Annotated in this window: 53 protein-coding genes and 1 pseudogene (2 of these 54 running past the window's edge); 42 read left to right on the top strand and 12 right to left on the bottom strand. The window is 32.4% G+C overall.

From position 1 onward, the window contains the following. Positions 1-255, bottom strand: the 5' portion of a protein-coding gene (def, locus tag KA824_RS08255) for a peptide deformylase (RefSeq protein WP_107384417.1). Its footprint begins 297 nt before the window's first position; only the first 255 of its 552 coding nucleotides appear in the window; the start codon lies at positions 253-255; its stop codon lies off the left edge, out of view. Between the two features lie 122 nt (positions 256-377). Between def and KA824_RS08250 the strand changes: the two genes are divergently transcribed. From KA824_RS08250 to auxB, 12 genes are all read left to right on the top strand, one after another. Further along, positions 378-1,004, top strand: coding sequence for a YkyA family protein (locus KA824_RS08250; RefSeq protein ID WP_107386106.1), 627 nt, complete (start codon positions 378-380; stop codon positions 1,002-1,004). A gap of 264 nt (positions 1,005-1,268) precedes the next feature. After that, complete coding sequence (gene pdhA, locus KA824_RS08245; RefSeq protein WP_019467848.1) at positions 1,269-2,381, top strand: pyruvate dehydrogenase (acetyl-transferring) E1 component subunit alpha; 1,113 nt, start codon at positions 1,269-1,271, stop codon at positions 2,379-2,381. A gap of 3 nt (positions 2,382-2,384) precedes the next feature. Further along, complete coding sequence (locus KA824_RS08240; protein ID WP_107384415.1) at positions 2,385-3,362, top strand: alpha-ketoacid dehydrogenase subunit beta; 978 nt, start codon at positions 2,385-2,387, stop codon at positions 3,360-3,362. A 145-nt stretch (positions 3,363-3,507) separates the two neighbouring features. Next, complete coding sequence (locus tag KA824_RS08235; protein WP_107384414.1) at positions 3,508-4,809, top strand: dihydrolipoamide acetyltransferase family protein; 1,302 nt, start codon at positions 3,508-3,510, stop codon at positions 4,807-4,809. Positions 4,810-4,812: 3 nt separating this feature from the next. Further along, on the top strand, positions 4,813-6,219 hold the full coding sequence (gene lpdA / locus KA824_RS08230) for a dihydrolipoyl dehydrogenase (protein WP_019467845.1): 1,407 nt from the start codon (positions 4,813-4,815) through the stop codon (positions 6,217-6,219). 240 nt (positions 6,220-6,459) lie between these two features. Then, positions 6,460-6,738 (top strand): UPF0223 family protein, encoded by a 279-nt coding sequence (locus tag KA824_RS08225; RefSeq protein ID WP_019467844.1) that lies wholly within the window; start codon positions 6,460-6,462, stop codon positions 6,736-6,738. Positions 6,739-6,902: 164 nt separating this feature from the next. Then, entirely contained in the window at positions 6,903-7,442 is a 540-nt protein-coding gene (locus KA824_RS08220) for a helix-turn-helix domain-containing protein (RefSeq protein WP_107384413.1), read from the top strand. A gap of 11 nt (positions 7,443-7,453) precedes the next feature. After that, positions 7,454-8,548: an ABC transporter ATP-binding protein gene (locus KA824_RS08215; RefSeq protein WP_107384412.1), complete on the top strand. Its 1,095-nt coding sequence runs from the start codon at positions 7,454-7,456 to the stop codon at positions 8,546-8,548. Next, complete coding sequence (locus tag KA824_RS08210; protein ID WP_107384411.1) at positions 8,541-9,344, top strand: ABC transporter permease; 804 nt, start codon at positions 8,541-8,543, stop codon at positions 9,342-9,344. The genes KA824_RS08215 and KA824_RS08210 overlap by 8 nt, the downstream gene beginning before the upstream one ends. Positions 9,345-9,349: 5 nt before the next feature. Beyond that, the gene (locus KA824_RS08205; RefSeq protein WP_107384410.1) at positions 9,350-10,159 is read left to right on the top strand and encodes an ABC transporter permease; all 810 of its coding nucleotides are present in this window, start codon (positions 9,350-9,352) and stop codon (positions 10,157-10,159) included. Further along, positions 10,159-11,232, top strand: a complete 1,074-nt coding sequence (locus KA824_RS08200; RefSeq protein ID WP_181187528.1) for an ABC transporter substrate-binding protein — start codon at positions 10,159-10,161, stop codon at positions 11,230-11,232. Before KA824_RS08205 ends, KA824_RS08200 begins: the two co-directional genes overlap by 1 nt. Before the next feature lie 74 nt (positions 11,233-11,306). Then, a complete protein-coding gene (gene auxB, locus KA824_RS08195; RefSeq protein WP_107384408.1) occupies positions 11,307-12,500 on the top strand; it encodes a lipoteichoic acid stability factor AuxB in 1,194 nt (397 codons plus the stop codon). A 240-nt stretch (positions 12,501-12,740) separates the two neighbouring features. Here the strand turns inward: auxB and KA824_RS08190 are convergent. Further along, positions 12,741-14,066, bottom strand: a pseudogene (locus KA824_RS08190) (Nramp family divalent metal transporter). 237 nt (positions 14,067-14,303) lie between these two features. Between KA824_RS08190 and KA824_RS08185 the strand changes: the two are divergent. After that, positions 14,304-14,816 carry a DUF4064 domain-containing protein gene (locus tag KA824_RS08185; protein ID WP_107386105.1) on the top strand — a complete coding sequence of 171 codons (513 nt, stop codon included), beginning with the start codon at positions 14,304-14,306 and terminating at the stop codon, positions 14,814-14,816. Between the two features lie 377 nt (positions 14,817-15,193). Beyond that, positions 15,194-15,355 carry a hypothetical protein gene (locus KA824_RS08180; RefSeq protein ID WP_154409316.1) on the top strand — a complete coding sequence of 54 codons (162 nt, stop codon included), beginning with the start codon at positions 15,194-15,196 and terminating at the stop codon, positions 15,353-15,355. Positions 15,356-15,628: 273 nt separating this feature from the next. Here the strand turns inward: KA824_RS08180 and KA824_RS08175 are convergent, their stop codons facing one another. Next, positions 15,629-16,240, bottom strand: a complete 612-nt coding sequence (locus KA824_RS08175; RefSeq protein ID WP_107385289.1) for a YktB family protein — start codon at positions 16,238-16,240, stop codon at positions 15,629-15,631. 246 nt (positions 16,241-16,486) lie between these two features. Here KA824_RS08175 and KA824_RS08170 point away from each other — a divergent pair, with 246 nt between their 5' ends. Beyond that, the gene (locus KA824_RS08170; protein ID WP_107385290.1) at positions 16,487-17,302 is read left to right on the top strand and encodes an inositol monophosphatase family protein; all 816 of its coding nucleotides are present in this window, start codon (positions 16,487-16,489) and stop codon (positions 17,300-17,302) included. Positions 17,303-17,499: 197 nt separating this feature from the next. Here KA824_RS08170 and KA824_RS08165 read toward each other — a convergent pair whose 3' ends face one another. Continuing rightward, on the bottom strand, positions 17,500-17,691 hold the full coding sequence (locus tag KA824_RS08165) for a DUF5325 family protein (RefSeq protein ID WP_019469262.1): 192 nt from the start codon (positions 17,689-17,691) through the stop codon (positions 17,500-17,502). Positions 17,692-17,791: 100 nt separating this feature from the next. Here KA824_RS08165 and typA point away from each other — a divergent pair, with 100 nt between their 5' ends. Continuing rightward, the gene (gene typA, locus KA824_RS08160) at positions 17,792-19,639 is read left to right on the top strand and encodes a translational GTPase TypA (RefSeq protein ID WP_107385291.1); all 1,848 of its coding nucleotides are present in this window, start codon (positions 17,792-17,794) and stop codon (positions 19,637-19,639) included. A gap of 618 nt (positions 19,640-20,257) precedes the next feature. Here typA and KA824_RS08155 read toward each other — a convergent pair. Both KA824_RS08155 and KA824_RS08150 read right to left on the bottom strand, forming a co-directional pair. Further along, positions 20,258-20,431 carry a DUF2197 domain-containing protein gene (locus KA824_RS08155; protein WP_107384369.1) on the bottom strand — a complete coding sequence of 58 codons (174 nt, stop codon included), beginning with the start codon at positions 20,429-20,431 and terminating at the stop codon, positions 20,258-20,260. Next, positions 20,432-20,914, bottom strand: a complete 483-nt coding sequence (locus tag KA824_RS08150; protein WP_107384370.1) for a hypothetical protein — start codon at positions 20,912-20,914, stop codon at positions 20,432-20,434. Positions 20,915-21,258: 344 nt separating this feature from the next. On the opposite strand from KA824_RS08150, the gene KA824_RS08145 reads away from it, so the two are divergent. The 3 genes from KA824_RS08145 (at position 21,259) to KA824_RS08135 (ending at position 26,952) form a co-directional block, all read left to right on the top strand. Beyond that, entirely contained in the window at positions 21,259-21,534 is a 276-nt protein-coding gene (locus tag KA824_RS08145; protein ID WP_019469266.1) for an Fpa/YlaN family protein, read from the top strand. A 359-nt stretch (positions 21,535-21,893) separates the two neighbouring features. Continuing rightward, positions 21,894-23,129, top strand: coding sequence for a cell division peptidoglycan polymerase FtsW (gene ftsW / locus KA824_RS08140; RefSeq protein ID WP_107384371.1), 1,236 nt, complete (start codon positions 21,894-21,896; stop codon positions 23,127-23,129). A gap of 367 nt (positions 23,130-23,496) precedes the next feature. Continuing rightward, entirely contained in the window at positions 23,497-26,952 is a 3,456-nt protein-coding gene (locus KA824_RS08135) for a pyruvate carboxylase (RefSeq protein WP_181187527.1), read from the top strand. 62 nt (positions 26,953-27,014) lie between these two features. On the opposite strand, the gene KA824_RS08130 is transcribed toward KA824_RS08135, so the two are convergent. After that, on the bottom strand, positions 27,015-27,923 hold the full coding sequence (locus KA824_RS08130) for a COX15/CtaA family protein (RefSeq protein WP_019469269.1): 909 nt from the start codon (positions 27,921-27,923) through the stop codon (positions 27,015-27,017). Positions 27,924-28,202: 279 nt separating this feature from the next. Between KA824_RS08130 and cyoE the strand changes: the two genes are divergently transcribed. Both cyoE and KA824_RS08120 read left to right on the top strand, forming a co-directional pair. After that, positions 28,203-29,114 (top strand): heme o synthase, encoded by a 912-nt coding sequence (gene cyoE, locus KA824_RS08125; RefSeq protein ID WP_107384373.1) that lies wholly within the window; start codon positions 28,203-28,205, stop codon positions 29,112-29,114. A gap of 24 nt (positions 29,115-29,138) precedes the next feature. After that, complete coding sequence (locus KA824_RS08120) at positions 29,139-29,615, top strand: DUF420 domain-containing protein (RefSeq protein ID WP_107384374.1); 477 nt, start codon at positions 29,139-29,141, stop codon at positions 29,613-29,615. A gap of 201 nt (positions 29,616-29,816) precedes the next feature. On the opposite strand, the gene KA824_RS08115 is transcribed toward KA824_RS08120, so the two are convergent. After that, positions 29,817-32,072: an ATP-binding cassette domain-containing protein gene (locus KA824_RS08115; RefSeq protein ID WP_107386460.1), complete on the bottom strand. Its 2,256-nt coding sequence runs from the start codon at positions 32,070-32,072 to the stop codon at positions 29,817-29,819. A gap of 180 nt (positions 32,073-32,252) precedes the next feature. Here KA824_RS08115 and KA824_RS08110 point away from each other — a divergent pair, with 180 nt between their 5' ends. Both KA824_RS08110 and KA824_RS08105 read left to right on the top strand, forming a co-directional pair. Next, positions 32,253-33,302: a CAP-associated domain-containing protein gene (locus KA824_RS08110; RefSeq protein WP_107384376.1), complete on the top strand. Its 1,050-nt coding sequence runs from the start codon at positions 32,253-32,255 to the stop codon at positions 33,300-33,302. An 11-nt stretch (positions 33,303-33,313) separates the two neighbouring features. Further along, positions 33,314-33,748, top strand: a complete 435-nt coding sequence (locus KA824_RS08105; RefSeq protein ID WP_107384377.1) for a YlbF/YmcA family competence regulator — start codon at positions 33,314-33,316, stop codon at positions 33,746-33,748. 67 nt (positions 33,749-33,815) lie between these two features. Here the strand turns inward: KA824_RS08105 and KA824_RS08100 are convergent, their stop codons facing one another. Further along, complete coding sequence (locus tag KA824_RS08100) at positions 33,816-34,742, bottom strand: glycerophosphodiester phosphodiesterase family protein (RefSeq protein WP_107384378.1); 927 nt, start codon at positions 34,740-34,742, stop codon at positions 33,816-33,818. Positions 34,743-34,873: 131 nt separating this feature from the next. On the opposite strand from KA824_RS08100, the gene KA824_RS08095 reads away from it, so the two are divergent. Continuing rightward, positions 34,874-35,125: a YlbG family protein gene (locus KA824_RS08095; protein ID WP_107386412.1), complete on the top strand. Its 252-nt coding sequence runs from the start codon at positions 34,874-34,876 to the stop codon at positions 35,123-35,125. A gap of 86 nt (positions 35,126-35,211) precedes the next feature. Here the strand turns inward: KA824_RS08095 and KA824_RS08090 are convergent, their stop codons facing one another. After that, on the bottom strand, positions 35,212-35,601 hold the full coding sequence (locus KA824_RS08090; RefSeq protein WP_107384380.1) for a DUF7147 family protein: 390 nt from the start codon (positions 35,599-35,601) through the stop codon (positions 35,212-35,214). A 65-nt stretch (positions 35,602-35,666) separates the two neighbouring features. Between KA824_RS08090 and rsmD the strand changes: the two genes are divergently transcribed. The 3 genes from rsmD to KA824_RS08075 all read left to right on the top strand — a co-directional run bounded on the left by rsmD (position 35,667) and on the right by KA824_RS08075 (position 37,499). After that, positions 35,667-36,209: a 16S rRNA (guanine(966)-N(2))-methyltransferase RsmD gene (rsmD, locus tag KA824_RS08085; protein ID WP_181187526.1), complete on the top strand. Its 543-nt coding sequence runs from the start codon at positions 35,667-35,669 to the stop codon at positions 36,207-36,209. 1 nt (position 36,210) lies between these two features. Further along, entirely contained in the window at positions 36,211-36,696 is a 486-nt protein-coding gene (coaD, locus tag KA824_RS08080; RefSeq protein WP_019469279.1) for a pantetheine-phosphate adenylyltransferase, read from the top strand. 302 nt (positions 36,697-36,998) lie between these two features. Next, complete coding sequence (locus KA824_RS08075) at positions 36,999-37,499, top strand: MepB family protein (protein ID WP_107384383.1); 501 nt, start codon at positions 36,999-37,001, stop codon at positions 37,497-37,499. A 283-nt stretch (positions 37,500-37,782) separates the two neighbouring features. On the opposite strand, the gene KA824_RS08070 is transcribed toward KA824_RS08075, so the two are convergent. Then, positions 37,783-38,916, bottom strand: coding sequence for a nucleotidyltransferase (locus KA824_RS08070; RefSeq protein WP_107384384.1), 1,134 nt, complete (start codon positions 38,914-38,916; stop codon positions 37,783-37,785). A gap of 126 nt (positions 38,917-39,042) precedes the next feature. Between KA824_RS08070 and KA824_RS08065 the strand changes: the two genes are divergently transcribed. The 6 genes from KA824_RS08065 to pheT all read left to right on the top strand — a co-directional run bounded on the left by KA824_RS08065 (position 39,043) and on the right by pheT (position 45,449). Continuing rightward, positions 39,043-39,579, top strand: coding sequence for a YceD family protein (locus tag KA824_RS08065; protein ID WP_107384385.1), 537 nt, complete (start codon positions 39,043-39,045; stop codon positions 39,577-39,579). A gap of 81 nt (positions 39,580-39,660) precedes the next feature. Continuing rightward, a complete protein-coding gene (rpmF, locus tag KA824_RS08060; protein WP_019469283.1) occupies positions 39,661-39,834 on the top strand; it encodes a 50S ribosomal protein L32 in 174 nt (57 codons plus the stop codon). A 124-nt stretch (positions 39,835-39,958) separates the two neighbouring features. Next, entirely contained in the window at positions 39,959-40,903 is a 945-nt protein-coding gene (locus KA824_RS08055; protein ID WP_181187525.1) for a M23 family metallopeptidase, read from the top strand. Positions 40,904-40,920: 17 nt separating this feature from the next. Continuing rightward, positions 40,921-41,661 (top strand): TrmH family RNA methyltransferase, encoded by a 741-nt coding sequence (locus tag KA824_RS08050; RefSeq protein WP_107384387.1) that lies wholly within the window; start codon positions 40,921-40,923, stop codon positions 41,659-41,661. Between the two features lie 327 nt (positions 41,662-41,988). Beyond that, a complete protein-coding gene (pheS, locus tag KA824_RS08045; RefSeq protein ID WP_107386411.1) occupies positions 41,989-43,047 on the top strand; it encodes a phenylalanine--tRNA ligase subunit alpha in 1,059 nt (352 codons plus the stop codon). Next, positions 43,047-45,449 carry a phenylalanine--tRNA ligase subunit beta gene (gene pheT, locus KA824_RS08040; RefSeq protein ID WP_107384389.1) on the top strand — a complete coding sequence of 801 codons (2,403 nt, stop codon included), beginning with the start codon at positions 43,047-43,049 and terminating at the stop codon, positions 45,447-45,449. The genes pheS and pheT overlap by 1 nt, the downstream gene beginning before the upstream one ends. Before the next feature lie 88 nt (positions 45,450-45,537). Here pheT and rnhC read toward each other — a convergent pair whose 3' ends face one another. Then, on the bottom strand, positions 45,538-46,476 hold the full coding sequence (rnhC, locus tag KA824_RS08035; protein WP_107384390.1) for a ribonuclease HIII: 939 nt from the start codon (positions 46,474-46,476) through the stop codon (positions 45,538-45,540). Positions 46,477-46,776: 300 nt separating this feature from the next. Between rnhC and zapA the strand changes: the two genes are divergently transcribed. The 9 genes from zapA to sdhB all read left to right on the top strand — a co-directional run. Next, entirely contained in the window at positions 46,777-47,043 is a 267-nt protein-coding gene (zapA, locus tag KA824_RS08030; RefSeq protein WP_019469289.1) for a cell division protein ZapA, read from the top strand. Next, positions 47,043-47,564, top strand: coding sequence for a CvpA family protein (locus KA824_RS08025; RefSeq protein WP_107383700.1), 522 nt, complete (start codon positions 47,043-47,045; stop codon positions 47,562-47,564). Before zapA ends, KA824_RS08025 begins: the two co-directional genes overlap by 1 nt. A gap of 111 nt (positions 47,565-47,675) precedes the next feature. Then, positions 47,676-49,388: a DNA polymerase/3'-5' exonuclease PolX gene (polX, locus tag KA824_RS08020; protein ID WP_107383701.1), complete on the top strand. Its 1,713-nt coding sequence runs from the start codon at positions 47,676-47,678 to the stop codon at positions 49,386-49,388. 9 nt (positions 49,389-49,397) lie between these two features. Then, positions 49,398-51,746, top strand: coding sequence for an endonuclease MutS2 (locus tag KA824_RS08015; protein ID WP_181187524.1), 2,349 nt, complete (start codon positions 49,398-49,400; stop codon positions 51,744-51,746). An 81-nt stretch (positions 51,747-51,827) separates the two neighbouring features. Then, complete coding sequence (gene trxA, locus KA824_RS08010; protein ID WP_019469293.1) at positions 51,828-52,142, top strand: thioredoxin; 315 nt, start codon at positions 51,828-51,830, stop codon at positions 52,140-52,142. A gap of 495 nt (positions 52,143-52,637) precedes the next feature. Beyond that, positions 52,638-54,422: an excinuclease ABC subunit UvrC gene (gene uvrC / locus KA824_RS08005; protein ID WP_019469294.1), complete on the top strand. Its 1,785-nt coding sequence runs from the start codon at positions 52,638-52,640 to the stop codon at positions 54,420-54,422. Between the two features lie 337 nt (positions 54,423-54,759). Beyond that, positions 54,760-55,371, top strand: coding sequence for a succinate dehydrogenase cytochrome b558 subunit (locus tag KA824_RS08000; RefSeq protein ID WP_107383703.1), 612 nt, complete (start codon positions 54,760-54,762; stop codon positions 55,369-55,371). A gap of 40 nt (positions 55,372-55,411) precedes the next feature. Further along, entirely contained in the window at positions 55,412-57,175 is a 1,764-nt protein-coding gene (sdhA, locus tag KA824_RS07995; RefSeq protein ID WP_107383704.1) for a succinate dehydrogenase flavoprotein subunit, read from the top strand. A 1-nt stretch (position 57,176) separates the two neighbouring features. After that, a protein-coding gene (sdhB, locus tag KA824_RS07990; RefSeq protein ID WP_107383705.1) for a succinate dehydrogenase iron-sulfur subunit crosses the window boundary here: on the top strand, positions 57,177-57,671 show its 5' portion. 330 nt of this gene lie beyond the right edge of the window; the window shows 495 of its 825 coding nt (coding positions 1-495); the start codon lies at positions 57,177-57,179; its stop codon lies off the right edge, out of view.

The raw sequence follows: 57,671 nt of genomic DNA, 5'->3' as shown, positions 1-57,671 counted from the left end.
ACTTTTACCTTCTCCATCATCTGGTAAATAGACGGCAATCATTTTTTTAGAAATATTGATTTGTGGCGCTGCAAGTCCAACGCCAGAACGAAGACCATATTTATTAGCAGTTTCTTCATCTTGACTATTTATTAAAAATGCTCTCATAGATTTTAATGTCTCTCTATCTTCATCTGATAATGGGACTTCGACATCTTTAGCTTTTTCACGTAGTGTTGGATGTCCATCTCTAATTATATCTTTCATTGTTAACATTTGTTCATACACCTTCCTTAATATAAAATATACCAAAGATTACCAAATAAAATACAGTAATAAATTTGATTTATTAAAATTTATTATATAATATAGCACACGAAAAAGGAGGATTTCTCAAAATGAAATTTAAATATGGTATTGGTGCCATACTAGCTTCCACAGTACTTATAGCTGGATGTACAACTGATAAAGGTGAAATAAAAGATTATAATGAAAAAATACAACAAGCATTCGATGAAGAAAAGCCTGTTTCATCAGTAGGCAAAAAACTTAATGAACTAGAGCAAAAGAAACAAAAGCTAGTGAAAAAAATCAATGGGAAAGACCAACAAGAAGCCAAACAAACTTCTGAAAAAATTGTAGATAATGTTGAAGAAAGACAAAAAGAATTTAAAAAAGAAGAAAATGCGTTAGATAATTCAGAAAAAGAATTTAAAAAAGCACAAAAACATTTAGATAATATTAGTGATGAAGATAAGAAAAAAGAAGTGAAAGAATTAAATGATGCTTTAAAAGATAAATATAAAGCACATGATAACTATGCAAATGCATACAAGAATATTATGAACAAAGAAAAAGATTTATTTGAATATGGAACTCGTGATCAAGCTAACCAAGAAGAAATGAATAAAAAGACAGAAGCTGTATCCAAATCATATAAAACTATGGACAAATCTTTTAATAAATACAAAGATGCAATGGAAAAAGTAAATAAAGAAAAACAAGATGTAGATAATTTAAACTAACTTAAAATGCTATTAATTTGAAATTTAAGGTAAATAACTATAGCATATTAAATGAGGACGCTTACATTCTTTTGGGAGTGGACACTTTGAACCTTGTAAAAAAGATAGTACAGCATGTTTGAAAATAGTGATACAGTTTTAAAACTGTACCTATTTACTGTATTACAGAACTTTTCATATTTGTTTAACAGTGAAACAGTTTTGTGATACAATGTTAAAGGATAAAATGAATTTCTATTATACGGGAAAGGTATGGTGAATTGAATGGCTCCGAAATTGAAAGCCCAATTCGATGCAGAGAAAGTATTGAAAGATACTGAATCTCAATTTGAAATGATCCAAATTTTGGATGAAGACGGTAATATCGTTAATAAAGATCTAGTACCTGATTTATCAGACGAGCAATTAGTAGAATTAATGGAAAGAATGGTTTGGACACGTATTCTTGATCAACGTTCTATTTCACTAAATAGACAAGGGAGATTAGGATTCTATGCACCTACTGCTGGTCAAGAAGCTTCACAATTAGCTTCTCAATATGCATTAGAACAAGAAGACTTTATTCTTCCTGGTTATCGTGATGTTCCACAATTAATTTGGCAAGGTCTGCCATTAACTGAAGCATTTTTATTCTCTAGAGGTCACTTTAAAGGAAATAGAATGCCTGAAGGTGTTAATGCACTAAGCCCACAAATTATTATCGGCGCACAATACGTACAAACAGCTGGTGTTGCACTTGGACTTAAAAAACGTGGGAAACAAGCTGTAGCAATCACATATACTGGTGATGGTGGTTCTTCACAAGGTGATTTCTATGAAGGTATTAACTTCGCTTCAGCTTACAAGGCGCCAGCAATTTTTGTAATTCAAAATAATAACTATGCGATTTCTACACCACGTAGTAAACAAACAGCTGCTGAAACTTTAGCTCAAAAAGCTATCTCAGTAGGTATTCCTGGTATACAAGTAGATGGAATGGATGCACTTGCAGTATATCAAGCGACTAAAGAAGCGCGTGATCGTGCTGTAAACGGTGAAGGTCCAACACTTATTGAAACAATCACTTATCGTTACGGTCCACATACAATGGCTGGAGACGATCCAACGAAATACAGAACTTCAGACGAAGATTCTGAATGGGAGAAAAAAGATCCATTAGTTCGTTTCAGAAAACATCTTGAAAATAAAGGTCTATGGACTGAAGAGAAAGAAAACGAAGTAATCGATCGTGCGAAAGCTGAAATTAAAACTGCTATTAAAGAAGCGGATAATACAGAAAAACAAAAAGTTACAGACTTAATGGAAAATATGTATGAAGAAATGCCTCAACATTTAGCAGAACAATATGAAATCTATAAAGAGAAGGAGTCGAAGTAACCGATGGCACAAATGACAATGGTTCAAGCGATTAATAATGCGCTTAAAACCGAATTACAAAATGATGAAAATGTCTTACTTTTCGGTGAAGACGTCGGTGTTAACGGTGGTGTATTCCGTGTAACTGAAGGATTACAAAAAGAATTCGGTGAAGACCGAGTATTTGATACACCTTTAGCAGAATCTGGAATTGGTGGCTTAGCTCTAGGCTTAACTACACAAGGTTACCGTCCAGTTATGGAAATCCAATTCTTAGGATTCGTATTTGAAGTATTTGACTCTGTTGCAGGTCAAATTGCGCGTACACGTTTCCGTTCTGGTAACTCAAAACAAGCACCAGTAACTATCCGCGCCCCATTTGGTGGTGGTGTACACACACCTGAATTACACGCAGATAATTTAGAAGGTATCTTAGCTCAATCACCAGGATTGAATGTAGTCATCCCATCTAGTCCTTATGATGCAAAAGGATTATTAATTTCTGCAATTAGAAGTAACGACCCAGTTGTATATTTAGAGCACATGAAATTGTATCGTTCTTTCCGTGAAGAAGTGCCTGATGAAGAGTATACAATTGAAATCGGCAAAGCGAGTGTCAAACAAGAAGGTAATGATATTACATTAATCGCTTATGGTGCCATGGTACAAGAATCATTAAAAGCTGCTGAAGAATTAGAAAAAGATGGTCATTCAGTGGAAGTTATTGATTTACGTACGGTACAACCAATCGACTTAGAAACGTTAGTTGCTTCAGTAGAAAAAACTGGACGTGCAGTCGTAGTTCAAGAAGCACAACGTCAAGCTGGTGTTGGAGCTACAGTTGCTTCAGAATTAGCAGAGCGCGCAATTCTGTCATTAGAAGCACCAATTGCTCGTGTAGCTGCTGCTGATACCGTTTATCCGTTTACTCAAGCTGAAAATGTTTGGTTACCAAACAAAAACGATATCGTTGAAAAAGCAAAAGCAACATTAGAATTCTAATAAATATTAATAAGTTTGGGATAGCTTTTAAAATGTTATCCCAACTTCATTGATTAATAATAAAACAGCATGAGATTGCGAATCATAAGTTTCGTTCTCATTTTCTAATTTTTGACTAAATATGAATTTTTAGGAGGATAATAACGTGGCATTTGAATTTAAATTACCCGATATTGGTGAAGGTATCCACGAAGGTGAAATTGTAAAATGGTTTGTTAAAGCTGGAGATACTATCGAAGAAGATGATGTTTTAGCTGAAGTCCAAAATGACAAATCTGTAGTAGAAATTCCATCACCTGTGTCAGGTACAGTGGAAGAAGTACTTGTAGATGAAGGTACAGTTGCTGTTGTCGGAGATACAATTGTTAAAATTGACGCGCCTGATGCAGAAGATATGGAATTTAAAGGTAGCGATAGCAGTGAATCTACAGATGAAGCTGAAGCAGAACCTGCTAAAGAAGAAAGTTCTGAAGCAGCGGCAACTACACAATCATCAGCTGATGAAGATGTAGATGAAAATAAACGTGTTAAAGCTATGCCTTCAGTGCGTAAATATGCACGTGAAAATGGCGTGAACATTAAAGCAGTTGTAGCTTCAGGTAAAAATGGACGTACAACTAAAGAAGATATTGATGCATACTTAAATGGAGATACAAGTGCAGCTTCAACTGAAAGTGCAAGTGAAACTGCAGAAGAAACTTCTGCGAGAACAGCACAATCAGCGCCAGTTTCTAGTGAAGGTGAATTCCCAGAAACAACAGAAAAAATCCCTGCTATGCGTAAAGCAATCGCAAAAGCAATGGTTAATTCTAAACACACTGCACCTCACGTAACTTTAATGGATGAAATTGATGTTCAAGAATTATGGGATCATCGTAAAAAATTCAAAGAAGTTGCGGCTGAGCAAGGTACTAAATTAACATTCCTACCTTATGTAGTGAAAGCTCTTGTTTCTGCACTTAAGAAATATCCAGCACTAAACACAGAATTTAATGAAGAAGCTGGAGAAATTGTACACAAACATTATTGGAATATTGGTATTGCAGCTGATACAGACAGAGGTTTATTAGTACCTGTTGTCAAACATGCTGACCGTAAATCTATGTTCCAAATTTCAGATGAAATTAATGAATTAGCTGTAAAAGCACGCGATGGCAAATTAACTTCAGATGAAATGAAAGGTGCTACTTGTACTATTAGTAATATTGGATCAGCAGGTGGACAATGGTTCACACCAGTTATAAATCACCCAGAAGTAGCTATCTTAGGTATTGGTCGTATCGCTCAAAAACCTATCGTTAAAGACGGAGAAATTGTAGCTGCACCAGTATTATCATTATCATTAAGCTTTGACCATAGACAAATCGATGGTGCTACTGGACAAAATGCAATGAACCATATCAAGCGTTTATTAAATAATCCAGAATTATTATTAATGGAGGGGTAAAACATGGTAGTTGGAGATTTCCCAATTGAAACAGATACTATTGTAATCGGAGCAGGACCTGGAGGATATGTTGCAGCAATTCGTGCAGCACAATTAGGTCAAAAAGTAACAATCGTTGAAAAAGGTGAATTAGGCGGTGTATGTCTTAACGTTGGATGTATTCCATCAAAAGCATTATTACACGCATCTCACCGTTATGATGAAACTAAAAACTCTGAAAATTTAGGTGTTATTGCTGAAAGTGTTTCACTTAAATTTGACAAAGTTCAAGAATTCAAACAATCAGTTGTTAAGAAATTAACAGGTGGTGTTGAAGGATTATTAAAAGGAAATAAAGTAGAAATCGTTAAAGGTGAAGCTTATTTCGTAGATAACAATAGTTTACGTGTTATGGACGAGAAGAGTGCTCAAACTTATAACTTCAAACATGCAATCATTGCAACTGGTTCAAGACCAATTGAAATTCCTAATTTCGAATTCGGTAACCGTGTTATTGATTCAACTGGTGCTTTAAATTTACAAGAAGTTCCTGGTAAATTAGTAGTAGTTGGTGGCGGTTATATCGGTTCAGAACTAGGTACTGCATTTGCAAACTTTGGTTCAGAAGTTACGATTTTAGAAGGTGCTAAAGATATCTTAGGCGGCTTCGAAAAACAAATGACACAACCTGTTAAAAAAGGCATGAAAGAAAAAGGCGTTGAAATTGTTACTGAAGCAATGGCTAAATCTGCTGAAGAAACAGATAACGGTGTTAAAGTAACTTATGAAGTTAAAGGTGAAGAACAAACGATTGATGCTGATTATGTATTAGTTACTGTTGGTCGTCGTCCAAACACTGATGAATTGGGCTTAGAAGAATTAGGTCTTAAATTCGCAGATCGTGGATTATTAGAAGTAGACAAACAAAGCCGTACTTCTATCGACAACATTTTTGCAATTGGTGATATCGTTCCTGGGCTACCATTAGCTCATAAAGCGAGCTATGAAGCAAAAGTAGCTGCTGAGGTTATTTCTGGAGAAGCATCAGAAGTGGATTACATTGGTATGCCTGCTGTATGTTTCACAGAACCAGAACTAGCACAAGTAGGTTACACTGAAGCGCAAGCGAAAGAAGAAGGATTAGAAGTTACAGCTTCTAAATTCCCTTACGCAGCAAACGGTCGTGCATTATCATTAGATGACACAACTGGTTTCGTTAAATTGTTAACACTTAAAGAAGATAATACACTAGTTGGTGCACAAGTAGTTGGTACTGGTGCTTCTGACATTATCTCTGAATTAGGCTTAGCAATAGAAGCTGGTATGAATGCTGAAGATTTAGCATTAACTGTACATGCTCACCCAACATTAGGTGAAATGTCTATGGAAGCTGCTGAAAAAGCTTTAGGATTACCAATTCATACAATGTAATAAATTAATAAGTATAAATAGTTACACTTTAGATGTTTTATCTTAAATGGTTATGGAAGTAATGAACGATATTACTGTTCTAGTGTTTTCAAATCATTGTATAAATGTTTAAAGCTTACAACAAATATATAGGGGCGGGAATAAGGAATCAATTTATTATATTTTGATTTCTGTCCCGCTCTTTTTTTACATCTTTTAAAATTTTGGTAACTATTTGTTAATTAAAGGGAGGATAAGTATATGGAATATTCATATCCGATTGATCTTGAATGGACAAATGAAGAAATGATGCAAGTGGTTGCTTTTTTTAATGCTATTGAAAAATACTATGAATCAAAAGTTGAAGGTAAAGTACTGTTAGAACGTTACAATCAATTTAAAAAAATAGTTCCAGGTAAAGCTCAAGAAAAGCAAATATTTAAAGAATTTGAAAAACAAAGCGGCTACAATAGTTACAAAGTAGTAAAATCAGTCAAAGATGCGTCAAATCAAAAATATTTTAGTTCAAAACAAATTTAACTATTGTCATCTTAGCTATATTTTGATATTTTTATTAAGCACTAAACAAAATGTTTGATAAAAGTAAACAAAATATAGTTTTTTTGTATAAATAATGCTCACGTTTTGGTTAACTATTGTTCCTTTAATGTGCAAAATAAGAAATTATAAAATAAGGTGACAGAATGAAGATTGGAAAAAAATTAAAGAATCTTAGAAATATTAAGCAACTCACTCAAGGTGAGCTGGCAGAGCGTACAAATTTATCTAAAGGATATGTTTCTCAAATTGAAAGTGAACATGCCTCGCCAAGCATGGAAACTTTTTTTAATATTTTAGAAGTATTAGGTACTACCCCTCGTGAATTTTTTTACGATTCAGCAAATACTAAGGTGTTATATAAGAAAAATGAACAAATTCATTATGATGAATCTGATAAAGGATATTTACTAAACTGGCCAATCACACAATCGAATAACTTTGAAATGGAACCATTAATACTTACTTTAAAACCTAATGCGTCATATAAAAGTTTTGATCCATCAGATTCCGATACATTTATATATTGTCTACAAGGTGAAGTTTCGCTTTTATTAGGAAGTGATTATTATCACGCTGAAGAAGGGGATGCGTTATATTTTAAAGCAAACCAAATACATAGATTAAAGAACCTTACGTCACAGGATGTGAAAGTTCTGGTTGTTGCTACAGCATCATATTTATAGGAGGACAATACATGAACCCTTTATTGACATTCCAATCAGTAAGTAAAGCTTATGATGGAACACAAATATTAGATAATATAGATTTGAATATTGAGTCTGGACATTTTTACACATTATTAGGCCCTTCTGGTTGTGGGAAAACTACAATTCTGAAATTGATTGCAGGCTTTGAACAAGTTGATCATGGACAAATCGTTTATCAAGGAAAATCGATTAATCAAGTTCCTGCTAATAAGAGAAAAGTAAATACTGTTTTTCAAGATTATGCTTTATTTCCGCATTTGACTGTATTTGATAATATCGCATTTGGATTAAAAATAAAAAAATTAAATAAGGAAGTAATTAAAGCTAAAGTGCAAGAAGCTTTGAAATTAGTGAAATTAACTGGTTTTGAAAATAGAATGATAGATGGCATGAGTGGTGGACAAAAGCAACGAATTGCGATTGCGCGTGCTATCGTAAATGAACCTGAGATTTTACTTTTAGATGAATCATTATCGGCATTAGATTTAAAATTAAGAACTGAAATGCAATATGAATTAAGAGAGATTCAATCTAGATTAGGTATTACTTTTATTTTTGTGACTCATGATCAAGAAGAAGCATTGGCACTGAGTGATTATATATTTGTTATGAAAGATGGGAAAATACAACAATTTGGTACACCCACTGATATTTATGATGAACCAGTAAATCGTTTTGTTGCTGATTTTATTGGAGAATCTAATATTTTGAAAGGTACAATGGTCAAAGATTATGTTGTTAATATTTACGACCAAGCATTTAAGTGTGTCGATATGGGAATTCCTAGTCAACAACAAGTTGAAGTCGTAATCAGACCAGAAGACATTGCGTTAGTAAACCCCAACGAAGGATTATTTGAAGTGACTGTTGATTCCATGTTATTTAGAGGTGTACACTATGAAATCAATTGTGTAGATAGAAAAGGTTATGAGTGGATGGTGCATTCTACAAAGAAAACTGAAGTAGGTAGCAAAGTAGGTTTGTTTTTTGAACCAGAAGCGATTCATATTATGGTGCCGGGCGAAACCGAAGCAGAGTTTGATGAACGTATTAATAGCTATGAGGTTAATGATAATGCGTAAAATAAACAGATTTTTATTTATACCATATATCTTATGGATGGTTTTATTTATCGTTGTGCCAGTCATTTTGCTAATTTATTTCTCAATGATTGATATACATGGTCATTTTAGTTTAGATAATTATAAACAAATGCTGACACCAAAGTATTTTTTGATGATATGGGACTCTATATTGTACGCTGTGTTAATTACGATGACTACGTTGCTTATTAGTTATCCAGCAGCATACTTTATTCGTACAGCAAAATATCAGAATTTATGGTTATTGGTATTAATTATACCCACTTGGATTAATTTACTTCTAAAGACCTATGCATTTATTGGCTTGTTCAGTCATGATGGTATTATCAACCGAATATTATATAGTTTGCATTTACCTAAAGCGGAACTTTTATTTACAGGTCCTGCCTTTATAATTGTAGCCAGTTATATTTATATACCATTTATGATTTTACCAATTTTTAATAATATGAAGGACATACCAAATAATTTATTACAAGCCTCAAGTGATTTAGGCGCTAGTAGACTAATGACATTTAAAAAAGTAATTATGCCTTTGACTAAACGTGGCGTATTAACAGGGGTGCAAGTTACATTTATTCCTGCGCTTTCTTTGTTTATGATCACAAGGTTAATTGCTGGTAATAAAGTCATTAATATTGGAACGGCGATTGAGGAACAATTTCTTGTAATTCAAAACTATGGGATGGGTTCAACTATTGCGTTGTTTCTCATTCTCTTCATGGCTTTTGTCCTAATCATTACAAATAAAAAATCTACAAATGGAAAAGGGTGAATCATATGAAATGGTATGGCAAACTATATATCGGTATATTAATTGCAGTGTTGTATATCCCTATACTGTTTTTAATGTTTTATTCATTTAATTCAGCAGGTAATATGATTCACTTTGAGCATTTTACATTAGCGCACTATCTATCCTTATTTAACAATGACAGATTATTAGCAGTTATTTTTAATACGATTGCGGTGGCATTATTAGCTGCTGCAATTGCAACGGTAATTGGAACAATGGGGGCCATTGCTTTATATCATTTAAGAAACAAAAAATTAAAAATTTCGTTACTCACTTTAAATAATGTGCTAATGGTTTCTTCCGATGTAGTTATTGGTGCATCATTTTTGATTATGTTTACGGCAATAGGTCATTTTACAGGTTTAGGGCTTGGTTTTATCACTGTATTAATTTCACATATTGCTTTTTGCATTCCAATTGTAGTGATTATTGTGTTACCTAAGTTATATGAAATGAATGAGCATACTTTAGATGCTGCTAGAGATTTAGGTGCCAGTGAATTACAAGTTTTAAATAAAGTGATGTTACCCCATTTGTTTCCTGCAATACTTGGCGGTTTTTTTATGGCACTAACCTATTCTTTGGATGATTTTACAGTTAGTTTTTTCGTTACAGGAAATGGATTTAGTGTATTATCAGTAGAAGTTTATGCTATGGCTAGAAAAGGTATAAGTATGGAAATTAACGCGATATCGACAATACTTTTTATAACGATCATAATAGGTATTCTTGGTTATTATTTGATACAAAAACTTATCAAACGAAATAAAGCATTGAAGCAGGTGACACAATAATGAAACGATTTTTACAATTAATCGTGCTTTCAATTTTCGTTGGACTACTATGTTTATTGGTAAGCCAAAAACTCACTGAAAAAGAGCATTCTGCTTCAGGTGAAAAAATTTATGTGTATAACTGGGGAGAATATATTGATCCGAGTTTAGTAAAAAAATTTCAAAAAGAAACTGGTATTGAAGTTGTGTACGAAACATTCGATTCAAACGAAGCTATGGAGGCAAAAATACGTAATGGTGGTACAAATTATGATGTTGCTTTTCCAAGTGAATATACGATAGAAAAAATGAAAAAGGAAGGTTTGTTATTACCTTTAAATCATGAGAAAATACCAAATATGAAAAATTTAGATAAAGATTATATGAACATGTCATTTGATAGGAAAAATCATTATTCAGTGCCATACTTTTTTGGTACAGTAGGTATTTTATATAATAAAAATGTATATTCACAAGATAACTTTGATTCGTGGGAAAGTTTATATAATCAAAAATATCAAAATGATATTTTATTAGTAGACGGAGCAAGAGAAGTTATGGGTTTAAGTTTAAACAAATTAGGCTACAGTTTAAATGATAAGCAATCAAAACATTTAGCAGAAGTTGAACAAGATTTAAAACAAATAAGTCCTAATATTAAAGGTGTTGTCGGTGATGAAATAACTATGATGCTTGAACAACACGAAGCTAATATTGCGGTTGTGTGGAGTGGTATAGCAGCGCCAATTGTGCAAAATAATAGTGATTTTGATTACGTCGTTCCAAAAGAAGGATCAAACTTATGGTTTGATAACATGGTAATTCCAAAGACAGCTCAAAATAAAGCAGGCGCACATAAGTTTATCAATTTTATGTTAGATGCACAGAATAGTAAACAAAATACGGAGTGGGTAGCTTATGCAACACCTAATAAGGCTGCAAGAGCACAATTACCAAAAGACATCAAAGATGATGAACGTTTTTATCCTTCAAAGCGTACACAAGCACGTTTAGAAGTCTATAAAGATTTAGGTAAAGATACACTTAGTGAATATAATGAACGCTTTTTAAATTTTAAAATGTCGCTAAATTAAAGCGTAGTATAGTAGTTATTTTATCGTTTATTCGATATAATAGTTTGATAAGTAGTATAAGGAGTTGTATAGAAATGTCAGGAGAACAATATACTCAAGTTAGGCGTCCAGTGAGTCGACTAGCAGAAAAGGTATTGGGTTGGTTGAGCTGGATATTCTTACTATTACTAACAATCATCACAATGTTTATTGCATTAGTTTCTTTTAGTAGTGAAAGTTCTATTCAAAATTTAGAAACGTCGTTAAATGGTAATGATTTTATTCAGCAAATATTGGCGAATAATGGATTAAATACGATTCAATTTGTTATTTGGTTACAAAATGGTATATGGGCAGTTATTGTATATTTCATTGTTTGTTTATTAATATCATTTTTAGCGTTAATTTCAATGAATATTAGAATATTATCTGGATTTTTATTTTTAATAGCTACCATCGTCACTTTACCTTTAGTTCTATTATTTGTACCACTCATTATACCGATTCTATTTTTAATAGTTGCAATTATGATGTTTGCACGCAAAGATAAAGTAGAAATGATACCAGCTTATTATTCTGGTGGTTATCAAGGTAGTTATAATGACTATGGTCAAGAAAGAGAAGCAGAACCAAAATCTGAGCCAAAACCTGAACCGAGACCTGAGCCAAAATCTGAACCAAACCCTCAATATAATGTACAACAAGATACTTCTGACTTAGAACAACCATCAAACCAAGAACAACAATTAAGAAGAGGTGGGTACAGTTCCGAAATTGCAGACAAAGTAAATTCGGATATTAATTCAAAAGAGGAAGAACCTCAAGTATTATCTCGACAGGCTAAATACAATTATAAATCAAGAAAGCAGCCAAATGATTTTGATGAAAATCTTCAAAATGAACAAGAGGACTCAAATATCGATAGTGAAGAATCTGAAATAGAAGCTAGACAAAGACAAGAAGCTTTTGAAAAAGAACAACAACTTCAACAAGAAGCTTATGAAGAACAACAGCGAATCAAGCAAGAAAAGGCTGAGGAAACTGCTAGATTGAAGCAAGAAAAAGCCGAAGAAAAAGCTAGAATTAAGCAAGAAAAGAAAGCACGTAAACAGCGTGAAAAAGAAAAACGTAAACAACAACCAAGTGCAGTTAGTCAGCGAAGAATGAACTTTGAAGAACGAAAGAAAATCACAAGTCAAACTGCTGAATCATCAGAGATTGATGAAGAAAAAAGTCAATCAAGTAAAACTAAACAAAATGAAGCAGTAGATTCAGATAAAGAAAAATAAAGATTTTATTTTCTCTATCCTATACGCAAAATAAGAGGGCCAATCCTTAATATGGATTGGTCCTCTTTATATTTAAAATCTTACGATTTTGATCGTGCATGCTTGCCTGGGGATATGGCTAGAGCCTGTAGTCTCTCGCTCATATCATTTCCCCGGGCGTCAGCATATTACAAAATCGCAATTTCGCAAAGAAATCGTCAATTTTGTTTCTCTGTAAATATTTGAGTTTCAGTAATATGTCTACATGAGCTCTTTAAATGTTTCTAATATTAAGTATACATTTAATATGCTTAAAATAATGATTAATAGTCATGAAATAGTATTAATCCAGGTTCTGTTTTTAAATTGTCCCATTAAATAAAGATTATTTGTAGCCAGTTGTAAAGGTATTAATGAGAACGGTAAAGCTAAACTTAAAAACACTTGTGAGAACACTAGCAATTGTTCAATTTTTGCTTCATCACTTTTGAAAATAATGATACAGAATATGATAGGTAAAATTGCAAGTAGACGCGTAACAAGTCTACGTAACCAGTTTGGAATTTTAAGATGCAAAAAACCTTCCATTACAATTTGACCAGCCATCGTACCAGTAATTGTAGAATTTTGGCCTGATGCCAATAAAGCAACTGCGAATAAAGTACTCATAATTGCACCCATAGAAGCTCCTAATACAGGTTGATTTTGTAAAGCGTGATATAAATCGTAGAAACCACCCAATTGATCAGTATTAACACCATAAAATAAAGCTGCACCTAAAACGAGTAATAAGCAATTAATGATAAATGCAATTGAAAGTTGAATATTAGAATCCATCGTAGCATATTTAATTGCATGTGCTTTTGATTTTAAACTATTTCTATCATACATTCTTGATTGAACAATTGAAGAGTGTAGATATAGATTGTGTGGCATAATCGTAGCCCCAATAATCCCTAGAGCAATAAACAATGCGCTGTTATTCGTTATTATTTCTTTGCTTGGTACAAAACCAGTTAAAACCTCATTAACATGAGGTGAGGCAATAAACACCTCAAATATAAAGATCACAAGTACTGTAAAAATTAACGTACCTACAATCGCCTCAATTTTTCGGAATCCAAAGCGCATGATAAAGAGTAATAAAAATACGTCCAATACCGTGATAAGTGCACCGACAAGTAGTGGAATGCCAAACAATAAATCTAATGCTATCGCACTCCCGATAACTTCTGCGATATCAGTTGCAATAATTGCTAATTCAGCAATTATCCAAAAAACAAAAGCTAATGGTTTGTTTAAGTAATATTTTGTAGCTTGTGCTAAATCCATACCTGTCGCTATTCCTAATCTTACCGTCATACTTTGCAGTAACATTGCAGATAAACTAGAGAGTAAAATTACGAATAGCAAAATGTATCCAAATTGTGCACCACCTTGCATTGAAGTAATCCAATTTCCTGGATCCATGTAACCAACTGCTACTAATAACCCTGGACCTAAATAAGATAATAACTTTTGACTAAATTTACCATTACTATTAATAGAAACCGTATTGTTGATTTCTTCTAAACTTTTATTATGCATTTTTATATTATTAGCCAATAATGATACCTCCTATACTTCTAACTAACTTTTTATAGGTTACTCCAAAAAAAATATTAGGTCAACCTAATAACAGGTAATTACTTAGATAAAGTTTTACTGTTTTTATTTTTTAATTAGTAAATTAATATTTTGAAATATAGAAAATAACACTTTGTAATTTTGTAATTTTGTTAAATTTGCTATGATAGTGATAATGAATGAATAGGAGGAAAAATGATGAATCGGAAAGCAGAAAAAATCCTTGCTTGGATTGCAAACGGTCTTAGTTTATTATTTTTAATACTCATGATTTTGGGACTAATTTTATTGAATTTTCCCGAATCCAAGGAAGCATTAAATCAAATATATGAACAACAAGGTATGTCAATATCGGCAGATGCGCTTAAAGCTTCAATATTAATGCAAGGTGGATTTTTATTATTCGCGACGATTCTAGGATTCTGTGGCGTATTTACAATTAAAGGAAACAGAATTTTAGCTGGTTGCCTTTTAATTGCAGCGGCTTTAATTAGTATTTTTACTGGTAATTTTATTGCGTTAATACTTTGGATTATTGCTGGAATTATGCTATTGGTGAAAAAAGACAAAGGCCAACCACAATATCATAATCAAATACAACAAAATGACATTAGTGAAGATGCCAAAGATATTGGTCAACGACAAAAGAGTGATATGAACCCAGAACAAGAATTAAAAAAGAAAAAAGATGAGGATCCTTATATTTATTAAGTTATGTGAAAAGACTTACCAATTAATGATCTATAAAAACTGAAAATATATGCTAACTGCTAACAAAGTATTAACTATGTTAGCAGTTTAGTTGTTAGTATAATTTTTGATTTTATATAGAATACAGATTCAGGGTTTAAAATACCATTCTTTTTTTGAGCATATTAATAATAAGAAAGATATCACAACATGCTAATGTATTTTTATAAACGTAAAACGGCGACAAAGTCCCCGGCTTTGTTGGCAGTTTTTTATGCACGCTTTCCGCGGGCACTACCTTAGCCTGTAGTCTTCGGCTAGTGCTATTCCCGCAGGAGTCGGTATAAATCACTGCCAATATTATAATATATATAAATTAAGCAGTGGTGGTGTTTATTATGTTGAATAAATCAATTGATAAAAGAGATCAATATGAAATGATTTCTATCTTTGACTTAGTCGCTAATAGTCATTTATTACGTAAAGTCGATGCGATATTAGATTTAAATTTTATATATGAACTTGTCGAAGACAAATATTTGAGAAAATATAAGAAATAGCTATCAAAACAATTTAATAGATTACTCATCTTTATTTATTGATGCTACGCATATTAAAGCAAATGCAAATAAGAATAAGTATACAACTGAATTAGCTGAGAAGGACACACTCTATTTTCAATAAGAATTAAATAATGAAATTAAAGAATAAAGATTAGTTCAAGGGGAAAAGTCCTATTTGAAAAAACGATATAATTAGAAAATAAACAAACCCTTCGCATTAATTTGCGAAGGGTTTGTCTACTTTCAAGTCTAAGATATTTATATCTTAGTTTATTTGTAAAATTTTAATAACTGTTCGAAGGTATCTTCTAAAAAGTTTAAAAAGCTTTTATCTGTTTTTAATTCGTCCGCATTTGGAGCAAGTGTACGTGCAACAAATAATTCACCTTTTTTTACTTTTTTAACACGATCAATTGCACTTTGTATTTCATCATCTGACATGTCTTTAATATATGTTTTTTCTTGAGACATGTGGTCCAAGCTTAAGCTATAATCGGATGGTAAATTTCTAAGTGTATGAAATTGTTCTTCAAAAACTTTCACACGCTGTGCTTTATCTTTTGCTTCATGCATAACACCGTACATGACAAATAATTGGTTTTCAAAAAGACCTATTTGAAAATGTGGTAACATTTTATAACCACGATTGTTGGTTGCAAAAGCGACCCATGTATCTTTAGGTGGATTTACACTTCGTCTTGCATGTTTAGCAACGTGTGGATAAAAAACTTCTCCAGTTGTTGCCTCTAAATATTGAGAAAAATATTCTCCTAATTCATGCAATTGTGGTCGAACATGTTTATTCAAAGCTTCCATTCTGTTATCTAAACCATCAACAGTAAATGCTTTGAAATCGTTTATTTTAAATGTATATTTAGCCATTTTAACCTCCTAGTGTGCATCTATTCGTTTATATTTTAGCATAATATAACACTATAAACAGTGACTTTGTTTTTTTATTTGAATAATCGTACATTGTACAGAAACGTGTATAAACCTATGAATTAGGGTAAAAACATAGTATTATTAACTAATATGATATTACATACAATTGACTATTTTAAATATATAGTTCTATATCTTATTAAATATTAATGAAAAGTGAGTCGTGAAAAGGAGAGGGATACAATGACTGTTTATGAGTTTGCAAAAGGCCTTATTTTAGAAGCGGGCATCAATGTAAAAAAAATCATGAAACAAGGTATAGAAATAGAAACTAAGTCAAATCCCAATGATTTAGTGACAAATGTTGATAAAGCGACAGAAAAATATATTTTTGACAATATCAAGCAGACTTATCCAGAACATTTAGTGATTGGTGAAGAAGGACATGGACATGACCTTAAAGACGAATCAGGTATTGTATGGGTTATTGATCCAATTGATGGGACGTTGAATTTTGTACACCAAAAAGAAAACTTTGCAATTTCTATTGGCATATTTAACGATGGCAAACCATATGCAGGATTTGTATACGATGTAATAAATGATAAACTTTACCATGCAAAAGCTGGTGAAGGTGCATTTGAAAATGGCAACTTGCTACCTGCAATTCAATCGAGCCCTTTAAGCATAAGCATAATTGGTATCAATCCTAATTGGCTTACAAAACCAAGATTGGGTGAAGTGTTCAAACCAATTGTGGACGAAGCTAGAAGCGCGAGAGCTTATGGTTCAGCTGCGCTAGAAATCATTCATGTAGCTACTGGTAAATTAGGAGGCTACATTACACCAAGATTACAACCTTGGGATTTTGCTGGCGGTTTAATCATCCTGCAAGAAGTAGGTGGCATTGGTACAGATTTAATGGGTAACACCTTGTCTATATATGAACCAAGTTCCATAGTAATGGCTAATCCGCAATTACATGCGGAATTATTAGAATTTCATTTTCAAAAAAATAATGAAATCATCGAAGCATTACAAAAACGTTTAAAACATTAAGATAACTACTTTAATTCATACTATTAGGCAAAATTTTATATATTTAAGTAAAAGACATATGACAAAAGCGATGAATAAGATAACGAGTAGAGAATGAAATATAAACTTTAAATCATTTTAAAAATTTAAGTCAACATATAAAAAAGGACAGAAAATACATTTTCAAAATGATTTTCTGTCCCTATTTATTTTAGCAATTATAGCCAGTTATTTTCACGATATTTCTTTTTTAAAGTGAAACCGTACCCAAATGTTGCAATGAATAGTATAAATGTTAAAATCATCATTGGAACATTTGTAGCAGCGATACTAAAGCTAAATAAAAGCAATAATATAACAGCTATGATAGCGAGTACCCAGAATATTGATTTAGATTTTTTTTGTTGCATCCCAACCACACCTTTATAGTTTTCTTTAACCAATTATATGATATAATAAAAAAGTTGCAAAGAAAAGTGGGAATTTACTCGAGAAAGGAAATTGTATAAAATGACTAAAATAAGAGAAGATGTTCGTAATATCGCAATCATCGCTCACGTTGACCATGGTAAAACAACATTAGTAGATGAATTATTAAAACAATCAGGAATATTCCGTGAAAATGAGCATGTAGATGAAAGAGCAATGGATTCTAACGACATAGAAAGAGAACGAGGCATAACAATTCTTGCTAAGAATACAGCAATTAATTATAAAGATAACAGAATTAATATTTTAGATACGCCAGGACACGCCGATTTCGGTGGTGAAGTTGAACGTATTATGAAAATGGTTGATGGTGTAATCTTAGTTGTAGATGCTTATGAAGGTACAATGCCACAAACACGTTTCGTCTTGAAAAAAGCACTTGAACAAAATTTAAAACCTGTAGTAGTTGTAAATAAAATTGATAAACCTGAAGCTAGACCAGAAGGTGTAGTAGACGAAGTATTAGACTTATTTATTGAATTAGAAGCTAACGATGAGCAATTGGATTTCCCTGTTGTTTATGCATCAGCTGTTAATGGTACTGCAAGTTTAGATTCTGAAAAACAAGATGAAAACATGCAATCACTTTACGAGACAATTATTGATTATGTGCCAGCTCCAATCGATAATAGAGAAGAACCGTTACAATTCCAAATAGCATTATTGGATTATAACGATTACGTTGGTCGTATTGGTGTAGGACGTGTGTTTAGAGGAACGATGCGTGTTGGTGATAATGTATCTTTATTAAAATTAGATGGCTCAGTTAAGAATTTCAGAGTGACTAAAATCTTCGGTTATTTCGGATTAAAACGTGAAGAAATTGAAGAAGCTTATGCTGGTGATTTAATTGCCGTTTCAGGTATGGAAGATATTAACGTAGGTGAAACTGTAACACCTAGTGATCATCAAGATCCTTTACCAGTTCTAAGAATCGATGAGCCTACATTGGAAATGACGTTTAGAGTGAATAATTCACCGTTTGCTGGACGTGAAGGTGATTTCGTTACGTCTCGTCAAATTCAAGAACGTTTAGATGAACAATTAGAAACAGATGTATCATTAAAAGTAACGCAAACAGAATCGCCAGATAAATGGATAGTTGCAGGACGTGGGGAACTACATTTATCTATTTTAATTGAAAATATGAGACGTGAAGGTTATGAATTACAAGTTTCTAAACCTCAAGTTATCTTAAGAGAAATTGATGGCGTTAAATGTGAACCATTTGAACGTGTGCAATGTGAAGTACCTCAAGAATATACAGGTGCTGTCATTGAGTCATTAGGTCAGCGTAAAGGTGAAATGTTAGACATGGTGACAACGGATAATGGTTTAACTCGTCTTATATTCATGGTTCCAGCACGTGGTTTAATCGGTTATACTACTGAGTTTATGTCACAGACACGTGGATATGGTATTATTAACCATACTTTTGAAGAATTCAAACCTCGTGTTAAAGGCCGTATAGGTGGTAGAAGAAATGGTGCGCTTGTTTCTATGGATAAAGGTCAAGCAAGTTCATATGCGATTATGGGACTTGAAGATCGTGGTACAAACTTTATGGAACCAGGAACTGAAGTTTATGAAGGTATGATTGTTGGTGAACACAATCGTGAAAATGACTTAACAGTAAATATTACGAAAGAAAAACACCAAACTAACGTACGTTCAGCTACAAAAGACCAAACAGTTACAATGAAACGACCAAGAAAATTAACTTTAGAAGAAGCATTACAATTTATCAATGATGATGAATTAGTAGAGGTAACACCTGAAACGATTCGTATTAGAAAAACAATTTTAGAAAAAGCAGCGCGTGAAAAAGAATCGAAACGAATCAAACAATTAATGCAAGAAGAAGAATAATTAGTAAATCATCAGTATAATCGAGAGATAAATATCGTTGATTCACATGACAATGTCAATTTCTATTGGAATAATATAGAGATTGACGTTGTCTTTTTTTATGACATTATATAGTTGAGTAAACATACAATGATTTGTATTTAGTAATAAAGTCAGTTCAAATTTCAATATCCTAATTGAAGGATTTAGTATGAGATGTGTTGCATTTAAATATAACTAAAACTATTATATGTATTACACTAAGGTAAATCGATTTAATTGCATTTATTAAAGTGTAGGTAAATACTTTAATTGTGTAGTGGATGCCTAGGAAATGATTAATGAAATTTAAAATTATTTTCATTGATAAACGTTAGCATGTATATTTGCGTTTACATACTAAGTCTTGTTTCACACTAAGAAAGTTAACTAATAGGAAACGTTGATATAAAAAAACCATGAAAGTTTCAAATTAATAGAAACTTTCATGGGATAAATTTTTAGAATTAAACTCTCAGTTTAATTTGTAATATTAACAATCATTGACAAACATCATATACTTCTTTCAACGATTACTATTATTATGATGACATGCTTTAAATTTTCGGTTAAAACAACATTAAGTTTATAAAAAATATGTTATCGATGGTCGAAAGTGCTTTCTTGTTTTCGTTGTTTTGGTGTATCTAGACGACTTTTACATTCGTCGCACATAAAAGTGTGCATTGGATCATTTCTTAATCTTTTAGCTTCTAATGTATTTTGATCAATGAATACTTCAGTATCACAGATAATACATTGCACTTTTATCATTTAAATCACCTCGATATGAGTAACATACTTGAACTCATATGAATAACCTTGTTCTGGTATATAGACAAAACTATCAACGAAGTTATCGTCATAAAGTCTTTTGCCATCACGAGCAAATTGGAAGAAAAGATATGGTAGTAGGTCTATTGGTACTTCTATAGAATCTTTATCATTAAACAAACGTATTGCTTTTGCATGATCATGTGGTTCAGCATTTTTGAAAAATGGTGACATATTAATTACAAATGAATCTTTTAAAACTGCTCTTTTTCGATATTTAATTTCTGAATTTAGTGTTGGAGGATTTGTTTGTCCTTCTAAGATTGCACGATTCCATTCGCGGTTGTCATTGAAATTGATTGGTTTAGTGCCATCAAATACACCATTCTCTAAATCTTCTAATTTAACTTTTCTATCATCAAATATCCAAGTAGTACTATCTAAAGTAATTGGAAATTTAACTTCGCCCTTAATTTGAATCATAATCCCACTCCTAATATATTTTAAAAATTTTAAATAAAACGATTCGACAACAAGTTCAGTCGTTACGATAATTGACATTTTTGTGAATTTGAACATAATTAAATAGTTTGTATTATTGAAGATGCATCATAATATTAAAAATGCCTAACTGTTTCAACGCTCATATCACAATGATTTGTGTAGTTCGTTTTATTAATTGTATATGTAACTAAAATAAATATATCACTAATTCCAATATTATCATAAATAACTAGCCTTAGTATATTACTGAATTCACTTGCTTTTTCTGTATCAGTAAGATAAACTTTTACATATAAAGTTACAATTGATAGGGGGAGTATGTCATGGTAAAGGGCCAAAAATTAAACAGTGCGGCATATGACCAATTAAATAAAGATGCAGACAGGATTCTTCAATTGATAAAAGTTCAAATGGATAATCTTACATTACCTCAATGCCCATTGTATGAAGAAGTTCTTGATACACAAATGTTTGGTTTACAAAAAGAAGTTGATTTTGCTGTTGAACTAGGCTTAGTGGATAGAGAAGCGGGCAAAGATTTAATGCTTCGTTTAGAAAAAGAATTGTCTAAATTACACGAAGCATTTACAAACGTTTAATTGGATTCGCTAATTTTGAAAAGTATAAATTTATTTTTACTAAATAAAATGATATAAAACGAATTAAAGTAGTTAAAAAACTACATAAGATATTTGAAGTGGCTAAGATGTCAATATTATATTGATTGTATCGTAGCCACTTTTTTTGTTGGATAATAAATGATGTTACGGTTTGATAATGATTGAACAACAAATTATATTTGTTCGAAAAATGAATACATTTTTTGATATACTATTAAAGGTACAATGAAATTTTAAAAATAATTTCAGTATTTAGAATAACGAAAATGATTGAAACTTTTATTAAAAAATGATTAATATGTAAAGAATATATAAAATAGAATTGGATGATATGTCGAATGAATAACATAAAGAAATTTTTTCAGTATATTAGCAAGAATGCTAAATATATTGACTATCCGTTAGTAATTACATATTTGTTGTTATGTCTCATTGGCTTAGTCATGGTATATAGTGCAAGTATGGTTGCAGCCACTAAAGGTTCTTTAACAGGTGGTGTACCAGTAACAGGAACATATTTTTATACTAGGCAATTAATGTACGTAATTATGAGTATCATTCTTGTTTTTTTTATGGCATTCGTGATGAATGTGAAGTTACTAGAAACGATTAAGTTTCAAAAGTGGATGATGCTTGGCATTATCTTATTGTTAGTAGCAACCCTATTAGTAGGAAGTAATATTAATGGTTCGAAAAGTTGGATTAATTTAGGTTTTATGAATTTACAAGCATCAGAATTATTGAAAATTGCCTTGATATTATATATTCCATATATGATTGAAAAGAAAAGGCCAAAAGTATTTAAAAATCCTAAGCTCATGACTTCTCCAATTATTTTATCTGCTATTTGTATCGGCCTTGTATTTTTACAACGCGATGTTGGTCAAACATTATTGATTTTAATAATTTTTTTCTCAATATTATTTTATGCAGGCATTGGAGTTCAAAAATCGCTAAAATATGGGTTAATGATACTCACAGGTATTGTGCTCATAGGTGGCTTGTTTTTACTGATAGGACTTGTGCCAGATTATTTAACTGCCAGATTTAGTACGCTTACAGATCCATTCAGCAATGAAGGTGGCACAGGTTACCATATTTCTAATTCATTAATTGCAATTGGTAATGGTGGTTTGTTAGGCCGTGGTTTGGGAAACAGTATTATGAAGTTAGGTTACTTGCCTGAACCACATACTGACTTTATTTTCTCCATTATTTGTGAGGAACTTGGACTTGTTGGAGGACTAATTGTCATTTGCTTATTATTCTTTATTGTATATAGAGCATTTGAACTTGCGAGTAAGACGAGTTCATACTTTTATAAACTAGTTTGTGTAGGTGTTGCTAGCTATATAGGTAGTCAAACATTTGTCAATTTAGGTGGTATTTCAGGTACGATACCTTTAACTGGTGTTCCATTACCATTTATTAGCTTTGGTGGGTCGTCAATGATCAGTCTAAGTATTGCAATGGGGCTATTATTAATTACCGCTAAACAAATTAAAGTCGATGAATCGAAAAAAAGACAACAGCGTAAACATACGCACCATTTTAGTGTTCCAAAAAATGGTTAATACGCGCATAATAAGCAAACGATTCAACATGTTGATGTTGAAAACGTTTGCTTATTTTTTTAACTATATCATTTACTTTTGAAAAACTTAGCAAATACAGTGCTTTTAATAAGTTAAAGTTATCAATAATGATAACTTTGTATTATGTTATTTTTATGATATAATCTCTTTTAAATACGGTAGGTATCAAATTTTAAGAACTCATTGCAATAAAAAAGATAGTATTATGGTAAAAATATAAGCACTAGTCATATTGTAATTTTAAATAATGTGAAAACTATTTTACTGTATACATAGTTCGTATTTTGCTATAATCAATTTTATATCCAACTTTTTAGAAAATTCAAAATTTAAGGGGGACCATGATTTGAAACAAATTAATAAACTTATGGTAGCCAATCGTGGAGAAATAGCAATAAGGATTTTTAGGGCTGCAACAGAATTAAATGTTAAAACGGTTGCGATTTATTCAAATGAAGATAAAGGATCATTACATAGATATAAAGCTGATGAGTCATATTTAGTTGGGAAAGATTTAGGACCAGCAGAATCATATTTGGATATAGAGCGCATCTTAGATGTTGCGAAACGTGCAGGAGTGGACGCAATTCATCCTGGTTATGGATTTTTAAGCGAAAATGAAACTTTTGCCAAACGTTGCCAAGAAGAGGGGATTAAGTTTATCGGACCACGTGTCGAACATTTAGACATGTTTGGTGATAAAGTTAAGGCAAGAACTACAGCAATTAATGCTGATTTAAGAGTTATTCCAGGTACAGATGGACCAATTGATAATCAATCCGATGCAATTGCCTTTGCAAATGAAGCCGGCTATCCTTTGATGATTAAAGCTACAAGTGGTGGTGGTGGAAAGGGCATGCGTATTGTGCGTTCCGAAGATGAATTAGAGGAAGCATTCCACAGAGCAAAATCTGAAGCGGAAAAATCTTTTGGTAATAGCGAGGTTTATATTGAAAAATATATAGATAATCCAAAGCACATTGAAGTACAAGTCATTGGTGATGAACATGGTAACATTGTTCATTTATATGAACGTGATTGTTCTGTTCAAAGACGTCATCAAAAAGTTGTTGAAGTTGCGCCATCTGTTGCACTTACTGATGATTTGAGAGAACGTATATGTGACGCTGCAATTCAATTAATGGAGAAAATTGAGTATGTGAATGCTGGCACAGTTGAATTTTTAGTATCTGGAGACGATTTTTATTTCATAGAAGTCAATCCACGTGTACAAGTTGAGCATACGATTTCTGAGATGGTGACTGGCGTAGATATAGTTAAAACTCAAATTCTTGTAGCTGATGGTGAAAAGCTATTTGATAATGAAATTGGCATGCCACAACAAAAAGATATTCAAACATTAGGTTATGCAATTCAATGTCGTATTACAACTGAAGATCCAACAAATGACTTTATGCCAGATACTGGTAGAATAATAGCTTATCGTTCAAGCGGTGGCTTCGGAGTCAGACTTGACGCTGGTGATGGCTTCCAAGGTGCAGAAATTTCACCGTATTATGATTCATTACTTGTAAAATTATCAACACATGGTATGACATTTAAACAAGCAAATGAAAAAATGGACCGTTCATTACAAGAAATGCGTATTCGTGGTGTGAAAACAAATGTACCATTTTTAATTAATGTTATGAGAAATACACAATTTAAGACTGGCGACTACACAACTAAGTTTATCGAAAGTACGCCAGAATTATTTGATATTGAGCCTACATTAGATAGAGGTACGAAAACGTTAGAGTATATTGGTAATGTATCTATCAATGGTTTTCCTAACGTAGAAAAAAGACCGAAACCAATTTATGAAACGTCACCAATCCCTCAGGTTCAAAAAAAGGTTGTCGAAAAATTTGAAGGTACTAAGCAGTTATTAGATCATAAAGGACCACAAGCAGTTGCAGAATGGTTGAAACAGCAAGAGGATGTATTAATTACAGATACTACTTTCAGAGATGCACATCAATCATTGTTGGCTACACGCGTACGTACTAAAGATATGATGAATATTGCTTCTAAAACAGCTGATGTAATGAAAGATAGTTTTTCATTAGAAATGTGGGGCGGTGCAACATTTGATGTTGCTTACAACTTCTTAAAGGAAAATCCATGGGAAAGACTTGAAAGATTGAGAAAAGCTATTCCAAATGTTTTATTCCAAATGCTTTTACGTGCGTCTAACGCTGTTGGCTATAAAAATTATCCAGATAATGTCATTAAAAAATTTGTGAAAGAAAGTGCTGATGCAGGTATAGATGTCTTCCGTATTTTTGATTCGTTAAACTGGATAGATCAAATGAAAGTAGCAAATGAAGCAGTTCAAGAAGCAGGTAAGATTTCAGAGGGCGCTATTTGCTATACAGGAGATTTTTTAAATGCAAATCGTTCTGATATTTACACGTTAAATTACTACGTAAATATGGCAAAAACACTTGAATCAGAAGGATTCCATATATTAGCTATTAAAGATATGGCTGGTTTATTAAAACCGAAAGCAGCTTACGAATTAATCGGTGAGTTAAAAGCAGCAGTTGACTTACCAATTCATTTACACACACATGATACGAGTGGTAATGGACTTTTAACTTATAAAGAAGCTATTGATGCGGGCGTAGATGTTATTGATACAGCAGTTGCATCAATGAGTGGTTTAACAAGTCAACCAAGTGCTAATTCATTGTATTATGCACTGAATGGTTTCGGTAGAAGCATGCGTGCAGACATTGATGGAATGGAAGAGTTATCACATTATTGGGGTACTGTACGTCAATACTATAGCGATTTCGAAAGTGATATTAAGTCACCTAACACAGAAATTTATCAGCATGAAATGCCAGGTGGACAATATTCTAATTTACGTCAACAAGCGAAAAGTTTAGGCTTAGGCAACAGATTTAATGAAGTAAAAGATATGTATAAGCGTGTTAATTTCTTATTCGGTGATATTGTTAAAGTAACACCTTCATCAAAAGTTGTTGGCGATATGGCCTTATACATGGTTCAAAATGATTTAGATGAGCAATCTGTAATAAAAGATGGACATAAATTAGATTTCCCTGAATCAGTAGTATCATTCTTTAAAGGAGAAATTGGTCAGCCAGTTAATGGCTTCAATAAAGACCTACAAAAGGTAATATTGAAAGGTCAACCCCCATTAACTGAACGGCCAGGGGAATATTTAAAGCCAGTTGATTTCGAAACAGTAAGACAAGAATTAGAGGAAAAACAACAAAAAGAAGTCACTGAACAAGATGTCATCAGTTATGTGTTATATCCAAAAGTGTATGAACAATTTATTGCTACGCAAGAACAATATGGAAATGTATCACTTTTAGATACACCAACATTTTTCTTTGGCATGAGAGCAAATGAGACTGTAGAAATAGAAATTGATACAGGAAAACGATTGATTATTACACTTAAAACGATTACAGAACCTAATGAAAAAGGTGTACGTACAATATTTTATGATATGAATGGTCAGGCAAGACGTATCTTCATACAAGATGAAAATGTTAAAGCCAATGCAAATGTTAAACCAAAAGCGGATAAACTAAATCCAAATCACATTGGTGCACAAATGCCTGGATCAGTTACAGAAGTTAAAATTGCTGAGGGTGAATCTGTGACGAGTGGACAAGCATTATTGATCACTGAAGCTATGAAGATGGAAACAACGATTCAAGCACCGTTTGATGGTGTCGTAAGAAAAGTAACAGTACAAAATGGCGATGCCATTGAAACAGGCGACTTATTAATAGAAATTGAAAAAGAACAAGAAGATTAAACTAAAAATGGCTGTGATACGGTTAATGTATCACAGCCATTTTATATGTTAATTAAAGTGGATTATCCACCACTTCGTATAGTTCTTAGCATCAATACAATAAAGTATGCAATCAATCCAAACAATATTGTTATGAATAATGCGTGTAATAGAGCGATTAATAAATTCACTTCAGTAATAATAGATAAAGCACCTGTTATCACTTGTAAAATTATTAAAATAAATGCAGCGGTATAGCCGAAACGAATTGTTCGATTTTCTTTGTAATTATTAATTGCATGAACAAACGTGATTAAAATCCAAATAAAAGCGATTAAAGCCATACCTCTGTGAGTGAAGTTCACCCAATCTTGAACGTTATGAGGTATTAAATCATTAAATGGAAGCGGCCATTGCCCATAAGCTAAACTTGCTTCTTTATGTCTAACTAACGCACCAGTATATATCGTTAAGTATACAATGATTGCCATAATCCATGTATAAATTCTAAGCGGCTTACGAATAAATAATTCATCAGCTTCGTATTTACGGTCTACTTCAAAGATAATTAAAGTTAAAACAAATACTGAAGAAAATGAAATTAATGAAATACCAAAATGTAATGCCAAAACATAATCGTTTTGTTGCCACATTACTGCTGCTGCACCAACAAGTGCTTGCAATAAAAGGAAACCAATACTAATCATGCATAACGGTTTAACTTCTTTGATATAACCAATGTGTTTCCAAGCAACAATCACTAGCCATAAAACAAGAATTAAAGATAGACCTGATACTGCACGATGACTTAATTCAATTATTGTTTGTATAGGCAAATTTTGAGGTAAAAAAGCACCATGACATAATGGCCAGTCAGAGCCACAACCATCAGCTGAACCAGTTTTAGTAACCAACGCGCCTCCTAGCTGTACAAATGCCATTATTATCGCTGCCAATACAGATAACCATTTCAGGTTTTTTTTGTTAAACAAGAATTAACCCCCCACAAATAAATAAAACAGATATGAGTAATGATTCAGCTACAATGATACCAATCATTTGTAGTTTGAACCATAGACTCTTTACATTTACTTTTTTATTTTTAAATAAAACTTAACTATTATTATAACAAGAAATACGCTTCTAATTGTGTCACAAAAATGACTATTTGTGAATGTCGATAAAGTGTCACAAATAACTTTGTATAAATGTAGTCAATCACCGTAAATTGATATATCATTGTATTATATGGAAAAATTAGGAGGGAAATTATGAACAAAGAACAAACTTTGTCGCATAATTCTAGTCGTGTAACGTTTAAAGAGTTACAACAAATTATTAAAATGGGACTAGTTCAGGGCAATTTAATTCCAGCATTTGCTGGTTCATGGCTTGCAATTGTGTTGGCAAATCATTCCTTCCTCTCGTCAATACCACAGATTTTAATGATGTTGGTAGGTTCGACATTAATTATGGGGGGCGCATGCGCTTTAAATAATTACTATGATCAAGATATTGACAGTATCATGCCAAGTAAACAGCAAAGACCTTCAGTTAATGGAAAAATTTCAAATAGAAATTTATTATTACTTAGTTTTGGAATGATGCTCGTAGGGGAAGCATTATTATTTGCTTTAAATATACCATCTGGTGTAATAGGATTGTTAGGTATTGTTGGATATGTGTCATTTTATTCAATTTGGTCTAAACGTCATACAGTTTGGAATACAGTGATTGGGAGTTTTCCTGGTGCTGTGCCACCGTTAATAGGTTGGACAGCTATTGAAGGCAATATTAGTATGGTTGCTGTAGCGCTTTTCTTAGTAATATTTTGTTGGCAACCAGTACATTTTTATGCATTGGCAATAAAGCGTAAAGATGAATATAGTTTGGCAAATATTCCAATGTTACCTTCTGTTAAAGGTTTCAAACGCACGAGAGTGAGTATGTTTATCTGGCTAGTATTGTTATTACCACTACCATTATTATTGAATGATCTTGGTACAACATTTATCATATTAGCTACATTATTAAATTTAGGCTGGTTATATTTAGGTTTAACGAGTTTTAAAAAAGATTCAGATCAAACAAAATGGGCAACAAAAATGTTTATTTACTCTTTAAACTATTTAGTAGTTTTCTTCGTACTCGTTGTTGTTGTTTCATTGATTAAAATGTTCTAATAAATATTAATAAGGATGGAATATATGAATTTACCAATCTTACCTACAATTAGCACAACATGTATAGTGATAAGCGCAATCCTTATTGCAATAGGATGGCGTAAAATATGGAAAAGAGAAATCGAAAGTCATAAAAAATTTATGTTACTTGCTGCTATATTTGCGCTAACTTTCTTTATTATTTATGCTTCGAGAACGATATTTATTGGTAATACTGCTTTTGGTGGCCCAGATTCAATTAAGATTTATTATACAATCTTTTTAATTTTTCATATCAATTTAGCTACCATCGGTGGTCTGCTAGGACTTTTCCAAATCATCACTGCGTTCAAAGACAAATTTAAACTTCATAGATTTGTAGGACCAATTGCATCAATTGTTTGGTTTTGTACTGCTATCACAGGAGTGATGGTTTATGTATTGCTCTATGTATTATATCCAGGCGGAGAAACAACATCATTGTTGAAAGCAACTTTCGGTTTTATAAATATACTTAGTTAAAGTATTGATGGACTAAGCTGAAATAATCATTATATCTAAAAATAACCTGAGACACTGCAGTGTCTCAGGTTATTTTTATTTTAAAGTTGCAGTTGCAGATGTTATCTGTTTAAGTGGTAGATTCTTTTTATAATTTTTGTAACTCAAGATTTGTGTGTGGTTTCATTCAAATAATTTAAATAAAAATTTTAAAAAAGCGACTTAAGATAAATACCTTTTTAAGTGTTTAGCCGTAACAGAAGTAGTGGTTGCTAATAGACCATCTGGATTTCCTTGGTAAAGTAATTTACCACCTTTGTTTCCAGCATATGGCCCTATATCAATAATCCAGTCTGCATTTGTCATCATCGTTAAATTATGTTCAATGATAATTACTGTGTTACCTTGGTCAATTAAATTATCAAAACAAGTTAAAATAATTGGTATATCATCTTCATGTAAGCCAGTAGTAGGTTCATCAAATACAAAAATGTGATTACTCACAACGTGTGTCAAATATTTACTGAGCTTAACACGTTGTATTTCTCCACCAGATAATGTATCAAGTGTTTGTCCTAAATTCATATAATTTAAACCTGTTGCTTTCAGTGATTGCAAAGGCTGTGCAATAGATTGATTTGTATTAAAAAAGTTTAAAGCTTCATCCACTGTTAAGTTCAATATCTCTGCTATAGAATAGCCTGAGATAGTTGCATTTAAAACTTCAGGTTTATATCTTTTACCACCACAAACATTACAAATTTGGGTGAAGTCTGGCATAAATGCAAGCTCCGTTTTTAGCACGCCTTTTCCATGACACTCAGGACAGGCGCCTTCAGAGTTGTAACTGAATAATGACTTCTTCAACCCTGTATTTTTACTGAAATAGGTACGAACATCATCAAATATATCTAGGTATGTTAACAAATGAGAACGACTTGAAGCGTGTACGGGCTTTTGATCGATAATAATAGCGTCTTCATCGTTTTGTAAGCCGCCATGTATAAGTGTGCTCTTGCCAGAACCAGCTACACCAGTTACAACGGTCATTGCATGTTTAGGAATACGAACTGAAATATCTTTTAAATTGTTTTGCGTCATATGATTTAAGTCAATAAACGCATCTGTCTGTCTTATGGATGATTTCAATTTATGTTTTTTCTTTAATGCTTTTCCAGTACTGGAATTTGATGATAATAAATCAGAATAGTTACCAGTGAAAACAATTTCACCACCATTTTTTCCAGCATAGGGCCCTAAATCTATGATGTGATCTGCAATTTTGATAACGTCAGGGTCATGTTCTACTACTAGAACTGTGTTACCTTTATTTTTTAAAGATTGAATGATTTCATTTATTTTTTGAATATCCTCAGGATGTAGCCCGATGCTCGGTTCATCTATGATATATACTAAGTCACTTAAAGGGCTATTTAGATGCCTGATAAGTTTAATACGTTGAGATTCTCCACCAGACAGCGTTTTTGTTTCACGATCTAAAGTGAGATAATTAAGTCCAATATAACTAAGAGCTTCTAATTGCTTTAACAAAGGGCTAATTATAAATTGTGCTTTGGTAGAATCTAATTTTTGAATGAAAGTCATTGCTTCGTCAATAGATAAGTGCGTGAACTCAGCGATATCTAAGCCATTAATTTTGGATTGTAATACATTTTGATTTAATCTTTTACCACCACATGTTGGGCATTTTTTTGATGTCACAACTCTTTCAATATCGTGTTTGAATTTATTTTTTTCAAAATTGTCATTTAATAGAAAAGAACGTCTAAATCGATGAATAAGTCCTTCGAATTTTGCAGTTTTTGGCCAGTTTTCTGGAGGGTTTTTCAATTTGGTAGGTTTTGTGTATAACAGTGTATCCAATTCTTTTTTATCATAATGTTTCAATTTCTTGTCATTATCAAATAAACCAGAATATAAATAACGTTTACCGCGCCAACTATCCGGTCTGAAAGAGGGAAAACGGATTGCATCTTCATTTAAAGATTTTTCAAAATCTAACAGTTCTTCCAAGTTAATATCTTCTACGTATCCAAGGCCAGAACATGTTTCGCACATACCATTTGGATTATTGAAAGAAAAAATGTCAGAATATCCTACAAAAGGTGTTCCGATACGAGACCATAATAAACGCACTGAAGCATAAATATCGGAAATTGTACCTACTGTAGACCGTGAATTACCACCTAACCTTTTTTGATTGATAATCATAGCTACTGGTAAATGTTCTATTAAATCTACATTTGCTTTACTAAATTGTTTTAATTGATTTTGTATATATGTAGAATATGTTTCGTTAAGTAAACGTTCAGATTCGGCAGCAATTGTATTGAAGACTAATGATGACTTACCTGAACCAGAACGACCAGTGAATACAGAAATTTTATGTTTTGGTATATCTAAAGAAATATCTTTTAAATTATTTTGTTTCGCACCATGTATACGAATGATTGACATATTTGTCACCCCTTCATTTATTTTATACCCAAAATTCTCTTGTATATTACGTCATGTACATATAATATATGATGAAAATGTAAAGGGTTTATTACAAATTAACAAATTTGAGGACATGCCTTGCTTGTATCTGTCATAAACATGTACAATGAACCAAAGAATAATGTAGGTGGATGAGCGATGAAGAAACTAATAATTAAAGTTATTGGTGTATTATTATTGATTTGTTTTATAATTTATCTATTTTACTCACCGCGTTTGAAATTTGATGTTTTAGAAAATCCTAATAAAGAAACTTCAAAAACAACACAAAACAAAGATTTTCAAAACAAAAAAACAAATGTTGAAAATCCTAAACTTAAAAAAGGTGTGGGTACTTGGATTGGACAAGATTTACATAATTTAACTGATAATTATGGACAAGCAGATAGGGTCTATTCATATAAAGGTGGTTTTAAAAACTACGTATATAAACAAAAAAATCAGTATTATCTTGTCACAACGAAAAAAAATAAAATTAAATCAGTTTATGCCACTGGTAAAAATGCTAACGTTAATCCAGTTGAAATTGGTGATAATGCAGCGCATGTTTTTGAAAAGTACAGTATCAATCCAGAGCCAACGATTAAAGCTAATGGAAAAGCGTATGAAATAGAACTTTCAGATTCAGATATGAAAACACAGACACTTATAAAATTCAATAATGTTTACGCACAAGTATATATTGATCAACAAGCTAATGAAATCGTAGGTGTAAGATATTTAGATAGTGAAGCATTAATAGCATTCAAACCCTATCAAATGATTACTGCGCAAGAAGATAAAAAAGTGAAAAATAATTATAAAAAAATACCATATGAACAAAATGCAAATCAATTGATGACACTTTATGAAATAACTAATGAGATGCGCAAATTAAAAGATGCTAAGCCTTTAAAAATCAATAATGACGTAGCTCATATTGCATCATATAATTTGTACGAAGCAATTGATACTGATAGTGTAGAATTTACAGAAGATGCCTTGAAACAAAAGCTTAATGAACAAAATATTTCTTTTGTTTCTACTAGTCAAAATGTAGGATATGATTTTAACGAAGTACCAACTTTAATCCATAGTTGGTTAAATTCTGATATTCATAGATCAAGGATGTTAAATTCTAAATACAATGAAGTCGGCGGCGAAGTGTCAAACGGTTATTATACAATTATTTTCATTGAAGATAAGTAGGAGAGGATATAATGATAACAGAAGAAACTTTGAACATTCTTGATGATATTGAATATTTAAGTGATAAAATACTTGATTCACGATTATATCATTCATTTAAAATAGCAGAACAAAATTTACAAGAAAATGATGAAGCGCATTTACTCTATCAAGCTTTTTTAAAATCAAAAGAGCAATATGACGAAATAATGAGATTTGGAAAATATCATCCAGATTATCAAAAAGTGATGTTAGAAACACGTAAACGAAAACGTGCTTATGAAATGCTACCAGTAGTTATGGATTACAAACAAAAAGAAGTTGCATTACAAGATTTAATAGACGAGGTTATAGTGAAAATAGCTTATGCTGTATCTGAAAATGTAAAGATAGAAACAGGTAATCCATTTTTCCAAAAAGATGCAAGTGGTTGTGCAACAGGTGGTTCTTGTAGCTGTTCCTTATAGCAAATCAGTGCTGAAATGTTAATTAATATAAAAGCTGGGCACTTGTAGTGACCCAGCTTTTATATAACTATTTATTTTGATAGGTGTTTTTAAATCGTTCTGCTAAATCAGGTCTGTCAGTGACTATAGTATGCACCTCGTTTTTGGCTAAATCATTCATTAAATCTAGATTATTAATACCATAAAAACCAGGGACAATATTACGTTCATTTAACCACTGTATAAATTTAGGTGAAGTCAATTTAATACCTTTAAACGTCACTGGCATTTGAAATGTATGTGCTTGTGGTTTAAATGTGTTACCTAAACCTGATTTGAATTTTAAGAAGCCTTCTGCCACTTCGCTCTGACTTGCTCCAATAGCTATTGTGTAGTTGCTTACTTTTTTGAACCTTTCAATTTGATCGCTTTGAAAACTAGTAACTAAAACACGATTTTGCGCGTGGTTTTTAACAATGATATCATAAATGATTTTAGGTGCTAATTTACCTTGATCACTTTGTGAATCATCTTTAAGGTCAACATTTATAAGTGTGTTAGGATATAATTTTAATAATTCATCAAAAGTTAGTATTTTAGTGTCAGTGTGATTACGATAAGGTGTTAACCCGTTTAAATCCGTAAAATGATAACCTGCGTCTAATTGCTTTAATTCTGTTAAAGTATGTGTTGCTACTTTTCCTGAGCCGTTTGTCGTACGATCAACATCTGCATCATGAAAAACCACTAATTGTTGATCTTTAGTCAATCTCACATCAATTTCGAATCCATCAATATGATGTGATAAAGCATTGTCAAATGCGAGTTTTGTCAGTTCAGGTTTCACTGCCATACCACCACGGTGTGCGAAGATATACGGTGCAGGCTTAGAGAAAAAAGGCGGGATTTCTTGGTTCATAGGTTTAGCTTTATATTTTGAAAAGAAAATAACACTACCTACTAAACCAACCGTACCTAGAAATGCACCTTTTATTAATTTGTTAATTGTTGTCATGCGCAAATCCTCCTTGATTTGAGTATATACAGTAATATAGCAAATGTTAGCTATTGTTCAAAATAATTGTTATTTATTAATCGAATTAGACATGATATTATAAAGTGGCTAATAAATGGAGTGATAATTGTATGAATATTGTATCTAGAACAAGTTTAGTTATATATTTAAAACATATGAAACACGAACGCCAAATTAGAAAATTTGGACATATTGTCAGTACGAATAAGCTACAACGCAATGTTATTATGTATATAAATGAAGAAGAAGCGGACACAATTGTAGATAAACTTATGAACTTAAAATATGTAAAACATATTGCAGGTTCTCCTTATAAATATCTTAAAAAGGAATATCCCAAAGAACAACATGAATTTTCTTGATTATATGATACTTAAATAAATTTTTAATTAACAAGCAAAGTCACTTTAGATTTAAATATAGCTACGTGACTTTGTTTTATTTACTATTATTGTAATGGTGGTATCCATCTTTGAAGTCGCAATACACTGATTAGATAATTGAAATAAATATTGTTGGAATGAAAATGCTCAGGTGGTTGCACATCAATTTCTTTTACATCAATGTTGAAACGTGTTGCTTGTTCATTAATTAAATCGAATTTTTTGTTTGAATGAGGATATGGATATTTAACCGCATTTACCATAATATACATCGCTTGGAAATGTTTACCATGTGTAGGTTTCATAATAATCGCCACTGAAGATAATTGTTTATCAAAAGTAGGGGTGTGGAAATAAACGATATGCTCAATTCTTGCATGATTGTATTCTATAAGTGTTGTAAATTCAAATAAGTCTGTAAGGCCTTCGCCCAATTGTATAAATGCTTGTTTCATTTTGCCCCTCCTTTCATGCAGTATGTATTATATAAAAATAACTTAAAGAATGGAAGTGTTTCTCAATGAGAGTGATTTCTGGAATCCATAAAAGTAAACCATTAGAAAGTATGGAAGGCCGTAACACTCGGCCTACGATGGACAAAGTTAAGGAAGGTATTTTTAACAGCCTACATGAAGTATCAGGTATCGGGTTAGATTTATTTGCTGGAAGTGGTGCTTTGGGTATTGAAGCATTGTCTCGGGGAATGGAAAAAGTAATTTTTGTAGATCAAAATTTTAAAGCAATAAAAATCATCAAAGCGAACCTTCAACATTTAAACATCTCTTACCAAGCGGAAGTATATAAAAATAATGCGGATAGAGCCCTTAAAGCACTTTCAAAAAGAGCGATGCAATTTGATGTTATATTTTTAGACCCACCTTATGATAAAGGATTAATTGATGAAGCACTGGACGGAATTATAAAGTTTAATTTATTAAAAGAAAATGGTATTATCGTTTGTGAGTTCAATCATAAAGAAGAGATTGATACAAAATCATTTCATGTGATTAAAAGATATCATTATGGATTAACAGACACTTTGTTATTAGAAAAAGGAGATTAAAATGTCTACAACTAAAGCAGTGATTCCAGGAAGTTTTGATCCAATTACATATGGCCATATTGACATCATTGATAGGAGTGCCGATCGTTTCGATGAATTGCATATTTGTGTTTTGAAAAATAACAACAAGTCGGGGACCTTTTCAGTTGATGAGCGCATTGAATTAATAGAAGCATCTGTAAAACACCTTGATAATGTTACAGTACATCATTTTAATGGATTACTTGTAGATTTTTGTGATGAAATTGGTGCGCAAACAATTATTAGAGGATTAAGAGCTGTAAGTGATTTTGAATACGAATTGAGATTGACTTCAATGAACAAAAAGTTAAATAGTAATGTAGAAACTATGTACATGATGACAAGTACAAATTATTCCTTTATTAGTTCGAGTGTAGTGAAAGAAGTGGCTGCATATAAGGCTAATGTATCAGATTTTGTACCAGAACATGTTGAAAAAGCGTTGAATGAAAAATTCAAGAAATGATAAAGAACCACTTCCCAACTTGTTGGGTTAGTGGTTCTTATGCATGAGCTAAAGCTCAGGTAATCCTTAATACCACTTCCCAACTTGTTGGGTTAGTGGTTCTTATGCATGAGCTAAAGCTCAAGTAATCCTTAATACCACTTCCCAACTTGTTGGGTTAGTGGTTCTTATGCATGAGCTAAAGCTCAGGTAATCCTTAATACCACTTCCCAACTTGTTGGGTTAGTGGTTCTTTATGCATTCAGCAGAATGAAAGAAAGTAAACGTTGCACACTTCACGGTGAACAATTGAAGATAAAAGGGTGATAATCATTAACTTTAACTCGAGTTTATTATTTAATAAATTAAAAGAAACGAAATTAGCATTTTCATTGAAAGATTTAAATATAGAAACCTGGAATCAAGATTATGAAGCTATCAATTTTATTTTTAATAACATCACTTTTAAAAGTAGATTAGCTAAAAAAACACCGAAGAAACACGGCTACTTTGTTGCAATATGGCATAAAAATAATCAAGGGAACAATGTACCTTTTACTTATGATGAAATAGCAGATAAATTAGTTGTTAATATTATAGATGGTGTACAAAAAGGACAATTCGTTTTTCAAAAAGAAATACTCATGCACAAGGGTATAATTAGTTCTGAAAATAAAAAAGGGAAAATGGCTTTTCGTGTTTATCCAAGTTGGGAAAAGGATTTAAACAAAACTGCGCAGCTTAGTCAAAAATGGCAACTCGAATATTTTGTTGATTTGTCAAATGATGTTGATGAACAAAAGATAATTGAATTATATACATAGTGTTGACGCAAGATATCTAATATAAACATCCACTATTTTTTATTTCGTCTAATTGCGAACAATAAATGATACATAGGTATTTTTTGTAATGAAAAGTAAAGTGAAAGTGATTCAAACAATCTATTGTTTGAAATATAAATTGAAATACTATCATAATAAACGAGCCGAATACTAAAGTGTCCTACTATAAAAAAGCCTGAGTATGAAATTTTTATAAATTCATGCTCAGGCTGATTATACTAGAAATGAAATTTTAAATGTTTTCGAGTAGTAATTATTCATTTTAAACGCGTAATACATGTGTATTAAAATCTGTTTCTGTACGATTAGAAAGCAAATTATAAATGTGTGTTGAATGGATTTCTTGCTCAAATAAATGCGCATTTTGTTGATTTAGTTGCGTAATGAAATGACGTTCTGGAAATTTTTTCTTTAAGTATTTTAAATATTGTTGACCTTTTGATGACATACCAAGGATATGCACTGCTTTTATGTCGTTATGTTTATGCTGGTGTTGAAAGTTTAGTAAAATATTCATTAATATACGTTGTATATGCGTATATGTATATCTCTTTGTTTTAATCAACGACATTAAATGCTCAAATGATGAGGCATATCTGATTTTATCTAATATGCGATTTTCTAATCCTTCCCTCATCGTATAGATATTTTTCAATGAATTTGTTGTATGACTTAAAATAGCATATTTAATATACGGAAATGTATCTTCTACAGTCGCGTGTGGTTCTTGATAAAGCTGTTGTATTGAGTTAGGAACAACCGATTTCCATAGGTCATTTTGAGTTTGTAATGCATTGCGAATGGCAGTGCCACTAGCGAAATTTAAGTTTGAAATGTTGAAATCATGGTGATGACTACTTTCTCTTGATATCGTCCAAGGTTTGATATGTGGTGCTAACTTTTGAATTGCCCGCATATAAGAAATACCTAGTGTATTATTTGGAGAAGATAATAACGTATGATTGTTTAAAAGTTCACTTAATATTCTGGGATAACTTTTGCCTTCTTTTAGTTTCATTGAAAATTCAGATGTTTGTTCTATTTTAGAGATGTCTTTTTGCAATTCATGAAATGAATCGATATCACCTGATTCACTACCAAATGATAGATGATTTGCGTCAACATAACTTGCTATTTGGACAGCTGTTTCTGCAAAATATTGTCCTGCTGATAAAGCAGCTACTGCTGGCAATTCAATGACTAAATCGACAGCACTCAATGCCATTCGGGTGCGTATAAATTTATTATATATAGCTGGTTGCCCTCTCATAACAAAATTACCACTCATAATGGCTATTGATATTTCAGAATCGGTTATTGACTTTGATGTCTGGGCATGGTATAAGTGACCATTGTGGAAAGGATTATATTCAGTGACTAGTGCAACGCTTTTCATTTGCAATTCTCCCTTTCAGAATTCATTATAGATATTGTATCAGATTAATTTGTGTTAAGAAAAAATCTTGACAACTTTTATCTATAAAGTTAAAATAAATTTTGTGCTTGTTAGAGGTGAAGCCATATGAAATGGTCAATAACACAATTAAGAAAATTCCAAGATAAACCATTTGAGTTCCATCAAACGGTGAATTTTGATCATTTAGTAAAATCATTAGATTTAATAGATCTATCTGATATTGATGTTGAGGGTGAACTAACTGTCAAATCAAATGAAGTCATTGCAGATATGCATATAACTGGAACCTATACGATGGCATGTGCCCGTACGTTAGTACCAGTCGAAGTTCCTATTGATATAAAATCACAAGAAATTTTTGATTTAGAAGGTAACGAGTATATAAGTGATGACGAGGAAGATGAGCATTATCATGATGCCACAGACGGCATGATTAATCTAAAAGATATTGCTGAAGAACTTGTTATTATAGAAAAGCCAATGCGTGCTTTTGCAAATAATAGCGATCAGATGTTACGTGAAGGTAATGGTTGGGAAGTTATTGACGAGGAACAAGCGGTTGAGCTTGCTGAAGAAGAGGAAACTGAGCAAATCGATCCTAGGCTTCAAAAACTACAACAATTATATGACGAAGAGCAATAGCGGATTTAAATAATTTATAGTATAATAGATTATTGAGTCTGAAAATAATTTAGTAATGTATGAATATAAGGAGGATATATCATGGCAGTACCAAAAAGAAGAACGTCAAAAACAAGAAAAAATAAACGTCGTACTCATTTTAAAATTTCAGTACCTGGTATGACAGAATGCCCAAATTGTGGTGAATACAAATTATCTCACCGTGTTTGTAAGAACTGTGGTTCATACAAAGGTGAAGAAGTTGTATCTAAATAATTTCATTTATTTAAAGGCTAATGTATAGCCGAGATTAATCGTTCATTAATTATTCATATAATAATTTTTGAGCGATTTTTTATTTTATAATACTAATGCTATATACAATTGATGGGTTGTGTAAATGATGATTGAAATAAATGCACAAGTAATTTTAGAAAAAATAGAAAAAAGTGATAGCGAATGGTTATATAATCAGTTTAGTGATTATTTCCAAGAAATTTCTTCCTATCACGAATTAGAAAGATTATTGAAATCTTATAATACAATTAGGCATAAAAATATATTATATAAACACATACAACTCAATTATAAAGAAGAATACATATGGTTGGATGTAAAGCAAACATCTGGTATTAGTGTGACTTTAAATAAATATCATGAAATTATTGGTTTCGTTCTTATGCCTATCAACTTGGCAAACAGGCATAAAGAAACGAAATTAAGGTATACGATACCAGTTCCAAACAGTTGGTTTGTTTACGCTGGCGGAGAAAATGAACTTTTAAACCATCATTACTCATACAAAAATCAAAGTCATGCATTAGATTTAGTTTTTGTGAAGGATCATCTTACTTATCAGGGCAATCCTAATAGCTGTGAAAGTTATTATAGTTATGGTCAAAGTGTGATTGCACCAGCAAATGGCGTTGTAATAGACATTGTAGACGGAATACCAGATGCACCATCGGGTGAAAATAATATGAAACACCCTGAAGGGAATTACATCATTATTAAACATACAAGCAAAGAGTATAGTATGATAGCATATCTTAAACCAGACACATTTGAAGTGAATGTTGGAGATTATATAAGACGTGGGCAATTAATTGCACGAGTAGGAAATTCGGGTAACACAATGGAACCGCACATACATTTTCAAATTATGAATCAAAGCAACCCACAATTCGCCAAAACTTATAAGATTAGGTTACTAGATAACGTTTTGCCTGAAAAAGGTGATATGGTAAGTTATAGTGGAGACAGTATTATTATAGAAAATCAATTTGACTTAGCTAGAAGATGTAAGCAATTAAGTTCTAATATTAGGCATATATTTAAAAATTGAAATAAAGAGGCTATATTATGGAAATGATAACTTCTGCACAAAATAATAAAATTAAAAGTGCAAATAAATTAAAAAAGAAACGTGAAAGAGATAAAACAGGTCATGTACTTATCGAAGGTGTACATTTAATTGATGAAGCATATAAGAGTAATATAAAAATATTACAATTATTCGCAATTGATATCGATAGACTAGATGAGCAATTAGTGAATGATGCAGAAGAAGTATATGAAATAAATATAAAAGTTGCGGAATCATTGTCTGGTACGGTAACACCACAAGGATTCTTTGCGATTATAGAAAAAGTACATTATGAGGAACGCGCATATCAGCAAGTACTACTGTTAGATCGTATTCAAGATCCAGGTAATATGGGGACATTAATACGTACTGCGGATGCGGCAGGTATTGATTTAATCGTGCTAGAAAAAGGAACCGCAGATCCATATCAAGATAAAGTACTACGTGCAAGTCAAGGTAGTGTTTTTCATATTCCTATTATCACTAGAGATTTAAGTGAATTTATAGATGGTTTTAATGGAAATGTTTATGGTACAGCATTAGAGAACGCTATCCCTTATAATCAAATGGAACATCAAGAAAAATTTGCGCTGCTCCTTGGAAATGAGGGAGAAGGTGTCAACCCTAATTTATTAACACAAACGACTCAGAATTTAAACATTCCCATATATGGGCAAGCAGAAAGTTTAAATGTTGCCATAGCTGGTAGCATATTATTGTATCATCTCAAAGGTTGACCCTTTGAATGAACTTCGTATATAATACAAGTATCAATGAAAAATATTAACCTATAAAAAGACGTAAACTAATTGAGACAGTTGTTCAAGGGAGATTATTCATAGACTGAAAGATAATCCACTGTAATTGGTTTTTTTCATCTTTTTGGTTACTTAAAGAAATTTAAGTCGGAAATCATTTCCGTTATCAAAGATTACAAGTGTATGCGTGTGCATAAATTTGGGTGGTACCACGGAAAGCTTTCGTCCCAGTTTTAAGGGATGAAAGCTTTTTTGTATGCATTTATTGTTTATTTGAAAATATAGATCTTAAATAGGAGGCAAAGTATGGCACAAACAGAGGCAATGTCTGAGATTAAACAACAAGCATTAGTTGATATAAATGAAGCTCAAAATGAAAAAGAGTTACAAGATGTCAAAGTCAAATATCTAGGTAAAAAAGGTTCTGTGACTGGTTTGATGAAACATATGAAAGAATTATCAAACGAAGAGAAACCAGCATATGGCCAAAAAGTAAATGAAGTGAGACAAACGATCGAGGGTGAGATTGAATCCCGTCGAGAGGTTTTAGCAAATGCAAAATTAGAACAACAGTTAAAAGAAGAAAAAATTGATGTAACGTTGCCTAGCCGTAAAATTTCAATAGGTGCTAAGCATCCTTTAACAAGAACGATTGAAGAAATTGAAGATTTATTTTTAGGATTGGGCTATGAAATTGTTGATGGATATGAAGTTGAAAAAGATTATTACAATTTTGAAGCATTAAATTTACCAAAATCTCACCCAGCGAGAGATATGCAAGATAGTTTTTATATTACAGAAGATATTTTAATGCGCACACATACGTCACCAGTTCAAGCGAGAACAATGGAACAACGTAATGGTCAAGGACCAGTGAAAATATTATGTCCCGGTAAAGTTTATAGACGTGATTCTGACGATGCAACACACAGTCATCAATTTACGCAAATTGAAGGTTTAGTTGTAGACGAAAATATTCAAATGAGTGATTTGAAAGGGACATTAGAGTTGTTAGCCAAACAATTATTTGGTGAAGACAGAGAAATTCGTCTTCGTCCAAGTTACTTCCCATTTACTGAACCATCTGTAGAAGTTGATGTTTCTTGTTTTAAATGTGGTGGCGAGGGATGCAATGTCTGTAAACAAACGGGTTGGATAGAGATTTTAGGGGCAGGTATGGTTCACCCGAATGTACTAGAAATGGCTGGATTTGATGCAACGAAATATACAGGATTTGCTTTTGGTATGGGACCAGATAGAATTGCGATGCTCAAGTACGGTATTGAAGATATACGTCATTTCTATACGAATGATGTGCGTTTCTTAGACCAATTTAAAGCAGTAGAAGATAGAGGTGAGTTATAATGTTTATTTCAAAAGAATGGTTAGAGACATTTGTAGAAATTAATCAACCTGTCAATGTTCTAGCAGAAAAAATTACACGCACAGGTATTGAAGTAGATGATATTATTGATTACACAAAAGACATTAAAAATTTAGTGGTTGGATATATTCAATCTAAAGCACCGCATCCAGATGCAGATAAACTAAGTTTATGTCAAGTTGATATAGGTGAAGAAGCACCAGTGCAAATTGTTTGTGGTGCACCTAATGTAGATGCAGGACAGAGTGTCATTGTGGCAACTGTAGGTGGACGTTTACCTGGGGGAATAAAAATCAAAAGAGCAAAATTACGAGGTGAACGTTCAGAAGGAATGATTTGTTCATTACAAGAAATTGGTATTTCCTCAAATCTAGTTCCTAAACAATTTGAAGAAGGTATATATGTATTTACCTCAGATGTCAAACCTGGAACAGACGCCCTTACGGCTTTATATTTAAATGATCAAGTTATGGAATTTGATTTAACACCAAATAGAGCAGATGCATTAAGTATGATAGGTACAGCTTATGAAACAGCTGCACTTTATAATATGCCATTGAAAAAACCAGAAACACAATGCGAGACAACGAACGAACAAGCCGCTGATGAATTAAGTATTAGTGTTCAAAACCAAGACAAGGTACCGTACTACAGTGCTAGAATAGTGAAAAATGTTAAAATCCAACCATCACCAGAATGGATGCAAATGAGATTGATTAAAGCAGGTATTCGACCAATAAATAATGTTGTAGATATTTCAAATTATGTATTATTAGAATATGGTCAACCACTGCATATGTTTGATAAAGACCACATCGGCTCTGATCAAATAGAAGTGCGCCAAGCCAAAGCAGAAGAAAAAATGACAACACTAGATGATCAAGAGAGAACATTAAAAGAAAGTGATATTGTTATTACTAATGGTGATAGTCCTATTGCAATTGCTGGTGTTATGGGCGGCGATTTCTCAGAGGTGACTGAAAATACCACAAATGTCATCATCGAAGGTGCAATTTTCGACCCAGTTTCAATTAGACATACTTCCCGACGTTTAAATTTGCGTAGTGAAGCTTCAAGTCGATTTGAAAAGGGTATTGCAACAGAATTTGTAGACGAAGCGGTAGACAGAGCTTGTTATTTGCTACAACAATATGCGAGTGGAACGGTGGTACAAGATCGTGTAGCTGCAGGCGACCTTGGCCAATTTGTTACTCCAATTGAAATTACTGTTGAAAAAGTAAACAAAACGATTGGTTTTGATTTATCGAGAGAAGAAATTGAAGCTATTTTTGTTCAACTAGGCTTTGAAACAACACTAGAAGGTAATGCATTGACAGTAATGGTTCCGTCTCGTCGTAAAGATATTACAATCAAAGAAGACCTAATCGAAGAAATTGCTCGAATATACGGTTATGATGAAATTCCTTCAACGTTACCTGTGTTTGAACATGTAACACCGGGTACATTAAATGATAGACAAGCAAAAACAAGAATAGTAAAAGCGACATTAGAAGGTGCCGGTTTAAGCCAAGCGATTAATTACTCACTTGTAGATAAAGCACGTGCAACTGATTTTGCACTGCAAGATCGCTCAACGATATCATTGCTGATGCCTATGAGTGAAGCACATGCTACTTTGAGACAGAGTTTGATTCCTCATCTCATTGATGATGTGTCTTATAATGTAGCTCGAAGTAATCATCATGTTGCGCTATATGAATTAGGGCGTGTATTCTTCGGCAATGAGGAAGATCAATTGCCAGACGAGGTAGAATATTTAAGCGGTATATTAACAGGAGATTATGCTGTTAATACTTGGCAAAGTAAAAAGGAAGCAATTGATTTCTTTGTAGCAAAAGGTATCGTTGAACGTATTGCAGAAATTTTAGACATTCAATTTGAATATGAAGCTGGTGAAATAACTGGATTACACCCTGGTAGAACTGCATTGGTTAAATTAAATAATGAAATCGTTGGATTCGTAGGGGAGTTACATCCGCAAACTGAAAATGATTATGATTTAAAACAAACTTATGTATTTGAACTTAATTACGATAAGTTGATGTCAGTTTCAGTAGGTTACATTAATTATCAACCAATACCAAGATTCCCTGGTGTATCAAGAGATATTGCACTAGTCATTAATCGTGCAACGCCATCAGCCCAAATCGTTAATGTGATTAAAAATAACGGTGGCGACATTTTACAAAAAACGGAAGTCTTTGACGTTTATGAAGGTGAACATGTGGCAGAAGATGAAAAATCAATTGCACTTCGTTTATCATATTTAGATACAAAACAAACACTTACAGATGATAAAGTAAATGAAGTACATGATCGTATTTTAGAAGCCTTACAAGCAGAAGGTGCAACGATTAGATAATATAATAAAGCCTTGAATCTATGTCGCATGTTGCGATGATTCAAGGCTTTATTTTGCATTAGTAACGTTATGATTTACAAAAAAGCGTTTATTGTTGCTTTTTATTTATTAAATTTAAAGCTTTTGTTCTGTTAGCAAAATGTTTTTTGGTCATGGTATCTAAATAATGGACACCTTTTTTATCAATGATTTTTGCAGCGGCCAAATCCACTTTATTACTGGCGCCTTTAGGTAATATAACTTTTGCGTATTTTGAAAGTTGATCCATATTTTTCACAAAGGCATAACGTGAAATAATACTAGCGGCAGCAATTGCTATGGATTTTGATTCACCTTTCGTTTCAAATTTTGTCTTATTTTCAAACGGCAGTTCGCCAAGTGCATATCTTTTATATACGCCAGGTTCAGCAAATTGATCAATAACGATATAGTCAAGTTCGTCTGTGTCAATTTTTGCAACGACATTTTTAATTGCTTCGTTATGCAAAACTGCTTTCATTTTAACTTGAGACCAACCGGCTTTTTGTTTCTCGTTGTATTTTTCATTATGCATTGTTAATAAAGAATGTGGGATGAAAGTTATAATTTGTTCAGCAATTTCTATAATTTTAGGGTCAGTAAGTCTTTTAGAGTCGTCTACTCCAAGTGTTTTTAAGATTTGAGCGTCTTTTTCTGATACATAAGCTGCACAAACTGTTAGTGGTCCAAAGTAATCACCGCTGCCTGCCTCGTCACTACCGATACATTGAAATTGATTATAGGAGATGTGCTGTTTAGTTTGTTTGGTACTACCATGTTTTGTTTTGTTTTTGGGAGATGCTGATTTATTAGGTAATATAGCGTTTGCTACAGCTTCAGCATCTTTACCTTGAAACATTACTTTATTAGAATTATATATCGTAATCGCAGTATTGCAATGCTTTGCACGTGCTTTCATACCTTGTGAAAGATTAGTTGTATCAAAATTGATTTTAGTCATTAATTGTTGTATCTCTGAATTTGTTAATTTATGTACTATATTAGTCATTTAGTGACCTCTCTTTGTTCGTATAACGTATTTTAAAATTTAACAATGCATATCATATCATAAATTTAAATAAGTAAGCTATTTATGATATAACTAGCAATATGACTTTAATGAATGTGAATTAAAACCATTGTTTTATAATCATTAAATATTTCAAATAGAACAATTCCCACCTCTTACAAAAAAATATCTTGTCGTGTATAATAGTTCGTAATAAATATTATAAATTACCAACATATAAATATAAATAAAGTAAAACATTTAGATTAGAAATAAAATACAAAAGTCAGGAGTTATTATATGGGTGAGTTTAAAAATCGGATTAATGTAACTATAAATGATCAACATTATACAATCGTCGGAGAAGATAATCCTGAGCATATCCGTTATGTAGCACATTTGGTAGATGAAAGACTCAAAGAGTTAGCAAGTAAAAGTGCGGGTTTAGACACAACTAGAAAAGCCATTCTTACTGCAGTTAATATCATGCATGAAAAAGTCCAAGTAGAAGAAGAAAATGATCGTTTAAGACAAGAAATAAATCAATTGAAACATAGTGAAGATTAATGATTATTGATATAGTGATAGCTGTCATCTTTATATATATTGGCATCATTGGCTTTAGAAGAGGCGTGTGGTTATCAGCTATACATTTGAGCGCAACAATTTTTGCTTTGTGGATGGCTCAACGATATTATTTACAAATAGCACGACGCTTGGAGTTATTTGTCCCATATCCAAAGACACATGCTTACGATATGAATTTTGCATTTCAATTTGATAATTTGCAACAACGTTTTGAGCATATTGTCGCCTTTGTAACGATTGCTCTGATTACAAAAGTAATATGTTATGGCATTATTGTTATATTTGATTATACGCTTAAACAAAAGCTACCAAATATTACGAGCAGACTATGTGGTATGATTTTAAGTGTTATTCCATCGTTAATCATTAATGCTATTTTGTTATATAGTTGTGCAATTTATCCTAATGTGACGATACAACAACAACTTTCTCATTCGATTATAACAGAACATATATTATTACATATTCCATTTATCTCAATGTTTATCACACAACTATAAAGATATTGATGTGAAATTTATAGATTTAAAAAACTAGGGGGTCAAGGCATAACTGAAATACCAAAATAGTTTGGTGATGCTGTCTTGGCCTTTTTCTATGGAGTGAAACAAATGACTAAAAAAGAAATTATTCAATTATTAGAAAAAATTGCGGTGTATATGGAAATAAAAGGCGAAAACACTTTCAAAATTTCAGCTTATAGAAAAGCAGCTCAAAGTTTAGAAATAGATGAACGGCCTTTAGACCAAATCGAAGATGTTACAGAATTAAAAGGGATTGGTAAGGGTGTAGGAGACGTAATCAATGAATATAGAGAAACAGGTAATTCTACGACTTTAGCAACATTACAAGAAGAGGTGCCAGAAGGGTTAATTCCTTTACTTAAAATACAAGGTCTCGGTAGCAAAAAAATAGCGAAATTATATAAAGCGCTTAATATTGATGGGAAAGAAGCGTTGCAAAAAGCATGTGAAGAAGGAAAAGTAAGTGAATTAAGTGGATTCGCTAAGAAAACTGAAAAGAATATTCTTGAAGCAGTAAAAGCATTAGGAGCAAAAAAAGAGCGTTATCCAATTGATCAAATGAGAGGACTAAATATAGAAATTAGTGATTATTTATCATCGATTGAGACAGTAGAAAAATATGAAGTTGCAGGGAGTTTCCGTCGCTTTAAAGAAATGAGTAAAGACTTAGATTATATTATAAGCACGAATCAACCTTTAGAAGTTCAAAAAGCTTTATTAAAAATTCCAAATAAGGTTAAAGAAGTGGCAGTTGGAGCAACAAAAGTGTCATTAGAGTTAACTTATGATGACGAAACTATTGGCGTAGATTTTAGATTAATCGAGCCATCTGCTTTTTACCATACACTACAGCATTTTACAGGTTCAAAAGATCATAATATTCGAATCCGTCAATTGGCAAAAGAAAACAATGAAAAAGTTAGTGAATATGGTATAGAAAAAGAGAACGGCGCACTAATTCAATATAGCAGTGAACAAGAGATTTATAATCACTTTGGAGTGAATTGGATTGAACCTGCACTACGTGAAGATGGTAGCGAATTTGACAAAGGCTTAACAGATATTATCAATATCAATGATATCAATGGTGATATTCATATGCATACAACATATAGTGATGGTGCTTTTAGTATTGAAGATATGATTGAAGCAAACATCGCAAAAGGTTATCAGTTTATGGTTATTACAGATCATTCTCAAAGTTTAAAAGTCGCCAATGGACTTTCTGTTGAGCGGTTGTTGCGACAAAATGAAGAGATTAAAGCGTTAAACGAAAAATATGATGAAATTGATATATATTCAGGCATTGAAATGGACATTTTACCTGATGGCCGTTTAGACTATGATGATGAAATATTAGCACAGTTAGATTATGTCATCGCAGCGATACATCAAAGTTTCAACCAATCTCAAGAAGATATTATGTATCGACTAGAACAAGCATGTCGTAATCCTTATGTCCGTCATATTGCACATCCAACAGGACGTATCATAGGTAAACGTGCAGGTTATGAACCTGATATTGATAAATTATGTGAAATCGCAGAAGAAACAAATACTATTTTAGAAGTCAATGCGAACCCTAAACGCTTAGATTTAAATGCAGATATCGTTAAAAAACATCCTAATGTTAAATTAACGATTAATACTGATGCTCATCACGTAGATCACTTAGAATTTATGAAATATGGTATAGCTACTGCACAAAAAGGTTTTGTAAAAAAAGAAAGCGTGATTAATACAATGGATAGAGCATCCTTTAAAACATTTATTGAAAATAATATAAAATTGAAGAAATAGAGGGATTATATGAGACAGAAATCATTAAATGTCTTAGAATTCGATAAAATAAAAGCACTTGTTGAAAAAGAAACCATGAGTGACTTAGGTAGAGAGAAAGTCGTTGAAATGGTACCAGCAACTGATTTTCAAACTGTCGAATTTCAAATGAATGAAACGGATGAAATTGCTCAAATATATAATAAACACCGTTTACCCAGTTTGAGTGGATTATCTAAGATTTCATCACTGATTCATAGAGCGACAATCGGCGGTGTATTAAGTGTTAAAGAACTTAATGCAATTAAACGTTTAATTCAAATTCAAAATCAATATAAGACATTTTATAATAATTTATTAGAAGAAGAAGAAGTAGTGAATTATGCTATTCTTCACGATAGGATGGAACAATTACCTGTCCTTTCAGAGTTGTATCAAAATATCCATCAAAAATGTGACGCTAATGATTTATTCGATAACGCTAGTTACGAATTACAAGGCATCCGGAGTAAAATTTCTGGTACGACTCAACGAATAAAACAAAACTTAGACAAAATTGTGAAGCGTCAAGCTAATCAGAAAAAGTTGTCAGATGCTATAATAACGGTGCGCAATGAACGCAATGTTATTCCGGTAAAAACAGAATATCGTCAAGATTTTAATGGCATCGTTCATGACCAATCAGCTTCTGGGCAAACACTTTACATTGAACCTTCGTCTATCGTTGAAATGAATAATCAAATTAGCCGTCTAAGAAATGATGAAGCGGTTGAACGTGAACGTATTTTAACTGAGTTAACGGGTTATGTAGCGGCTGAAGCAGACGCTTGTTTAATTTCAGAAAATATTATGGGTCAAATTGACTTTTTAACCGCTAAAGCACGTTATGCACGCTCAATCAAAGGAACGAAACCTGAGTTTACCAGTGAGCGAATGGTTTATTTACCCAAAGCATTTCATCCTTTATTAGATAGAGATACCGTTGTAGCAAATACGATTGAATTTGCAGACGATATTGAAACTGTGATCATCACCGGTCCTAATACAGGGGGGAAAACTGTAACACTAAAAACCCTCGGACTCGTTATTTTGATGGCACAATCAGGGATGTTGATACCTACTTTAGACGGTAGTAAACTAAGCATTTTTGAAAATGTTTATTGTGATATCGGAGATGAGCAATCTATTGAACAATCACTTTCAACTTTTTCCTCACACATGAAAAATATTGTTGAAATCTTACAGCATACAACAAAAAATAGTTTGATTCTTTTTGATGAACTAGGTGCTGGGACAGATCCGAGTGAAGGTGCTGCTTTAGCGATGAGTATCTTAGATCATGTTCATGAAATAGGATCATTAGTAATGGCGACAACGCATTACCCTGAACTTAAAGCATACAGTTACAATAGATCAGGTGTGATGAATGCTAGCGTAGAGTTTGATGTTAATACATTAAGCCCAACATATAAATTGCTCATGGGTGTACCGGGACGTTCTAATGCTTTTGATATTTCAAAAAAATTAGGACTCAATATGAAAGTGATTCAAAACGCGAAAGCAATGATAGGACAGGATGAGCAAGAAATAAATGAAATGATTGCTTCATTAGAAAAAAATTCTAAACGTGTAGACGAACAGAGAATTGAATTAGATGGTCTATTAAGAGAAGCTCAAGAAACACATGATGAACTTGAAAAAGAATATGATAAATATCGTAATCAAGAGAAACAATTAATGAGTGAAGCCAAAGAAAAAGCCAATCAACGCGTGAAAGCCGCTACCCAAGAAGCAGATGAGATCATTAAAGAATTACGCGAACTTAGAGATAAAAAAGGTGCTGATGTAAAAGAACATGAGCTTATCAATAAAAAGAAACAGCTGGATGATCAATATGAAGCTAAGTCAATAAAGCAAAATGTCGAAAAGAAAAAATGGGATGAAATTAAAGTTGGCGATGAAGTAAAAGTTCTGACATATGGGCAAAAAGGTGAAATATTAGAATTACTAGATGATAATGAAGCGGTTGTTCAAATGGGCATCATTAAAATGAAATTACCAACCAGTGACTTAGAAAAAACACAAAAGACGAAAGAAGCACCTTCTAAAATGGTTAAACGTGAAAATCGTCAAAGTATTAAAATGGAACTTGATTTACGTGGCTACCGCTATGATGAAGCAATGGTTGCGGTTGATCAATATTTAGACCAAGCTGTATTAAGTAATTATGAACAAGTATATATTATTCATGGTAAAGGAACAGGTGCACTTCAAAAAGGTGTGCAAAAACATTTAAAACAACATAAAAATGTGTCATCATATAGGAACGGCATGCCAAGTGAAGGTGGATTTGGCGTGACCGTTGCAGAATTGAAATAAATGTGAGCAAGAGGTATGCAGATTTGTACAAAGTCTGTTATAATTTCTTCATCATTTGAAATTTAAGGAGGATTGGCAGTTATGGCAATCGTAAAAGTAACAGATTCAAACTTTGATGAAAATATTCAATCAGGTGTCAATTTAGTAGATTTTTGGGCAACATGGTGTGGCCCATGTAAGATGATTGCTCCAGTATTAGAAGAATTAGCTGGTGATTATGATGGAAAAGCTAATATTTTAAAACTTGATGTAGATGAAAATCCGTCAACAGCTGCTAAATTTGAAGTAATGAGTATCCCGACTTTAATCTTATTTAAAGATGGTGAACCTGTCGATAAAGTTGTAGGCTTCCAACCTAAAGAAAACTTAGCAGAAGTAATTGAGAAACACTTATAAAAGCACAACGAAACGACCTGGGACATCAATGATTGTCTCAGGTTTTTTCTGTGATTTTTGTTAGTTTGTCTGAAATCGTAGTTTTTATGATTTTTATAGAGCTAGGCCTACATTCTGATTATTTATAGCATTGGTATAAAAATGCGAATTTGCATTATATTCATAACTAAAATTGACTGCATATCCACACCCTATATTATTCAACGTCGCTTATCCTCTAAATTTGGTTTATGAAAAAGCTTCAGTGTTTAAAATATTTTGATGCACCAGCATTTTATAGATTAAGGTGCTTTATATATAATGTTTGAAATTTTTACTGGCCACATATTTCATGTTCAAACGAATACTTTGGTTTAATGATAATGTATATTCTATAATGAATATTAGAATTAAAATTTTATATTTGCGAATAAGCTTTCAACGTTATACAACTGTGATGCAAATGATATATATCTTATTTTAACAATATATTTTTACAAGAAAGGGGGGACTAAAGTGGAAAAATATCAAGAAGATATTAAACAAAAATTAACGGTCGTACCCACTGAACCGGGTTGCTATTTAATGAAAGATCGAAATGATCAAATTATTTATGTCGGCAAGGCTAAAAAATTAAGAAATAGATTAAGATCTTATTTTACAGGTGCACATGATGCTAAAACGACACGGCTCGTTTCAGAAATTAGAAACTTCGAATATATTGTAACTTCGAGTGAAACAGAATCATTATTGCTCGAACTTAATTTGATTAAACAATATCAACCGAGATATAACATTTTGTTGAAAGACGATAAAAGTTACCCTTTTATTAAAATCACTAAAGAAAAATATCCTCGGTTAATTGTGACACGCACAGTTAAAAAAGGAACAGGAAAATATTTTGGGCCTTATCCTAATGCATATTCAGCACAAGAGACAAAAAAGTTATTAGATAGAATTTATCCATTTAGAAAGTGTGATAAAATGCCCGATAAATTGTGTCTTTATTACCATATTGGCCAATGTTTAGGTCCTTGTGTTTACCCAGTAGATTTAAATAAATATGCTGAAATGACTAAAGAAATTACTGACTTTTTAAATGGCGAAGATAAAACAATATTGAATAACTTAGAACAAAAAATGAATGAAGCGAGTGAAGCACTAGACTTTGAAAGAGCAAAAGAGTACAGAGATTTAATACAACATATTCACAATTTAACTAAAAAACAAAAAATTACAACTTCGGATAATACTATAAGAGATGTTTTTGGGTATAGTGTGTCAAAAGGTTGGATGTGTATTCAAGTGTTTTTCATTAGACAAGGGAATATGATTAAGCGAGATGCAACTATGATTCCATTGCAACAAACAGAAGAAGAAGAATTTTATACTTTTATAGGTCAATTTTATGATTTAAATCAACACATTCTTCCTAAAGAAGTCCATATTCCTAAAAATTTAAACAAAGACATCATTCAATCGGTAGTAGATACGAAAATAGTCCAACCCATTAAAGGTAAGAAAAAAGAAATGATTGATTTAGCGAATCATAATGCTGAAGTTACGCTAGAGAATAAATTTGAACTCATTGCTAAAGATGAATCACGTACCGTGAAGGCAATTGAAGAATTAGGGGATCATATGGGGATTCAAACGCCTATTCGTATTGAAGCTTTTGACAATTCAAACATACAAGGTGTACACCCTGTTTCAGCTATGGTTTCATTTGTTGATGGCAAACCTAATAAAAAAGGATACCGTAAATATAAAATTAAAACGGTGGATGGCCCAGATGATTATAAATCGATGAGAGAAGTTGTGCGTAGACGTTATACACGTGTTTTAAATGAAGGTACACCATTACCAGACTTAATCATCGTCGATGGTGGTAAAGGTCATATGAACGGAGTAATCGATGTGCTTGAAAACGAATTAGGTTTGGATATACCAGTTGCTGGGCTACGTAAAAATGATAAACACCAAACCTCAGAGATTCTGTATGGTGAAAGTGCAGAGATTGTACCTTTGAAAAAAAATAGCCAAGCGTTTTATTTACTTCAAAGAATACAAGATGAAGTTCATAGATTTGCAATTACGTTTCATAGACAAACACGCCAGAAAACTGGTTTACAATCAGTTTTAGATACCGTAGATGGTATAGGTTCTAAACGCAAAACAAAACTATTACGAACTTTTGGCTCCATAAAGAAAATGAAAGAGGCAAGTATCGAAGATCTAAAGTCTTCTGGTTTACCTCAAAAAGTCGCTGAGAATCTTCATCACGCACTATATAACAAATAGAAAAAAAGAATATGGCATGAGAATCATTCTCATGCCCAAAATTTTATGAATTAGTGTTACAATAGCAAATAACAGGAATTCTTTTTTTAAAAGTATATGGAAGCGTTTACTAATTGAGAAAAATTATCACTTAAATCTAAATAATAAAACAATTGTTAAATTCAACTAGGGGTATTACTTCATTGTTTTATACATACATGTTGAAGTTTATATTGCTATAAATATAAAGCGATTGCATAACATGTTGTTGTTTAGTTTTAGTTGATAAGTGTCATCACATTTATACTTTAAAAAAAGGATACCAAAAAATTAATTGTTTCACAGGGGGGACTTCCTTTTGGCATATTCGAAAAATCAATTCTATTTAAGACGCTTACATTCTTTGTTAGGCGTAATACCGATAGGTGGATTCTTATTAGTGCATCTACTTGTTAACCACCAAGCTACAAAAGGCGTTGAGGCGTTTAACAAGGCTGCTGGATTTATGGAATCTTTACCATTCTTGATTGCATTGGAGTTTATCGTAATTTACATTCCAATTCTATATCATGCGGTATATGGTGTACATATTGCCTTTACGGCAAAAGAAAACGTAGGACATTACTCTCAATTTAGAAATTGGATGTTCTTATTGCAACGTATTACAGGTATTGTAACGTTTATTTTTGTTGCTATACATTTATGGCAAACACGTATTCAGCGTGCATTAGGTCAAGAAGTAAACTTCGATATGGTACATGATATTGTATCTAATCCAGGTTGGTTAATTTTCTATATCATTTGTTTACTTTCTGTAACATTCCACTTCGCAAATGGCTTATGGTCATTTTTAGTTACATGGGGTGTTTTACAATCTAAAAGATCACAACAGATTTTTACATGGGTATCACTTGTTGTATTTATCGTAGTTTCGTATATCGGAATAAGTGCTATTCTTGCGTTCGTATAATTTAAAAATGTTTCAGATATATTTAGGGGAGTGACTATTTATGGCAGAGAAGAAAATTATTGTTGTCGGTGGAGGACTTGCCGGTCTGATGTCAACAATTAAAGCAGCAGAACAAGGCGCACACGTTGACTTGTTCTCATTAGTGCCTGTTAAACGTTCACATTCCGTATGTGCCCAAGGTGGCATAAACGGAGCAATCAATACGAAAGGTGAAGGTGACTCACCTGCTGTTCACTTTGATGACACAGTTTATGGTGGAGATTTCTTAGCGAATCAGCCACCAGTAAAAGCAATGGCAGAAGAAGCGCCAAATATTATACATTTACTTGATCGTATGGGTGTAATGTTTAATAGAACGAATGAAGGCTTGCTAGATTTCCGTCGCTTTGGTGGTACGATGTATCACAGAACGGCATATGCTGGAGCAACAACTGGACAACAATTAATGTATGCCTTAGATGAACAAGTACGTAGTTATGAAGTGGATGGTTTAGTTACAAAATATGAAGGATGGGAATTCTTAGGTATTGTCAAAGATGATGACAATATGGCCAGAGGTATTGTGGCTCAAGATATGACATCTTCTGAAATAAAATCATTTGGTTCAGATGCAGTTATTATGGCAACTGGTGGTCCAGGTATTATATTTGGTAAAACAACAAACTCAATGATTAATACTGGTTCTGCTGCATCAATCGTTTACCAACAAGGAGCAATTTATGCAAATGGTGAGTTTATTCAAATTCATCCAACAGCAATCCCTGGCGATGACAAACTACGATTAATGAGTGAATCGGCTCGTGGTGAAGGTGGACGTATTTGGACATACAAAGATGGTAAACCATGGTACTTCTTAGAAGAAAAATATCCAGATTATGGTAACTTAGTACCTCGTGATATTGCAACACGTGAAATTTTTGATGTATGTGTTAATCAAAAATTAGGTATTAACGGTGAAAACATGGTATACCTTGATCTTTCTCATAAAGATCCGCATGAATTAGATGTAAAATTAGGTGGCATCATTGAAATTTATGAAAAATTCACTGGTGACGATCCAAGAAAAGTACCAATGAAAATCTTCCCAGCAGTCCACTATTCAATGGGTGGCCTTTATGTAGATTATGATCAAATGACAAATATCAAAGGCTTATTTGCAGCAGGTGAGTGTGATTTCTCACAACATGGTGGTAACCGTTTAGGTGCTAATTCATTGTTATCTGCTATTTACGGCGGAACAGTTGCAGGACCAAATGCAATTGAATATGTTGCAAATATTGAAAAATCATATACTGATTTGGACGACAGCATTTATGAAAAACGTGTTAAAGAAGAACAAGAAAAATTCGATAATTTATTGAATATGAATGGTACAGAAAATGCATATAAACTTCATAGAGAACTTGGTGAAGTTATGACAGCAAACGTTACTGTTGTACGTGATAATAAAGCATTATTGGAAACAGACAAGAAAATCCTAGAATTGATGGAACGTTATCAAGATATTGACATTGAAGATACGCAAACATGGAGTAACCAAGCAGTCTTCTTTACTCGTCAATTATGGAATATGTTAGTACTAGCACGTGTAATTACAATCGGTGCATACAACCGAAATGAGACTCGTGGGGCACATTATAAACCTGAATTCCCTGAGAGAAACGACGAAGAATGGTTGAAAACGACTTTAGCATCATATCAAGGAAAAACAGAACCGCCTAAATTTACATACGAACCAGTAGATGTAAGTTTAATCCCACCTCGTAAACGTGACTATTCAAGTAGTTCTAAAGGAGGTAAATAAAATGGCAGATACTAAAGAAGTAAATGAAACTCAAGCGCAAAACGAACAACAAAGCCAACAACAAAATCAAAAAACAATTAAATTTATCATTAAACGACAAGATGATGCAGAATCTAAACCTTATGAGGAAGAGTTTGAAATTCCTTATAAAGAGAATTTAAATGTTATTGCTTGTTTAATGGAAATTAGACGTAATCCGGTTAATAGTAAAGGTGAGAAAACAACACCTGTTATTTGGGATATGAACTGTTTAGAAGAAGTTTGTGGTGCTTGTTCTATGGTTATCAACGGCAAAGCGAGACAATCTTGTACAGCAATTGTTGACCAATTAGAACAACCAATTAAATTAGAGCCAATGAGTACATTCCCAGTGGTTCGTGACTTACAAGTTGATCGTAGTAGAATGTTTGATAACTTGAAACGTATGAAAGCATGGGTACCGATTGATGGTACGTATGATCTTGGACCAGGGCCTCGTATGCCAGAGAAAAAACGT

It is taken from the genome of Staphylococcus sp. GDY8P198P (genome assembly GCF_017891615.1).
GTDB lineage: Bacteria > Bacillota > Bacilli > Staphylococcales > Staphylococcaceae > Staphylococcus > Staphylococcus cohnii.
Note: the sequence above shows the minus strand (reverse complement) of the source record. Positions and strands in the feature narration are given on the sequence as shown.

What these genes read in the sequence shown, in the direction of transcription:
- KA824_RS08250 (WP_107386106.1), top strand. Translation starts at nt 378, where the DNA reads ATGAAATTTAAATATGGTATTGGTGCCATACTAGCTTCCACAGTACTT.
- pdhA (WP_019467848.1), top strand. Translation starts at nt 1,269, where the DNA reads ATGGCTCCGAAATTGAAAGCCCAATTCGATGCAGAGAAAGTATTGAAA.
- KA824_RS08240 (WP_107384415.1), top strand. Translation starts at nt 2,385, where the DNA reads ATGGCACAAATGACAATGGTTCAAGCGATTAATAATGCGCTTAAAACC.
- lpdA (WP_019467845.1), top strand. Translation starts at nt 4,813, where the DNA reads ATGGTAGTTGGAGATTTCCCAATTGAAACAGATACTATTGTAATCGGA.
- KA824_RS08225 (WP_019467844.1), top strand. Translation starts at nt 6,460, where the DNA reads ATGGAATATTCATATCCGATTGATCTTGAATGGACAAATGAAGAAATG.
- KA824_RS08220 (WP_107384413.1), top strand. Translation starts at nt 6,903, where the DNA reads ATGAAGATTGGAAAAAAATTAAAGAATCTTAGAAATATTAAGCAACTC.
- KA824_RS08215 (WP_107384412.1), top strand. Translation starts at nt 7,454, where the DNA reads ATGAACCCTTTATTGACATTCCAATCAGTAAGTAAAGCTTATGATGGA.
- KA824_RS08210 (WP_107384411.1), top strand. Translation starts at nt 8,541, where the DNA reads ATGCGTAAAATAAACAGATTTTTATTTATACCATATATCTTATGGATG.
- KA824_RS08205 (WP_107384410.1), top strand. Translation starts at nt 9,350, where the DNA reads ATGAAATGGTATGGCAAACTATATATCGGTATATTAATTGCAGTGTTG.
- KA824_RS08200 (WP_181187528.1), top strand. Translation starts at nt 10,159, where the DNA reads ATGAAACGATTTTTACAATTAATCGTGCTTTCAATTTTCGTTGGACTA.
- auxB (WP_107384408.1), top strand. Translation starts at nt 11,307, where the DNA reads ATGTCAGGAGAACAATATACTCAAGTTAGGCGTCCAGTGAGTCGACTA.
- KA824_RS08185 (WP_107386105.1), top strand. Translation starts at nt 14,304, where the DNA reads ATGAATCGGAAAGCAGAAAAAATCCTTGCTTGGATTGCAAACGGTCTT.
- KA824_RS08180 (WP_154409316.1), top strand. Translation starts at nt 15,194, where the DNA reads ATGTTGAATAAATCAATTGATAAAAGAGATCAATATGAAATGATTTCT.
- KA824_RS08175 (WP_107385289.1), bottom strand. Translation starts at nt 16,240, where the DNA reads ATGGCTAAATATACATTTAAAATAAACGATTTCAAAGCATTTACTGTT.
- KA824_RS08170 (WP_107385290.1), top strand. Translation starts at nt 16,487, where the DNA reads ATGACTGTTTATGAGTTTGCAAAAGGCCTTATTTTAGAAGCGGGCATC.
- KA824_RS08165 (WP_019469262.1), bottom strand. Translation starts at nt 17,691, where the DNA reads ATGCAACAAAAAAAATCTAAATCAATATTCTGGGTACTCGCTATCATA.
- typA (WP_107385291.1), top strand. Translation starts at nt 17,792, where the DNA reads ATGACTAAAATAAGAGAAGATGTTCGTAATATCGCAATCATCGCTCAC.
- KA824_RS08155 (WP_107384369.1), bottom strand. Translation starts at nt 20,431, where the DNA reads ATGATAAAAGTGCAATGTATTATCTGTGATACTGAAGTATTCATTGAT.
- KA824_RS08150 (WP_107384370.1), bottom strand. Translation starts at nt 20,914, where the DNA reads ATGATTCAAATTAAGGGCGAAGTTAAATTTCCAATTACTTTAGATAGT.
- KA824_RS08145 (WP_019469266.1), top strand. Translation starts at nt 21,259, where the DNA reads ATGGTAAAGGGCCAAAAATTAAACAGTGCGGCATATGACCAATTAAAT.
- ftsW (WP_107384371.1), top strand. Translation starts at nt 21,894, where the DNA reads ATGAATAACATAAAGAAATTTTTTCAGTATATTAGCAAGAATGCTAAA.
- cyoE (WP_107384373.1), top strand. Translation starts at nt 28,203, where the DNA reads ATGAACAAAGAACAAACTTTGTCGCATAATTCTAGTCGTGTAACGTTT.
- KA824_RS08120 (WP_107384374.1), top strand. Translation starts at nt 29,139, where the DNA reads ATGAATTTACCAATCTTACCTACAATTAGCACAACATGTATAGTGATA.
- KA824_RS08115 (WP_107386460.1), bottom strand. Translation starts at nt 32,072, where the DNA reads ATGTCAATCATTCGTATACATGGTGCGAAACAAAATAATTTAAAAGAT.
- KA824_RS08110 (WP_107384376.1), top strand. Translation starts at nt 32,253, where the DNA reads ATGAAGAAACTAATAATTAAAGTTATTGGTGTATTATTATTGATTTGT.
- KA824_RS08105 (WP_107384377.1), top strand. Translation starts at nt 33,314, where the DNA reads ATGATAACAGAAGAAACTTTGAACATTCTTGATGATATTGAATATTTA.
- KA824_RS08100 (WP_107384378.1), bottom strand. Translation starts at nt 34,742, where the DNA reads ATGACAACAATTAACAAATTAATAAAAGGTGCATTTCTAGGTACGGTT.
- KA824_RS08095 (WP_107386412.1), top strand. Translation starts at nt 34,874, where the DNA reads ATGAATATTGTATCTAGAACAAGTTTAGTTATATATTTAAAACATATG.
- KA824_RS08090 (WP_107384380.1), bottom strand. Translation starts at nt 35,601, where the DNA reads ATGAAACAAGCATTTATACAATTGGGCGAAGGCCTTACAGACTTATTT.
- rsmD (WP_181187526.1), top strand. Translation starts at nt 35,667, where the DNA reads ATGAGAGTGATTTCTGGAATCCATAAAAGTAAACCATTAGAAAGTATG.
- coaD (WP_019469279.1), top strand. Translation starts at nt 36,211, where the DNA reads ATGTCTACAACTAAAGCAGTGATTCCAGGAAGTTTTGATCCAATTACA.
- KA824_RS08070 (WP_107384384.1), bottom strand. Translation starts at nt 38,916, where the DNA reads ATGAAAAGCGTTGCACTAGTCACTGAATATAATCCTTTCCACAATGGT.
- KA824_RS08065 (WP_107384385.1), top strand. Translation starts at nt 39,043, where the DNA reads ATGAAATGGTCAATAACACAATTAAGAAAATTCCAAGATAAACCATTT.
- rpmF (WP_019469283.1), top strand. Translation starts at nt 39,661, where the DNA reads ATGGCAGTACCAAAAAGAAGAACGTCAAAAACAAGAAAAAATAAACGT.
- KA824_RS08055 (WP_181187525.1), top strand. Translation starts at nt 39,959, where the DNA reads ATGATGATTGAAATAAATGCACAAGTAATTTTAGAAAAAATAGAAAAA.
- KA824_RS08050 (WP_107384387.1), top strand. Translation starts at nt 40,921, where the DNA reads ATGGAAATGATAACTTCTGCACAAAATAATAAAATTAAAAGTGCAAAT.
- pheS (WP_107386411.1), top strand. Translation starts at nt 41,989, where the DNA reads ATGGCACAAACAGAGGCAATGTCTGAGATTAAACAACAAGCATTAGTT.
- pheT (WP_107384389.1), top strand. Translation starts at nt 43,047, where the DNA reads ATGTTTATTTCAAAAGAATGGTTAGAGACATTTGTAGAAATTAATCAA.
- rnhC (WP_107384390.1), bottom strand. Translation starts at nt 46,476, where the DNA reads ATGACTAATATAGTACATAAATTAACAAATTCAGAGATACAACAATTA.
- zapA (WP_019469289.1), top strand. Translation starts at nt 46,777, where the DNA reads ATGGGTGAGTTTAAAAATCGGATTAATGTAACTATAAATGATCAACAT.
- KA824_RS08025 (WP_107383700.1), top strand. Translation starts at nt 47,043, where the DNA reads ATGATTATTGATATAGTGATAGCTGTCATCTTTATATATATTGGCATC.
- polX (WP_107383701.1), top strand. Translation starts at nt 47,676, where the DNA reads ATGACTAAAAAAGAAATTATTCAATTATTAGAAAAAATTGCGGTGTAT.
- KA824_RS08015 (WP_181187524.1), top strand. Translation starts at nt 49,398, where the DNA reads ATGAGACAGAAATCATTAAATGTCTTAGAATTCGATAAAATAAAAGCA.
- trxA (WP_019469293.1), top strand. Translation starts at nt 51,828, where the DNA reads ATGGCAATCGTAAAAGTAACAGATTCAAACTTTGATGAAAATATTCAA.
- sdhA (WP_107383704.1), top strand. Translation starts at nt 55,412, where the DNA reads ATGGCAGAGAAGAAAATTATTGTTGTCGGTGGAGGACTTGCCGGTCTG.